Genomic DNA, 57,671 nt, shown 5'->3' on the forward strand with positions numbered 1-57,671 from the left:
CACGTTGAAGCTGAAATTGGCACCATCATGCTCATGCAGCACGACACCGCCCGGCCCGATGACCTGAATGCGCGGCGTAACCAGACCAGACACCTCGACTTCAAAGCTCAGATTGTCTGCCGCCACGCGACTGCCCATGGGCCAGCGCACGTTGTTGCTGCTCAGCGCATCGAACGCAATCCGCACGGTGTTGTAGCCGTGAGCCAGGGCGTAGAAACGGCGCGCCTGCATGGCCGATTTGAGCGCCGCGCGCGAGCGGTCAGGCGCCAGCAGAACAGTCTTGGCCCGGTGCGGCTGAGCCCACATCACTCCATGTTCATCCTCGGCCCCAACCGGACCCAGATGCCAGCCCTGATCCAGCGCGTGGGCGAACCAGCCGCCGTCCGGCGCATCGTGGTCCGCTTCGTAGTAGTCGCTGGATTTGCCGAACATCTCGATTCCGACCATGTGCGCCGCGGCGTCTGGCCGGAATGCCAGATTGTTCCAGGCATAAGCCGGATCACCATCAATGACCACCTCGCACGCGCTGTCCAGCGGACCAAAGTTGTCGCACAGGCTGTGGAAGGCATCCTCGCGCCCGGGATGGTTGAATACCGCCACGGCATCGTTGCCACCGCCCAGGTTGGCCGGCATTCCCAGCCACAACCAGAAATCCTCCATGCTGGCCAGGTAACCACTGCTGGTTTTGGCATTGATGTTGTGCTCGGAGAAATACACGCTGATATGACCGAAACGGTCCGATGTCCACTCATAGCCACGAAATGCGCTGAATTGGTCATCGGAAGCCTCATCGGCCATGCGCTGGGTGGCCTGCCATTTCATCAGCCCGTCCGGTGACAGCTGCAGGCAATCCAGCACTTCCGCCGAGGCACAGCCGGTATCCAGGGTGATCGGCAGCAGCATGTTGTCGGAGTGCTCGGCACCGCCCATGAAATCCAGCCCCTGAGCCTTGCCCGCGGCGTAGTAATCGGCCGGTGTGGTCGCGATCTCACCATCGGAGAAACCGCTGTGCTCATGCAAAGAGCCCAGCAGGTGCATCAGAGCGGGCGGCGTCGCCACATGGCAAGCCGCCTGCGACGGCTCGCCCATCAGTGGCAGATCCGGCAACGGCGGCGCGCTCAGCGGCACGGCCACCGCCAGCAGCGGCACGCGCACATTGTTGGCGTAGGGCTCGCCGATGTTGTGCGGGGTCTGTGTCGGCACGATGTACTGCCACTGGCGTGCGTCGATCTCGGTGCTGGTCAGCGGGGTGAAGGCGTTGTCGCTGTCATGGGTCACAAAGTAGTGAATGCCATGGCTGCCATAGGCGCCCTGACGCTGCTCACAGTCCTGCAGCGTGGCACCGCTGTAATCCAGCGGATAGCCGGCCTGCTGGTCATACGACTGCCGCACCAGACCATTGCTCCATTCGTAGCTTTCCCCCGGATAGGGCCGCGCCACCGGATCATCGCCGGTGCCATCATCCAGGCAGGCATCGTCGCGGTAGTAGGGGACCACCAGCGGATTGGCCAGCGAGGTCAGCCCAACCAGCTCGAAGCTGTAGATCAGCGACCCGGCATCGCCTTTACCCGACACCTGCTCCCAATTGTTAAAGGCCAGCGGCACGTTGAAGCTGGGGTCGGTGACATCGACGAAGAACGGACAGCGGCCATTGCTGGCCGGCGGGACGGAGCCATCGTTGCCGACACACTCAAGCAGCGGAATCGGCGCGTAGCCGTCGACATTGCCCAGGTCATCGTTGCGCCCATCGATCGGCACGCCCTGGGGCCGCAGCATGGTGTAGTAACGCCCCGCGGCAACCCCGGCAGCCGCTTCCTCGGCACTCGGCAGCATCGCCTCACGGTTGTAATCCCAGCTGGTGTACAAACCATCTGGCGGGATCGGGTGCACGCGTACGCGGTAGTGGTAGCTGATGGCGTCGCGATAGAAGGTCTCGGTCTTGGTCACATTGGTGCCGGAATCGGCACCCCAGACCTCGCGGATGCAGCGCACCGGACCGCAACGCTCACCAATCAGGGCGCTGTTAGCCTCCCAGTTGACCTGTTCATCTTCGAAGCCGACCAGAGAGATGACCGAATCCGGCGACTGCTGGAATGCCCGACCCTTCCAGCGGTCGATCAGATCAGGCCGTTGCGCCCACTGCTCGGCCCCCTCGCTGTCAGGGGCGCGCACCCGCAAATCACGCACCATCCAACGACCCGAAGCCTGGAACCGGTAAGTGTCGGTGGTCACGCTCAGGCCGTCACGCGGGAAGCGGTCGCTCGACGGACACACATACATGTTCTCGCCGGAGTCGAAGCTGCATTGCGCCGCATCACCGTGGTACTGCTCCAGCTCGGCCACACACACCGTGCCGGACAGATTGGCCCCGTACGAAGTGTTGCTGGTGCCCAGCTTCTCCGGATCGTCGCCGGCAAACAGGTTGCGATCGATCCACTGATCGGCATCGTCCGCACGCTGGTAGTTGATGTAGCCACTGGCGGCCGAGTAACTTGAACCACCCGGACGCACCACCAGGTACACCGCGCGCACGCTTTGCGGCGCCAGCGGATCGAGCACATTGATCAACTGCACGGCGTGCCAGTCGTCGGGGAAGTCCACCCCGCTGTAGAGATCGCCCGCATCACGCGCCATGAACACGATCTCATCGTCATCATCCAGGCCTTGCACCGGGTCGGGCTTAGCTCCTTGGCCTGCCGGATACTGCCGGGTGCAGCTGCCGTCGACCATCATCCAGCTTTCCACCCCGTGGGTGTGGCTGTCATCGCCGTTGTCCCACACATAGGTGTTCTCCGGATCGGTGCCGGAATAGGTCGAGAAACCGGAATTGGCATTGGCCAGGAAATAAGGCGCGCGCTCATCGACCTGCAACGGGATTTCGACAAACTCGCCGCTGTCAGCATCGAAACGGAACGCGGCCAGATTCTCGACTGCCACATGGCCCTGCGCGCCGAGGCTGCCAGCCAGGGGATAAAGCATCTCGCCATTGTGCGCATCACGCACCTGACCACGACCGACCGGGTCCAGCAGTATGCCGCTGTACAGTGCTCCGGACGGATACGGATAGGCCACGCCGAAGGCCGCGGGCACCGACCAACCGGCCAGCTTGGAGCCGGTCAGCACCACTGGCGCGGCGTCACGCGCTGTGCCCAGCAGCTGCAGCACCACCTCGTCCAGCTCGCCGCCCAGCCCCAAACCGGTTTCCCCGGGGCGCGCGGGATCAAAGCCTTCGGCCAGATCAGACAGGTTTTCGACCAGATTGCCTACCGCCGTCGTGGTGTGCTCCGCCACGCCCTCAGGATTGCTGTCCAGCAAGGCGGTGAGCAGCGGGCTGATGTCGGCGCTGGTGGCCGCCAGCAGGCCGAGCAAACCGCTGCCATAGTCCGGCGCAGCGCCAGACACCTGCTGCGGCGCCACCGTGACACGCACCGTGTCGGTATCGCTGGCCGCATCATCATCGCTAACGCTGAGCTCGAACAGCAGATCTGTAACCACGGACACATCGGGCGCGGTGAAACTGGCCTGCAGTTGATCGGCATCATTCAGGACAACCTGCGGCGCGCCATTGTCGAGCTGTGCCCACAACACGCTGCTGATCGTGCCGTCGGGGTCGCTGCTGGCGCTGCCATCCAGCACCACGCCAGCGCCGCTTTGCACCTGCTGATCCGCACCGGCATCGGCGGCCGGCGGCAAGTTGGCGGTCTGCGCCGGTGACACGGCCACCGTGGTGGTGTCACTGGTTTCGGCGTTGTCACTGTCACGTACGGTCAGCTCAAACACCAGGTCGGTGGTCTGATCGACCTGCGGCGCCACGAAGCTGGCCTGCGCCTGATCGGCATTGCTGAGCGTGACCGCCGGGCCACTCAGCTGGGCCCAAAAAAAGCTCACGCTGCCTTCGTTGTCCGAACCGCTGCCCGTCAGATCAACGTTATCGCCACTGGACACTGACTGGGCGGCCCCGGCATCGGCCAGCGGCGGCTGGTTGGGTGCCGGCGTCGGACTGTTCGACGGAGTGGCTGTCGGTGTCGCCGTAGGGCTGGGTGTCGCGCTTGGCGACGGACTGACGCCCGGCGTGGGGCTGGCGCTGCTGGTCGGCGCCGGACTTGGCGAAGCGCTGGTCTGCGGCGTTGCCGTTGGGGTTGGGCTGCCTTCCGGCAGGATCGTGATACGCACGTCGCTACGGTCGAAAGCACCATCGTCATCGGTGACCGTTAAGCGCAGCGTCACCTGTGTCTGCATGGAAACGCTGGGCGCAATGAACGTCGGTGAAGCCTGTTGCGCATCACTGAACTGAACCGCCGGCCCGTCCAGCTGCTGCCAACGGAAACTGATCTGCCCATCGCTGTCACTGCCCAGCCCGGTGAGGCTGACGTCCCAGCCGGAAACGACGGTGGAGGGTGCCTGTGCAGCCGCCATCGGCGCCTGATTGGCCGCACCATGAAGCCGGATGTGATCAACAGTGGCGCCAAGATGGGCTCGGGTGGCCGCCATCGACACCAGTTGCGGGCAGCGCTCGGTGCCGCTGGCCTGAAGAAATGCTTCAAGCTGCGGGTCGTTGGCGAACGCCGCAGCGGCCTGATCAAACACCAGACTGCGTTGCTGCCCGGCTTCCCTCACCGGCGCAAGCAGCTGGATGCCGTTAGCCGGCTCGCAATCCGCATCCAGCGTGAGCAACAACCTGGCAATATTGAAAACCGCATCCGGGGCGTCGGACAGACCATTCGCAGCGCGAAGATCCAACGGAGTGACATAGGCTGCAGGGATCAGTTGGCCGAGTTGAATGTCACCAATGGCGAAGCTCACTGGCTCATCGCCGAGGTAGCTGAAATGCCCCGCTGGGTCGGTCAGCCCCTGCCCACCCAAGCCGCTATAGGCCAGCCCCTGAACGGCGCTGTCGTGGAACTGCCCCACCTGGTTGGCGACTTGCCCGCCTCCGACGTCATCGCTGGAACAGCCCAGCACAAAAAAGCTGGCGCACAGCGCGGCCACACCTAACGGCGATCTGATCATTTTGGTCTCCTACACCCCCGGCTCCGGATATCGTTGTGAATTTGACGGAGCGGCTGTGCAGGATTTTAGTCATAGAGGACTGGATCCACAGTCGTAATTTCTGGCTAGGACTCCACGTAAGCCAGTGGCAGCTCGGTGTTATCAATCACCCGCCGCAACACGAAACTGGAATGCACCCCGCTGACCCCGGGAATACGGGTCAACCGGTTAAGCAGAAACTCCTGATAGGTGTCCATGTCCGGCACCACCACCTTGAGCTGGTAGTCGGCCTCCTGACCGGTGATCAGATAGCACTCCTGCACCTCCGGATAAGCCGCCACCTGCTCCTCGAAACTGGCGAATCGTTCCGGGGTGTGCCGATCCATGCCGATCAGCACGATCACGGTCAGCGACAAACCCAGCTTTCTGTGATCAAGCAGGGTCACGCGACGCCGGATCACACCGGCATCCTCCAGGGCCCGCACCCGGCGCGAGCACGGCGAGGCGGACAGCCCGACACGCTCGGCCAACTGCTGGTTGGTCAGCCCCCCGTCGCGTTGCAACTCATCGAGTATGCGCTGATCCAGACGATCAAGACTGACTTGCTTTGCGGCCATAAAGACGATTTATACCAATGTTCGGTTTATTTTTAGCGATTCATGCCAATTTGACATGAACAAAGGCCTAAAAAGCAAACCTATTGCGTCGCTTCGGGCGTACAATTTGTCCCATCGGCAGACCACCTGACCGGACCAAAACCCACACCGCAGTCGCGCGAAGAGAACACTTATGGCTTTTGATCACAGCAAATACCGTCCGTTCGCCCCTATCCGCAAGACCGACCGGCGCTGGCCGGATCGCGTCATCGAGAGCGCGCCGACCTGGTGCGCGGTGGACCTTCGCGACGGCAACCAGGCGCTGATCAAACCCATGAACGTGCAGCAGAAACAGCGCCTGTTCGATCTGCTGGTCAAGATCGGCGTCAAGGAAATCGAAATCGGCTTTCCGGCCGCCAGCCAGCCAGATTTCGATTTCTGCCGCAAGCTGATCGAGGAAGAGCGGGTTCCGGAGGATGTCACCATCCAGGTCCTGACCCAGGCCCGCCCGGAGCTGATCGCGCGCAGTTTTGAAGCCCTGAAAGGCGCGCGCCGCGCCATCGTGCATGTGTACAACTCCACCTCCACGGTGCAGCGCGAGCAGGTCTTCGGCATGGACCGTGAAGGCATCAAGGGCATCGCTGTGCGCGGGGCCGAGATCGTCAAACAGCATGCCGAGCAAAATCCGCAAACCGACTGGACCTTCCAGTATTCGCCGGAAAGTTTCACCGGCACCGAACTGGATTACGCCGTTGAGGTCATCGACGCGGTGACCGGCGTGTGGCGCCCGGATCAAGGCCAGCGGGTCATCATCAACCTGCCGGCCACGGTCGAAATGGCCCCCCCCAATGTGTATGCCGATCAGATCGAGACCATCTGCGACAGCATCCGCTGGCGCGAGCACGTCGAGATCAGCCTGCACACCCACAATGACCGCGGTTGCGGCGTGGCTGCAGCCGAACTGGGCGTGATGGCCGGCGCCGACCGGGTCGAAGGCACCCTGCTGGGCAACGGCGAGCGCACCGGCAACATGGATCTGGTGACCGCCGCGATGAACCTGTACTCGCAGGGCGTCGACCCTCGGCTGGATTTGTCCGGCATGCGCGAGATCATCGAAACGGTTGAAGCCTGCACCGAAATCAGCACCCACCCGCGCCACGCATACGCGGGCGAGCTGGTCTTCACCGCCTTCTCCGGCAGCCATCAGGACGCCATTCGCAAATGTCTGACGCAACGCAAGGACGGCGATGTGTGGAATGTGGCCTATCTGCCCATCGATCCGGCGGATCTGGGACGCCGCTACGAAGAAGTGGTGCGCATCAACAGTCAGTCCGGTAAGGGCGGCGTGGCCCATGTGCTGGAGCGTGATTACCGCATCAGCCTGCCGCGCTGGTTGCAGATCGAGTTTGCCCAAGTGGTTCAGCGCGAAGCCGAAAACACCGGTGGCGAGATCGATTCACGCAGCATCCATCAGCTGTTCGAGCGCGACTATCTGAACATCGCGGCGGGCTGGGAGCTGCACGGCTACGACCTGCACCGCGGCGATGATGGTGTCGAAGCCGCCCTGAGCTTTGGCGAGATCAGCCTGCGCGGGCACGGGCACGGCGTGGTCGAAGCCGTGGTCGCCGCGCTGCAGCAGCACTGCGCGGCCGAAATCGCGGTCGAAGCCTACGACGAGTTTGCCCTGGGTGAAGGCACCGCAGCCAACGCACTGGCCTGCATCCGCGTGCTGATCAACGGCGCGCCATTCAGCGCCGCCGCGCTGGCCGAAGACACCACATCGGCAACCCTGCAGGCTTTGCTCAGCGCGGTTGCACGCGCTGGCGTGACCAGCCACAACGCTGCACCCGCCGCCGCCACGGCTTAAGCCCGCAGCGTGGCCTGCACAACTGCGCAGGCCACGCGCATCGCTCGGGCTCACTCTGCGCCCAGAGCGAAATTGCTGCACAGCAACATAACGCGTAGAATCAGCATCCGCGCGCTTGTCCGATCCGCCTCGTTCAGCGGTTCTAATCCCCACGACACAGCGCACCTGACCCCCGATGTTCTGCCGAGTGCGGCGCTCGCCTGCCCGCTCCCGGCTGCCTGCTGTGCAAATCAACATGATGCAAACCCTCCGCCAGGACTGGCTTTCCAATATCCGCAACGATGTGCTGGCCGGCCTGGTCGTGGCGCTGGCCCTGATCCCGGAAGCCATTGCCTTCTCGATCATCGCCGGGGTCGACCCCAAGGTCGGCCTCTACGCCTCGTTCTGCATTGCCGTGGTCATCGCCTTCACCGGCGGCCGCCCGGGCATGATCTCGGCCGCTACCGGGGCCATGGCACTGGTCATGGTTGGCCTGGTCAAGGAACACGGGCTGCAATACCTGCTCGCCGCCACCCTGCTCACCGGGGTACTGCAGATCATCGCCGGCTGGGCCAGGCTGGGTGTGCTCATGCGCTTTGTCTCGCGCTCGGTGGTGACCGGCTTCGTCAACGCCCTGGCCATACTGATCTTCGCCGCACAGCTGCCGGAACTGATCAACGTGACTTGGCATGTCTACGCCATGACCGCAGCCGGGCTGGCCATCATCTACACCCTGCCGCGTTTTACCCGGGCGGTGCCTTCACCGTTGGTGACCATCATCGTGCTGACGGCGGTGTCGATGGCCGCCGGCCTGGACATCCGCACGGTCGGCGACATGGGCGAGTTGCCCGACAGCCTGCCGGTGTTCCTGCTGCCCCAGGTGCCGTTCAATTTCGAAACCCTGATGATCATCCTGCCCTACTCCATCACCCTGATGGTGGTCGGGCTATTGGAGTCGCTGATGACCGCGACCATCGTCGATGACCTGACCGACACCAAAAGCAACAAGAACCGCGAGTGCGTGGGTCAGGGCGTGGCCAACATCGCCAGCGGCCTGATCGGCGGCATGGCCGGCTGCGCGATGATCGGCCAGTCCGTGATCAACGTGAAATCAGGTGGCCGCGGCCGCCTGTCGACCCTGTGCGCCGGGGTGTTCCTGCTCATCATGGTGGTGTTCCTGGGCGAATGGGTCAGCCAGATTCCGATGGCCGCGCTGGTTGCGGTGATGATCATGGTCTCGATCGGCACCTTCAACTGGCAGTCCATACGTAATCTGCGCGAGCACCCGCCCAGTTCCAGCGTGGTGATGATCGCCACCGTGGTGGTCACCGTGGCCACCCACGATCTGGCCAAGGGCGTGCTCAGCGGGGTGCTGCTGTCCGGCTTCTTCTTCGCCCATAAGGTCGCCCGTATCCTCAGCGTGCGCTCACAGATTGCCGACGAGGGGCGCAGCCGTCGCTATCAGGTTTTCGGCCAGGTGTTCTTTGCCAGCGCCGATCGCTTCATCAATGCCTTCGATTACGATGAGGTGATCGACAAGGTTCACATCGATGTCAGCCGTGCGCACTTCTGGGACATCACCGCGGTCAGTGCGCTCGACAAGGTGGTGATGAAGTTTCGCCGCGAAGGGACAGAAGTCGACGTCAGCGGCCTCAACGAGGCCAGTGTGACCCTGGTCGACAAATTTGCTGTCCATGACAAGGACGATGCCGAAGACCTGCTGCTGGGGCACTGATCGATGATGAACACGCACGACAAAGTCATGGCCTGCGTCGACCAGTCGCATTTCGCCGACCACGTGGCCGACTACGCCGCATGGGCCGCGCAGCGCCTGGATGCGGCGCTGGAGTTGCTGCACATCATCGAGCGCCACGCCGAGATCGCCACCCAGGCCGATCACTCCGGCGCCATCGGCATCGACGCCCAGGAAATGCTGCTGGACGAGCTGTCGCACCAGGACGAGACACGCAGCAAAGCGGCCCGCGAGCGCGGCCGAGTGTTTCTCAATCGCCTGCGCGAACGCGCGCTGGCGGCCGGTGTGGACAATGTCGACATGCGTCAGCGCCAGGGCTCATTGCACGACACCCTGCGCGAACAGCAGGCCGATGTGAGCTTGTTCGTGCTCGGCCGACGCGGTGCCTCCGCCGAACACACCCAGCGCGACCTTGGTCGCAACGTGGAAAGCGTGGTGCGCAACCTCAACCAGCCGATCCTCACCGTGACCGAGGATTTTCGCCCGCCACGCTCGGCCCTGATCGCCTTCGATGGCGGGCGCATGAGCCGCCGCGGGGTGCAGCTGGTTGCCCGCAGCACGCTGTTCAAAGGCATGACCGTGCATCTGCTGATGTCCGGCAAACCCCGCAATGAAGGACAGAAGCTGCTCGATGCCGCCCACGCCACGCTGCGTGAGGCCGGCTTTGACGGCAGCGCAGAGATGATTGCCGGCGATCCCGAAACCGTGATCGCGCGCCAGGTTCAGCATCACGCCATCGACATGCTGGTGATGGGCGCCTACAGCCACTCACCCATTCGCAGCCTGCTGGTCGGCAGCCGCACCACCGACCTGCTACGTGCGGCCAAGATTCCCGCGCTGCTGTTGCGCTGAGCTCAGTCCTCCGGGTCGTAACCCAGATACGGCGCCAGCCACTTCTCAGCGGTCTCCAGCGTCATGCCGGTGCGCTCGGCGTAGTCGGCCACCTGATCCTTGCCCAGTCGCCCGGTCACGAAATACTGTGATTCCGGGTGCGAGAAGTACCAGCCGGACACGGCCGCAGCAGGCCACATGGCGTAGCTTTCGGTGAGTTTGATCGCCGCGTTGGCCTCAACGTCCAGCATGCTCCAGAGCTTGCCCTTCTCGGTATGTTCCGGGCACGCCGGATAGCCGGGCGCAGGACGAATACCGCGGTATTTTTCCGCGATCAGGGCGTCGTTCTCGAGCGCTTCATCGACCGCATAACCCCAGTATTCGCGACGCACTTTCTGGTGCATCAATTCGGCAAAGGCTTCGGCCAGTCGATCGGCCAGCGCTTCCAGCAGAATCGCGCGGTAGTCGTCGTGATCGTCCTTGAAGGCCTGCACCTTTTCGGCCACGCCGATACCCGCGGTCACGGCAAAGGCGCCGATATAGTCGGGGTGGGCATGGCCGGCCGGCGCGATGTAGTCGGCCAGGCTGCGATTGGGCACGCCGGCACGGTGCACCGACTGCTGACGCAGCATGCTCAGCACGGTGCTGCGCCCATCACCCAGGTCGACTTCGATGTCGTCACTGCCAACACGCTGGGCCGGGAACAGGCCGATCACCGCATTGGCCTGAATCCACTTTTCGGCGATCAGGGTGTCCAGCATCGCATTGGCTTCGTCAAACAGCTTGCGCGCTTCGGGGCCGGTTGTGGGGTTGTTGAGTATGTCCGGATATTTGCCCTTCATCTCCCAGGAAATGAAGAACGGGGTCCAGTCGATGTAGGCGCGAATTTCGCTGAGATCGAAATCCTCGAACACACTCAAGCCAAGCTTCTTCGGCACCGGCGGGACATAGCCCTGCCACTCGATCGGCGAGGCATTGGCCCGCGCCTCACTCAGCGCCAGCAACTTTTCCCGCCCGCGCTTGTTGGCATGACGCTCACGAATGCCGTCGTACTCGGTCTTGACCCCGGCCATGAACTCGGCCTTGCCGCCGGACAGCAGTTTTGAGGCCACCGTTACCGAGCGCGAGGCGTCTTTCACCCACACCACTTCGTTGTCGTAGGCGCCGTCGATCTTGACCGCCGTGTGTGCGCGCGAGGTGGTGGCGCCACCAATCATCAGCGGGATCTCAAAACCTTCGCGCTGCATTTCACTGGCGACGAACACCATCTCGTCCAGCGAGGGTGTAATCAGGCCGGACAAGCCGATGATGTCGACCTTTTCCTTACGCGCGGTTTCCAGAATTTTGGCCGCGGGCACCATCACACCCATGTCGATGACATCGTAGTTGTTGCACTGAAGGACCACGCCAACGATGTTCTTGCCGATGTCATGGACGTCGCCCTTGACCGTGGCCATCAGGATCTTGCCCTTGGCCTCGGCATTGTCGCTTTTCTCGGCCTCGATGAACGGGATCAGATGAGCCACAGCCTTTTTCATCACCCGCGCTGATTTCACCACCTGGGGCAGGAACATCTTGCCGGCGCCGAACAGATCGCCAACCACGTTCATGCCGTCCATCAACGGCCCTTCGATCACCTCGATCGGACGCCCGCCGGCCGCGGCAATCTCCAGGCGCAGCTCTTCGGCATCGTCTTCGGCGTAATCTGCGATCCCCTTGACCAGAGCGTAGGTGATGCGTTCACGCACCGGCTTTTCACGCCATTCCAGGGTCACCGCTTCGGCTTTGTCACCCGAGCCGCGGTATTTTTCCGCCACTTCAAGCAAGCGCTCGGTGGCGTCTTCGCGACGATTCAACACCACATCTTCGACCCGCTCACGCAGGTCGGCATCCAGATCATCGTAAACCGCGAGCTGACCGGCATTCACAATGCCCATGTCCATGCCAGCTGCGATGGCGTGAAACAGAAACACCGAGTGAATCGCCTCGCGCACGGGCTCGTTGCCGCGGAAGCTGAAAGACACATTGGAAACCCCACCGGAGATGTGCACACCGGGACAGGTTTCACGGATGCGCCGCGCCGCATTGATGAAATCCACCGCGTAGTTGTTGTGCTCTTCGATCCCGGTGGCGATGGCAAAAATATTGGGGTCGAAGATGATGTCCTCGGCCGCCATGCCCACCACCTCGGTGAGCAGTTTGAAGCTGCGCTGGCAAATTTCGACCTTGCGCGCCTCGGTGTCGGCCTGGCCGGTCTCGTCGAAGGCCATGACCACCACTGCCGCGCCATAACGGCGAATTTTGCGCGCTTGCTCCAGAAATTGGGCTTCGCCTTCCTTGAGCGAGATCGAGTTGACCACACCCTTGCCCTGTATGCATTGCAAGCCAGCTTCGATCACCTCCCACTTGGAGGAATCGATCATGATCGGCACCCGGGCAATGTCGGGCTCGGCTGCGATCAGATTGAGGAAACGCACCATCGCCGCCTTGGAATCGAGCATGCCCTCATCCATGTTGACGTCGATGATCTGAGCACCGCTCTCGACCTGCTGACGCGCCACCTCCAAGGCGGTGTCGTAATCACCGTCCTTGATCAGATTGCGAAAGCGCGCGGAGCCGGTGACGTTGGTGCGTTCACCGATGTTGACGAATTGCGCTGTACTCATGGTTTATGCCGATGCTAGGTTGAACGGTTCGAGGCCGGACAAGCGCATCACGCCATCCGCTTGACGTGGCGCACGCGGCGCCAGGCCTTCCACCACCCGGGCAATCTCTGCGATGTGCTCGGGCGTGGTCCCGCAACACCCACCCACAACATTGAGCAAGCCGGATTCGGCCCATTCACGAATGTGTACCGCCATGTCTTCCGGACCCAGATCATATTCGCCAAATTCGTTGGGCAAGCCGGCATTGGGGTGAGCGCTGACGGCACACTCGGCGATGCGGGACAACTCCGCCACGTACTGTCTCAGCAAGTCCGGGCCGAGCGCGCAGTTCAGCCCGAAAGTCAGCGGCCGGCTGTGGCGCAAGGAGTTGTAGAACGCCTCTGTCGTCTGACCGGACAAAGTCCGGCCCGAGGCATCCGTAATCGTGCCGGAAATCATCACCGGCAGCGCCTCACGCCCCTCGAAGAATTGATCAATCGCAAACAACGCAGCCTTGGCGTTGAGGGTGTCAAAAATGGTTTCGACCAGAATCAGGTCAGAGCCACCGTCTTCCAACCCACGCAGGGCTTCCAGATACGATTCGACCAACTCATCGAAAGTAACATTGCGAAAACTGGGGTCATTGACGTCGGGCGAAATCGACGCGGTCCGGTTGGTTGGGCCCAGAACACCTGCCACCCAGCGCGGCTTGTCTGCTGTGGCCACCTCTTCGCAGGCGGCACGGGCCAGCTCCGCCGACACCTTGTTGAGTTCGTAGACCAGCGACTCCATTCCGTAGTCTGCTTGCGCAATGGAGGTCGAATTGAAGGTGTTGGTTTCCACGATATCGGCACCCGCTTGCAAATAGCGCACATGGATATCGCGAATAATCTCGGGCTGGGACAGGGACAGCAGGTCATTATTGCCCTTCACATCCTGGCCCCAATCGGCAAAGCGTTCGCCGCGATAAGCGGCCTCGTCCAGCTTGTGGGCCTGAATCTGGGTCCCCATGCCACCGTCGAGCACGAGGATGCGCTGCCCCAGCGCGCGAGTGATCTCAGCCGTTGAACTCATCGTATATCTATTTATCCGGATAGAGGGATATATTAGCCCAGCAAGGCCTCAGACGCTATTATCCTGCCGCTTTCACCCAAAACACACGATGAGATTTCATGGCTAACAAGATTTGGCGCTGTCTGGTCTGCGACTTTGAATACAACGAAGCCGAGGGCATGCCCGACGAAGGCATTGAACCCGGAACAGCCTGGGAAGACGTTCCCGACGATTGGACCTGCCCTGATTGCGGCGCGCCGAAATCCGATTTTGAAATGGTCGAAGTCGGCTAGACAGGACCACACTTGTCGGGCCGGTCAGTGCCGTGGTTATACTCCAAGGCACTGACCGATCGGACAATTCCCACATGGCGCGCAAGCCCGCCAACGAACAAGGCGACACACTCGAACGCATCCGCGAGCAAGCTTTTCTGATGTTTGGGCGCTACGGGTTTGACGGCGTGTCCATGCTCAAGGTGGCTGAAGCCTCCGGCATCACCAAAGCCGCGCTGTACTGGCACTTCGACAGTAAAGAAGCCTTGTATCTGGATTGCCAGCGCATGCTGCACCAGATCTTCAACCAGCATGTGATCGGCAGCATGCAGCGCGCGACCGACACCGGCGACCAGCTGTGTCAGATGTTTTACGGCGTGGTGAACTTGCTGCGTGATACACGCATTCGCAACGGCGTTGCGGGCTACTGGCTGGGCTCAGGCAGCCTCAATACCAACGCTGCGATTCAGGCCCACCGACGCTTTGATCAGGCCTCGATTCAGGCCATCGAGCACATCATGCAGCGCGCCCTGGACGAAGGCGTTATGAGTTCTGACATCCCGGCCCACGACATGGCGCGCACCGCTGTCGCCGTATGGGAAGGCATAGTGCTGCCCCTGCGGGTGGAGCCGTTCGAAGTGGTTGAGCGGCTGATGCTGACCTTGGGCAAGACCTATTTCCGGGCGCATGGCGCACACCATCTGGCCGATCGGCTGTGCCCTCAAACCGACTGACAAATCGCGTCACCCCATTGACGTTTTGTTGACGCTCCAGCGGATTTAATCAAGGCTCAAATGTTCAGCGAGCCTCGTTATGCGCCACATCCTGATTGGGACAATTGCCGCTTTGCTCAGCCTCAGTGCGCAAGCGCGGCCAACCGCTGACGCGGCCGATATCTCACGCTACGATTTCATGATCCGCGCGGCCTGGCCGCACGTGGATTTGCGCCCCGACCAGCGTCAATGGCTGGCCACCCGTTCGGCCATAGCCTTGAAGCAATGTCAGAGCGCCGGCCGCACGCAAACCCATTGCCGCATGCAGGTGCGTGAAGGCTTGCGTGAAGCGCTGGGCTCCGAGCCCATCGCGGCAGGCCTGGCGTCGCGCAGCCACTGAGCGTGGCCCGGATCATGCAATCGGTAAAAAGCGCGCCACATCGGCGCCGCGCCCCGATCTAAATCCACCACGCCGCAGGGGATACGCCATGGCCATACATGCGCTGGTCGTTGATGACGACCCCGTCACCCGGGGGCTGGTCGCCGAGCAACTGATCTCATTGCAGGTCAGCACCGTGCGAACCGTGGAGTCAGGGCGTGCCGCACTCGACGTGCTGCGCCAGCATCCGCAAATCAACCTTCTGGTCACGGATCTGCGCATGCCCGATCTCGACGGCATCGCATTGATTGCAGCGCTCGACAAATACCGCAATCGCGTGCGCGTCATCATCATGAGCGCCCTGGGCGACAAGATCATGCAGGCCGCATCACGTATTGGTGTTGGCCACGATCTGTCCGTGCTAGGGGTACTGCGCAAACCGGTTAGCCGTCGCGTGCTCAGCCAGATGCTGGATCAGTTTCGGCAACTGCCCAACCTGGCGCCGCCCACGACACATAAAGCCCAGGCCGCGGTCAGAGTCGAGGACATCCGCGAGGCGCTCGCCCAAGGCGGTCATCACATCGTGGTTCAGCCTGAAGTGCGTGCCCGCGACATGACCCTGGTTGCTGTTGAAGTTCTGAGCCGCTGGAGTCACCCGAATCTTTCAGGTCGCTCACCCGCCGACGCCATCATCGCGGCTGAAAAAGCCGGCATCATCGGCGAGCTGAACGAGAATTTGATCACTGAAGTCGGGCGCGCCTGGCACCAGTGGGCACCCCACAAGCTGTCACCACGTCTGAGCATCAATGTGTCTGCGGTCACGATGTCCGACACCGGCTTTCCCGAGTGGTTATCACGCGCGATTTCCGCCCATCACATCAGCCCGCGTGATGTCATCCTGGAGCTCACCGAAACTGCGGTTCCTGCTCCGGGGACATCCAATCTTGAGGTGGCCTGCCGCCTTGGCCTGCTTGGCTTTGACCTTTCCGTGGACGACTTCGGAACGGGTTTTGCGAACTTGCAGCAGCTGCAGGACACACCTTTTCGCTGGCTCAAGATCGATCAGGCTTTTGTCCGCCAGATCGAGCGCTCGGAAGACGCTCAGGCCATCGTCAAATCAAGCATTCGCATGGCGCATGATCTGGGTCTGAAGACAGTCGGCGAAGGTGTGGAAACCCCACGCCAATGCCAACTCCTTAGAGACATGGGTTGCGACGTTCTGCAAGGCTACTTCATCGCCAAACCGATGCTCCCTGATGCGCTGCCGGCCTGGCACGCGCAGTTTCGCAAGCACAGCCGCAGTATCGCCGCCTGAACTAGGCCGCAGCCTGGCGACGCGCCAGCTCGGACAACTCCACTAGCAAACCGTCGAACAGCGCGCTGACCGTCTGCATACGCGCACGCCGCCATTGAGACGGCATCTCGGGCGCGCGCTCCAGCGCTTCAAGCGCATGCCCCAAACGGCTACCCCCGAGTGACCGCGCCGAGCCCTTGAGTCGATGAATCACCTCGTGCAGGTCGTCCCACTGCGCCTTTTTCATGGCGTCTTCGCACCGCGCAAGCAGCGGACGATTCACCTCGTCAAAAGCCTCCACGAAACGCGCAAGCCCGGAAAATTGCGGCCCCATCACATCCTCAAGCAGGTCCACATCCAGATGCTCAAACGCCCGCTCAGAGGGTTCGGCGGCGCTCTCCAGCGCATCCGGCGGCGGCGAGCCCAGGCTGCTCAGGAACGCATGCAGCGCATTCAAGGTCAGTGGCTTGACCAATTTGCAGCTGATCTGAAGGCGCTGCAGATCACGCAGATCCTTTTCGCTTGCGCTGGCTGTTAGCACGGCCACCGGCAAGTCCGGATCATTGCCATAGATCCCGCTGCGAACCGCCCGGGTAAAGGCGTATCCGTCCATATTCGGCATGTGAAGATCGGTGATCACCACATCGAAATGTGCGCGCTGCAATTGAGCCAGAGCCGCCACGCCATCCACCGCCGCACAAACGTGACAACCCAGCTGCTCCAGCTGGCGGCAAATGAGGTCGCGGTTGATCGGCTGATCTTCGACCACCAGTACATGCAGCCCCAAACGCGCCCGGTCGGCTTGCGGTGACACCGGCGCAGTGGTTTGGCTTGCCACAATGTCGGCGGCGAGACGATGCGGGTGTATCGGACGCTGCAGGCGGCGCTCAATGCCCGATGCGACATTGCGGATGAGCAAGAGAACATCTTCCTGAGCCTGATCGCGCCAAGGCCTCAGAAGTACCGAAGGCCGTGTATCGCAGATCTCGGCATCGCGATCCGGCGGCTGCAGAACGGCCCCTTCGGCGAGCAGGTGATCAATCACGCAAAGGCGTTCATTGCCCTCAAGCTCAACCGCGACAACCCAACCATTCAAACGCCCGCCCGAAGGCGCGGTCTCCGTCAGGCACTCAACCGGCACCGTGAGGCGGAAGGTGGCGCCACAACCCGGCGCCGAATCCAGACTCAGATGCCCGCCCATCAGCTCGGCAAGCCCTAAAGAAATGGGCAGCCCCAATCCGGTACCCCCGAATCGTCGCGTGGTCGAGGCATCAGCCTGGACAAAACGCTGGAATATGCGCTGCTGGCTGTCCTCGGCGATGCCTGGGCCGGTGTCTGAGACATCAAAGCAACAATGCAGTTGTCCACGGATCACACAGCGGCGCAATCGGATCGCCACATCGCCTTGGGCGGTGAACTTGATCGCGTTAGAAATCAAGTTGAGCAGAATCTGCCGCAGCTTTCCCCGATCCGCTTTCACCTGCGATGGCAGATCAACGGCCGGTAACACTTTCAGCGCAAGCCCCTTGGCCCGCGCACTGCCTGCGCAGGTTTCCGCCACCTGCTCAAGCAGTTCACAGGGGTCGAACGCTTCTTCATTCAGGCTCATCGCATCAGCCTCGATTTTCGAGTAATCGAGAACATCGTTGATGATGCCCATAAGATGATTGGTCGATTCCAGAATCATCCGCGTCATGCGCCGCTGGTCCTCACTAAGGTCCGTGCGCTGAAGAATCTCGGTCAAACCGATAATGCCGCTCATCGGCGTGCGGATCTCATGACTCATGGTGGCCAGGAATCGCGACTTGGCCTCACTCGCCGCCTCGACACCGTGCAGCTTGTGCAGCTCATCGCTGAGCCACAGCAAAGCATCACGCAGGGTATCGACCTCGTCACGCAAACGGCTTTCCGGAAAGGCGTTCATCAACTGTTTGCGGGTGTTGTGCTGATCCTCGGCGGACATCGCGGGCAGCAAGCGGATCAACACACGCAAGCGACGCAAACTACCTGACAGCAGCCAGACAATCAGGCCCAGGACCACTCCCATCAACACAAGCTGGGCAAACAGATTGAACACCGCCTGCCCGCGCGCCACGCCAAAACTGGCGCTCAGATCCTGGAGCAACACCGCAACCGGCGCATTGGCGCCGAGCGAAACCCCAGCAAGATCGACCACCTGATAGGCCCAGCTGCCATGCAGATGCGGCTCAGCGACATCACGTGGCGTATGCCAGGCGGCCCGCAGCAAGCGCGCCTCGCTCACCTCGCGCCGCGAGCTTGCAACCGCACGATAGCTGCGCTGCTCGTCACCCCGCAAAAGTGCCAGATCCGCACCTGTCAGGGTTGCGTAGGTATGCACCAGATCGGCCACCGGCGCGGCCAGCAACAGCAACAGCTGGCGCCCGCGTGCGGTCGCCACAGGCGCAGCCACCAGGTACTCGCAGCTGTCGAAACAATGCAGGGCACCTTGCGGCCGGAGCGCCCTGCGGGCACGCGCCAACAACTGCTGATGCGCATCATCGGCCAGCGCCGACGGCGCATCGCCCGGCAGCCAGTCGAGCAAGAATTCGCCATGAATGTCGTACAGGCGCAGCCAGTTCAGCCGCGCAAACAGATCAGGAGAGCGGTTAAGCGAGTCGATCCAGGCATCCTCACCATCCAGGCTGAGATTGACGACGAGGTTAGAGCCGGTTTGTGCCAGTTCATCACGAAACTGAACCAGCAGTTCCTCCAGCACACGCGCGTCACTGGCCAATTCAACCTGGGCGCTATCCAGTGTTCGCTCGGCCCAGCCGGACCATGAGCGATAAACCATGCCGCCGGCAACCAGGAGCACGACACCCAGAGTCGGGATGACCAGCTTCCAGACCAGGCTGATCTTCATATGGTCCGCTGCGCGTCCGGGCACAGGGTCCTACGTATGCGGACCATCAGAATTGGTAGGCGATCATCAGCAACCCCATAGTCCAGTAGCGCTCCAGCTCACGCCCGACGTTGTCCTGGGCACGCACGTTGCCGGTACCGTCGACATAATGGAATTCGGCAAAAACACCCCAGCTTGAACTGGGCGCCCACTGCATCCCCAGCACGTGGCTGCGACTGAAACGGGTGTGGCGCGGCGCCCCTGAAAGGTGCTGAGCCCGATACCCTTGGCGATCATTGCGATCGAGAAAATTCAGGTCGTAACGCGCATAGCCAGACCAGCGCAGATCAAACTGACGACGGTACTGGACATAGGCAGCGTCGGCTTTGCTCTTTGAGCGATTGCCCGCGCTCACCATGCTGGTGTCAGTCAAGCGATACTCGGCGGTCAAACTTCCGCTCGACCACAGACGTTGCAGCGACAGCACCCACAGATCGGCATCCAGCTGCGTAACGGGCGTGGTCACGGCGTAAGGGCGCAGGCGCAATACCCCGCCGAAGTAACTCAGACCGGTTCTCAAGGTGCCACCGGACCATTCGCCAATCCACTGCGCCATCAGCAAGTGATCGATGTTGACATCACCCCCCAGCGTGGTGCCTGCGGCGCGCTCGAACTCCTCCGTTGCGTCGCGCTCGCGACCCCAACCGAGCACCAGATGCGAAAGCACCGGACCCGATTCCCAATGCGAATATGCCTGGGCACCTTCGGAGGCGAACAGCAGATCGCGAATACCGGTGTCTTCCAGATACACCGACGGGAGCAAAATACCCGGACGTGAAAACACGATATCGCGGCTGTCGTTGTAGAACCCCACGGGATTTTTAAGCTTGCCAACGCGCAACCCGGCACTGCCAGCCAGACTGCGCCAGAACTGATAATCCAACTGCAAGTAGTCCAGGCGCATACGGCCGTCATCGCTGGTGCCGTAGTCACGCGCCATCAACTGGCCGGCAACCAGGATTTCCGGGCTCAGGCTGGTCCGCGCATTGATGGCCACTTCAAATACGTTGCTGGTGCCCAAGGTATTGCCGCTGAGATAGTTGTTTCCCGTGCTCTTGATGTAACCCGTAGCTATAGCGCCGTGAACATCAAGCTCTGGTTGTGCGTGCGCCAGCACGGACGACATGGTCGACGACAGCGTGAGCGCACAAAGCGCTTTGATCCTGATGTTCATGATGAGCTCCTTGCTGACAACTCACGCGGCGCGATCGGCATGTAGCCAATCGCACCCTCCGTGCGCTCAACTCTGCGCTGCATTTCTTCGACGCTGTCCACGCGGACGGGAAGCAAGCCCGTGCCGGTGTAGCTGGTCCGGTTCCATGATTTACGCAGTACGTAGGGATAAGTCGACAACTGCTCCTGGCAAAACCGCACATGCAGCGGGTCGCTGTCATCCAGCACAAACACACGTATCGGCTGGCCATCCGGCCAGGTCCGCACGCGCAGGGAAAACACCGCGCGTAGAAAGCTACGCGTGAGGTATTGGGGGTCAATGTCGGCATGGGTGTAGACCGAAACGCCAACCGGCTCGGCGTGCAGCTCCGTTGCACAGACCAAGGCCAACCCGGCCAGACTTGCCAGCACGGTGCGACGCGTGTGCAGCACATCACGTCGACAGTTCCGCTTTTGGGCAGTTGACTCGGTCACCCTGTTGGCACCCTGGAAGAATTGCAGAGCATCAGTTGAACAGGGCAAGCGTCAACAATTTGTCATTGCCCAACGTCGATCCGCACGCTGCACGCTAGAATCTCCCTTTCCTTGGTCAATTCACCTCACTGAGCCATGCCCAAAGCTGCTGAACTCAAGTCCGGAATGGTCGTCGACATCGATGGCAAGCCCTACATCGTGCGGCAGGTACAAGCCCACAATCCGACCGCGCGAGGCGCCAGCACCCTGTACAAAGTGCGCTTGAACCATGCGCAAAGTGGCCAAAAACTGGACCAAACCTTCAAGGGCGACGACATGCTGACCGACGTTGATTTTCGTCGTCGGCAGGTCCAATACCTGTATCAGGACGCCGACGGCTACACCTTCATGGATGTGGCCGACTACAGCCAGTTCACACTGGGTGCCGAACAGCTGGAGAATGTCACCCCCTTTCTGATCGACAACGCAGAGGGTTACACCGCACTGATCGTGGAAGAGGTTTGTGTTGGTGTTGAGCCACCAGGCACAGTCGAGCTCACGGTCACCCAGACCGCACCGGCCATCAAGGGCGCCAGTCAGAGTGCGCGCTCGAAGACCGCCGTATTGGAATCGGGCCTGGAAATCCAGGTGCCTGAATACCTCGCCGAAGGCGAAGTGGTGAAGGTCAATACGCTGACCCGGGAATTCATCTCCCGGGCCTGAGCCGAATCAATCCTGCTCGAACAGGATTTCGCCGAACAACCACAGCGCCGGCACGCCCATCCAGGCCACAGCGCCGAGCGTGACACCAAGCCAGCCTCCAACAGAAACCGCCGCAGCTGTGCCCGCCGCCCAGCCAATCAAACTGACGGTAAACGGTGCGCCCCAAGCTTGACGCGCCGGTGCCGGTGCCGCGTGAGAAATAAAGTTTTGGTCTTGTACGGTATGCATCGCAGGACCCTCGCAGTGCTTTGGCCACACCATCCTCTAACGCGAGTGAAAAAAGTGTCAAAACTTGATGCGGAAAGTCACGAAGCCCAAAAATGAATCGCAAGTATTTGATTTTATAACGATTTGGGAAACGCCTGTCGCGGGTGAGAAAATATGCGCCCGATATTTCTCCACGTTCGTGAATGAAGGAGTGCCCCATGAGCACGCAAGCGTCCGCAGGCGCCCGTTTCCGCGCCGCCCTTGCCGAAGAACAACCGCTGCAGGTGATTGGTGCGATCAACGCCAACCATGCCCTGCTGGCCCAGCGCGCTGGCTTCAAAGCGATCTACCTGTCCGGTGGCGGCGTTGCCGCCGGCTCGCTCGGCCTGCCGGATCTGGGCATTTCCGGGCTTGAGGACGTCCTCATTGACGTGCGTCGCATCACCGATGTTTGCGACACACCGCTGCTGGTCGATGTCGACACCGGCTTCGGCAGCTCGGCCTTCAACGTGGCCCGCACCACCAAAGCTCTGATCAAAGCCGGCGCCGGCGCCATGCACATCGAAGACCAGGTTGGCGCCAAACGCTGCGGCCATCGTCCGAACAAGGAAATCGTGACCCAGCAGGAAATGGTCGATCGCATCAAGGCCGCCGTCGATGCCCGCACCGACGATGACTTCGTGATCATGGCGCGCACCGACGCGCTGGCCGTCGAAGGCCTGGAATCGGCGATCGAACGCGCCATCGCCTGCGTCGAAGCCGGCGCCGACATGATCTTCCCCGAAGCCATGACCGAACTGCCGATGTACAAACAGTTCGCCGAAGCCGTTGGCGTACCGGTGCTGGCCAACATCACCGAGTTCGGCGCAACCCCGTTGTACAGCGTTGACGAACTGCGCGAGGTCGGCGTCGGCCTGGTGCTGTACCCGCTGTCTGCCTTCCGCGCCATGAACAAGGCTGCACAGAACGTCTACGAAGCGGTCCGCCGCGACGGCACACAGAAAAACGTGGTCGACACCATGCAGACCCGCATGGAGCTGTACGAGTCGATCAACTACCACGATTTCGAACAGAAGCTGGATGCGCTGTTTGCCCAGGGCAAAAAGTAACACCAGCAAGCGTTGAATCGCCGCAGAGCCTTGATGCTTGGTGCGCGGACCGTCGGCGACCTGGATGGTCGCCGTCGAGCGATACACGGACGTACTTGAGCGCGTCCGCGCAGCAAGCATCAAGGCTCCCCTCCGCTAACGAGAGCGCAAGCATGAACACCGAATACCGCACAAAACTTCCAGGCACCGACCTGGATTATTTCGACACCCGCGCCGCCGTCGAGGCGATCCAGCCCGGCGCCTACGCCACCTTGCCCTACACCTCGCGGGTGCATGCCGAAAACCTGGTCCGTCGCTGCGACCCGGCCATTCTCGAGGATTGCCTCAAGCAGCTGATCGAACGCAAACGCGAGCGTGACTTCCCCTGGTTCCCGGCCCGCGTGGTCTGCCACGACATCCTCGGACAAACCGCACTGGTTGATCTGGCCGGCCTGCGCGATGCCATTGCCGAAGCCGGTGGCGATCCGTCCAAGATCAACCCGGTGGTGCCAACCCAGCTGATTGTTGACCATTCACTGGCCGTGGAACACGCCGGCTTCGAGGCCGACGCCTTCGACAAGAACCGCGCCATCGAAGACCGCCGCAACGAAGACCGCTTCCACTTCATCAACTGGACCAAGAAGGCCTTCAAGAACATTGATGTGGTGCCGCCGGGCAACGGCATCATGCACCAGATCAATCTGGAGAAAATGTCGCCGGTGATCATGACCGGCGACGGCGTGGCCTATCCCGACACCTGTGTGGGCACCGACTCGCACACCCCGCATGTCGATGCACTCGGCGTGATCGCCGTGGGTGTGGGCGGCCTGGAAGCCGAATCGGTCATGCTCGGCCGCGCCTCATGGATGCGCCTGCCGGAAATCGTTGGCGTGGAACTGACCGGCAAGCGTCAGCCCGGCATCACCGCCACCGACATCGTGCTCGCCCTGACCGAATTCCTGCGCGCCCAGAAAGTGGTTGGCGCTTATCTGGAATTCTATGGCGAAGGCGCCGCCAGCCTGACCCTGGGCGATCGTGCCTCGATCTCCAACATGACCCCCGAGTACGGTGCCACCGCCGCACTGTTCTCGATCGACGACATGACCCTGGATTATCTGCGCCTGACTGGTCGTGACGATGCCCAGGTCGCCCTGGTCGAGAACTACGCCAAGACCGCCGGCCTATGGTCGGACGATCTGGCCCAGGCCCAGTATGAGCGCACCTTGAGCTTCGATCTGTCGAGTGTCGGCCGGACCATGGCCGGGCCGTCCAACCCGCACCGCAAGTTGCCGACCTCGGCCCTGGCCGAGCGCGGCATCGCCGCACAATGGACGCAGGAAGACGACCTGATGCCGGATGGCGCCGTGATCATCGCCGCCATCACCTCCTGCACCAACACCTCCAATCCGCGCAACGTGGTTGCCGCCGGGCTGCTCGCGCGCAACGCCAACGCCCGCGGGCTGAGCCGCAAGCCGTGGGTTAAATCCTCGTTCGCGCCAGGCTCGAAAACCGTACAGCTGTACATGGAACAAGCCGGCCTGCAGAAAGAACTGGATGCCCTGGGTTTCGGCATCGTGGCGTTCGCCTGCACCACCTGCAACGGCATGTCCGGCGCGCTGGACCCCAAGATTCAGCAGGAAGTGATCGACCGCGATCTCTACGCCACCGCCGTGCTGTCCGGCAACCGCAACTTTGACGGCCGCATTCATCCCTACGCCAAGCAGGCCTTCCTGGCCTCGCCGCCGCTGGTGGTGGCCTACGCCATTGCCGGCACCGTGCGCTTCGACATTGAGAAAGACGTGCTCGGGCATGATGCCGACGGCCAGCCGGTCACCCTCAAGGACATCTGGCCCAGCGACGAAGAGATCGACGCGGTGGTCGCCGCCAGCGTCAAACCGGAACAGTTCCGTGCGGTGTACGACCCGATGTTCAACTTCGAAATCGTCGAAGACGAAGGCCTGTCGCCGCTGTATGACTGGCGCGAGATGAGCACCTACATCCGTCGCCCGCCCTACTGGGAAGGTGCGATGGCGGCCAAGAACTCGCTCACCGGCCTGCGTCCGCTGGCCGTGCTGGGTGACAACATCACCACCGACCATCTGTCACCCTCGAATGCCATCTTGGCCTCCAGCGCCGCCGGCGAATATCTGGCCAAGATGGGCCTGCCGGAAGAGGACTTCAACTCCTACGCCACCCACCGCGGCGATCATCTGACCGCCCAGCGGGCCACCTTCGCCAACCCGAAACTGTTCAACGAGATGGTCACCGACGAGAACGGTGAAGTGCGCCAGGGCTCCCTCGCCCGGGTTGAGCCGGAAGGTGAGGTGATGCGCATGTGGGAGGCGATCGAGACCTACCAGCAGCGCAAGCAACCGCTGATCATCATCGCCGGGGCTGACTACGGCCAAGGCTCCTCGCGCGATTGGGCCGCCAAGGGCGTCCGTCTGGCCGGCGTGGAAGCGATCGTGGCCGAAGGTTTCGAGCGCATCCACCGCACCAACCTGATCGGCATGGGCGTGATGCCCCTGCAGTTCATGGACGGCACCACGCGCAAAACTCTGGGCATCGACGGCACCGAAACCTTCGACGTCAAGGGCGAGCCGGCCCCTGGCGCCAGCCTGACCCTGGTTATCCATCGCGCCTCGGGCGAATCGCTGGAAACACCGGTGCTGTGCCGTCTGGACACCGCCGAGGAAGTGTCGATCTATTCCGCCGGCGGGGTGCTGCAGCGCTTCGCTCAGGATTTTCTGGCCGCAGAGGCTGCCTGAAGCAGGAACCGGTATGCTGCGGTCTGACTGAACACCGTCAAGAGGCCTTGCCATGCGACACCTCATCAGTCTGACCGTTTGCCTGGCCCTGGCGGCTGCCGCCGGGGCGTTGGCCTGGCTGGTCGACGACAGCAGCCAAAGCTGGGCGTCGGTGCCACCTCTGGTGGTGCTGGCGCTGCTGGCGTTCGCCGTGCAATGGCTGGCTTTCGTGCCCGCCTTTGTGGCCCAGACCGAGCACTACTACGACCTCACCGGCTCAGCCACCTACGCCAGTGTGGTCATCCTGGCCCTCCTGCTGGGGCCTGCCCATCCACGCGCCTGCTTGCTCGGTCTGCTGATCGGCATCTGGTTCTGTCGCCTGGGCAGCTTTCTGTTCCGGCGCATCAAACGCGATGGCAAAGACGGGCGCTTCGACGCGATCAAACCGAACTTCGGCAAATTTCTGCTGGCCTGGACCCTACAGGGTTTGTGGGTGTTTTTGACCTTGCTGGCGGCGCTCATTGCGATGCTGAATCCGCTTGAGGCAACACTCGATGCCTGGGCCCTGATCGGCGCCCTGATCTGGCTGATCGGCTTTTCCATCGAAGCCATCGCCGATGCGCAGAAATCGGCCTTCAAGCAGGCACCCGGCTCGCGCGATCAGTTCATACAAAGCGGCTTGTGGGCCTGGTCGCGCCACCCCAACTATTTCGGCGAAATTCTGCTCTGGAGCGGCATCTGCGTAATTGCCTGGCCGAGTTTTTCCGGCTGGTCATACGCCGGCCTGATCTCCCCGTTGTTCGTGGCCTGGCTGCTGATCAAGGTCAGCGGCATCCCCTTGCTGGAACAACGCGCCGACCAGCGCTGGGGCGGGCAGGACGCCTACGAACGCTACAAGGCCAATACGCCGGTGCTGCTGCCGCGACCTCCCCGCTCATGAACGACGCCCTGATCAACTGGGCCCAACAGCATCAGCAGCATGCCCTGCTGCTAGTCCCGCTGTTTGCCTTCATGGAAACCTGCGTCGGCATCGGATTGTTCATCTCCAGCGTTTTCCTGGTGGTGATCTGCTCGATTTTCTATGCCAACGGCTGGGCCAGCATGACCCACATGGCGCTGCTCGCTGCGGCGGGATCCTCGCTGGGCGACCACGCGGGTTATTACTTCGGCCGCGCCATCGGCCCTGGCATCCACCATCTGAACATCGTCAAGCGGCATCGCAGCAAGTGGGATCGCACCGAGGCACTGGTGCGCCGCTACGGCCCCGGCGCCATCTTCATCGGTCGCTTTCTGCCGGCGCTGCGCTCACTGGTTCCGGCCATGCTTGGCATCAGCGGCTTCGCCCGCCTGCGCTACACCTTGTTTGATATCTCAGCCTGTAGCCTGTGGGCCCTGGGGCTGACTGCGATAGTACTTGGCGCCCACCAACTTTTCGTCCAATAAAACCCATGACGCATCCCGCACAACTCAAGATTCCCGCCACCTACATGCGTGGCGGTACGTCCAAAGGCGTTTTCTTCCGGCTGGAAGACCTGCCTGCAGCCTGTCAGACACCGGGGCATGCTCGCGACCGTCTGTTCCAACGCGTAATCGGTTCACCCGACCCTTACGCCAAGCACACCGATGGCATGGGCGGCGCCACCTCCAGCACCAGCAAATGCGTGATCGTGTCACCCAGCCGTCAGCCGGATCATGATGTCGACTACCTGTATGGGCAGGTCAGCATCGACACCGATTTTGTCGACTGGTCCGGCAACTGCGGCAACCTGTCGACCGCGGCCGGAGCCTTTGCCATTCACGCCGGTTATGTCGACCCGGCACGCGTGCCGGATAACGGCATCTGCACGGTGCGCATCTGGCAAGCCAACATCGGCAAGACCATCATCGCCAAGGTGCCGGTGTGCGACGGCCAGGTTCAGGAAAGCGGTGATTTCGAACTCGACGGCGTGACCTTCCCCGCCGCAGAAATCGTGCTGGAATTCCTCGATCCGGCTGACGAGGAAGGTGGCGCCATGTTCCCGACCGGCCAGCTGGTCGATGAGCTGGAGGTGCCGATGCTCGGCACGCTCAAAGCCACCATGATCGCGGCCGGCATCCCGACCGTGTTCGTCAATGCCGCGGATATCGGCTTCACCGGCACCGAACTGCAGTCGGACATCAACGACAGCCCGGCGATACTGGAGAAGATGGAGCGCATCCGCGTGGCCGGCGCGCTGGCCATGGGCCTGATCCAGACGCCGGAGGAAGCCGCCAAGCGCCAGCACACGCCCAAGGTGGCGTTCGTGTCACCCGCCCAAGCGTATACCGCGTCGAGTGGCAAAAGCATCGCGGCCGAAGCCATCGACCTGAATGTTCGCGCGTTGTCCATGGGCAAACTGCACCACGCCATGATGGGCACCGCGGCGGTGGCGATTGGCACGGCTGCAGCCATCCCCGGCACGCTGGTCAACCTGGCCGCCGGTGGCGGTGAGCGCGAGGCGGTGAACTTTGGTCACCCCTCCGGCACCCTGCGTGTGGGCGCCGTGGCCGAACAGCACAACGGCCAGTGGACCGCCAAGAAGGCCATCATGTCGCGTTCTGCGCGGATCTTGATGGAAGGCTGGGTGCGCATACCCGCAGACGCCATCTAAAGCCGCCGATCAGAGTTTGAAGCCCCGCGCGGGCGGGGCTTTGTACTCACTCAGTTGCTCTGATCCGAATCCAGGGCGGTCTGGGCATAGTCGCGCAGAGGCGGCTCGCCGGCACTCAGGTGCAGGGCCGAGGGCGGGCCGTTCTCAAATTCCAGCGCCGGAATCGCGGCGCCGCCGGAAATCAGTCCCGGCACACTGATGCTCAGCTCGGGCAGCAATGGCAGGCCACACAGCGCCGTGCCGCCAGCGCGTTCGATGTTGGCCGGCCCCGGATGGTTGATCGCATCCAGCGCCAGATTGAAGGTCACCGCATCGGCCAGGCCAATCAGCGCATGCTCCATGACATAACCCGGACACAGATCCTGCAGCAGCAGATTGGTCACATTGGGATTGCCCTTGCCGAAGTCCACGGCGGCCACCGGCACGGGCGTAACCGGCTGCACCAGTTCATCGAACAGGGTGTAAATCGCGGTGTAGGAGATGTCGCCCGGTGTTTCGTCCTGCCAATTGCTGGCGCGCATGAACTGCGAGCCGTAAGCCATCTGATGAAACGCTGCCGGCAACGGCAGGTCGGCGCCGGTCAAGGGCAGCTCGATACCCAGCAAGCGTTCCAGTATTGCCAGCGGGTCGGCTATCGCCGTGCCCTGATTGGGGCCGGCGATCATGACGAAATCATCCACCGCTTCGCGCGCCGAGGCCCACCATTTGATCGCCCAGCGCGGCACCGCCACGCCCTGGCTGTGGCCGATCACGGCAACCTTGCGCCCGGTCATCTCGTGAATACGCCGCAGGGCGTGCACCACGTACTCGGCTGAGTTCTGCAAGTCGCCCAGTCCGCGGTCCGGATACGTGGTTGTGCACACGTCGTAGCCCAGCTCGCTGAGCACCGGGATGTAACTCCATTCGTACTGCTCCCAGCCGGCCGTGAACGTGCCATGCACGAGCAGGATGGGCGGCTTGTCCGCATGGCTGAAGTCGGTGCAGCGCAGCTGAGCCTCGAGGGTTTCATAGCTGTTCTTGAGCTCGGGTTCGGCCGCTGCATTCGGCGGATTTTCAAACTGGGGATCGTCAGAGAGCTGGCAGCCGGCCAGCAGCAACACTATCGTCACACCAATCGCTCGCTTCATCGTAAGCCCCTCCTCAAAGGCCGGGCGCGGATTCGGGCCCGCGCATATGGCGCAGCGTGTCACATTTCGGACATTGCAAAGTCATCCAAACGACGCAAGTTCGTCATGGCTGATCCCTATGGTGCGCCCCTGGAGCGCCATGGCAGCGCGACCATCAACCCAGGGGATCAAACAATGTTCAAGTGTGGCCACGTACTGGCTGTGGGGCTGGCTTGCGCCCTGCCCGCGCTCAATGTCGCTCACGCCGCCGAGGCGGAAATGTATTTCTCCGAATACATCGAGGGCAGCAGCAACAATAAAGCGCTGGAGATCTACAATCCGTCCGGCAGCGCCGTTGATCTGGCCTCCAGTGGCTACACCATCGAGATCTTCTTCAACGGCAGCAGCACAGCCGGTGCCAGCATCAGCCTGCTTGGGACCATCGCTGCCAACGGCGTTTTCGTGCTCGCCGATGATGACGCCGACGCCGCCATACTGGCGGTTGCCGACCAAACTGTAGGCGCCAACCTGTTCAACGGGGATGACGCCATCTCACTGCTGAAAAATGGCAGCGTCATCGACAGCTTCGGGCAGCAGGGCCAGGATCCGGGCAGTGCCTGGGGCAGCGGCGACACCGCCACCCAGAATCGCACCCTGCGCCGCAAGACCACGGTGACCAGCGGCGACACCACAGTCGATGATCCTTTTGAGCCGAGCGACGAATGGGATGGCTTCGCCCAGGACAGCTTCGATGATCTGGGCAACTACGCCAGCACCGCAGCGGAACTGTATTTTTCCGAATACATTGAAGGCAGCAGCAACAACAAGGCGCTGGAAATCTTCAACCCGGGCCCGGCCGCCGTGGACCTGACCGAGTATGTGGTTCAGACCTTCCACAATGGCAACGCCGACCTGCTCAATCCGACGGCTGAATTCGACCTCAGCGGCTCCATCGCCGCCGGCGACGTGTTCGTGCTTGCACATTCCAGCGCCGACGCCGCCATTCTTGCTGAGGCTGACCTCGCCTCTGGTGCCTTCACGGTCAATGGCGACGATGCCATCGTGCTGTTCAAGGCCGGTGCAGCCATCGATGCCTTCGGCCGCGTCGGCGAGGACCCGGGCAGCGCCTGGAGCAACAACGGGGTCAGCACGGCCAATGCCACCTTGCGCCGTCTGGCCACAGTGAGCAGCGGTGATCCGCTGTTCGATGATGCTTTTGACCCGTCGCTGCAGTGGGCGGCCCATGCGCAGGACACGTTTGATGGCCTGGGCAACCACGGATCCGACAGCGGCGACGGTGAAGAGCCGATCGATGCCGGTGCCTGCGGCGACCCGGCCACGCTGATTTCAACCATTCAGGGCGATGCCGGTGCCAGCCCCGAGGTCGGCAACACCCACATCATTGAAGCCGTGGTGGTCGGGGTCTATCCCAACCTGCAGGGCTTCTTCGTGCAGGAAGAAGACACCGACATCGACACCGATCCGAACACCTCGGAAGGCTTGTTCATCTACCAAGGCGCCGTCCCCAGCGTGGCGCGCGATGATGTAGTCCGTATCAGCGGCCAGGTGGCGGAACACTACGACCTGACCGAACTTACGAACATCAGCCTGGTCGACACCTGCGGCAGCGCGACGGTAAGCCCGGCATCGCTCAGCTTGCCGCTTGCCAGTGCCGATGCGCTGGAACCTTTTGAAGGCATGCTGGTGAGCTTCAGCCAGGAGCTGAGCGTGACCGAGAACTATGACCTGGGGCGCTATGGCAGCGTCCAGCTGTCCTCCTCCGGGCGCCTGTTCCAGCCGACTCATGTGGCCGAGCCCGGCGCTGCAGCGCAGGCCATCATGGCCGCCAATGCGCTCAATGTGATCCTGCTGGATGACGCCAACTCGGCGCAGAACCCGGACCCGGTCATACACCCTGCGCCAGGCCTGTCGGCCAGTAACACCTTGCGCTCCGGTGATACGCTCAGCGGCCTGCTCGGGGTGGTCGACTATTCGTTCAGCGCCTACCGCATTCAACCGGTGGGTAGCCCGGCCTTCGTGCAAAGCAACCCGCGCACCACCGCGCCTCTGCGGGCCAGCGGCAGCAACCTGCGCATTGCCAGCTTCAACGTACTCAATTACTTCAACGGCGATGGTGCCGGCGGCGGTTTCCCGACCGCACGCGGTGCGCACACCGCTGAAGAGTTCCAGCGTCAGCATGACAAGATCATCGCTGCACTGGCTGGTCTGGATGCCGACATCGTCGGCCTGATGGAAATCGAGAACGATGGTTATGGCGCGGCCAGCGCAATTGCCGAACTGGTCGCCGGGCTGAATCTGGCCGCGACCAGCTGCGCAAACTACGCCTTTGTTGATCCTGGCGTTGCCCAGATTGGCAGCGACGAGATCGCGGTGGGCTTCATCTACTGCAGCGACAGCGTCAGTCTGTCGGGCCCGGCTGAAATTCTCGATGCCAGCGTCGATGCCTCCTTCATCGACACCAAGAACCGCCCGGCATTGGCCCAGACCTTTGCCGAGAACAGCAGCGGCGCCAAACTGACCATCGCGGTCAACCATCTGAAGTCCAAGGGTTCGGACTGCGATGCGCTGGGTGACCCGGACACCGGCGATGGCCAGGGCAACTGCAACCAGACCCGCACCGACGCGGCTGCCGCCCTGGTCAACTGGCTGGCCACCGATCCGACCGGCAGTGGCAACAGCGACCGCCTGATCATCGGCGACCTCAACGCTTACGCCAAGGAAGACCCGATCACCGCGATCACCTCCAATGGCTACATCAACCTGCTGCTGCGTGACCACGGGGATGCCGCCTACTCCTACATCTTCTACGGACAGGCCGGTTATCTCGATCACGCCCTGGCCAGCACCAGCTTCGAGCCCAAGGTGATGTGGGCCGGGGAATGGCATATCAACACCGACGAACCGCGCGTGCTCGACTACAACACCGAGTACAAGTCGGCCGGGCAGATCGTTGATTTTTACGCAGCCGATGCCTATCGCGCGTCTGACCATGATCCGGTCGTGGTCGATGTTCTGCTGAGCACGCCTGCCCCAACACCTTCACCCACGCCGGTGAGCACACCCAGCCCGACACCGAGCAGCACGCCGATACCCACGCCCACTGCGACCCCGCTGCCAACACCGTCACCAACGCCGCTGCCAAGCCCCACTGCAACCCCCAGCGCAAGCCCCTCGGCAACCCCGGTCGCCACACCCACACCTGCGGCCACGCCAGCCCCCACAGCCTCGGCCACGCCCAGCACCACGCCAAGTCCGGTGGCGACCGCAACCCCGCGGCCCAGCGCCACGCCAACGCCGACGCCCGTGGTGGTCACACCTACACCAAGCCCACAGTTCACACCCTCGCCCAGTCCATCAACCAGCCCGGCGCCGACCGCCCAGGCGACCCCGACACCTGGCCCGGCCCCAAGCACCGTGGACAACAGCAGCGGCCCGCTGGTTGATCAGCAGGTCAGTCCTGGCAGCCAGACCATCGCGCTGGCCCGTTTCCAGGTGCAGAACGCGCACGATGAAACGCTCTCGTTTGACCGCCAGAGCATCCAGCTGGCCAGCGGCGCTCTGGCTTTCGGCAACATTGCACGACTGCAGCTGATCCTGGATGGCAACGGCAACGATCAGGTTGATGTTGGCGAGCTCATCCTGGCCGAGACCACCAGCCTGGACAGCGAAGGGCGCGCCAATTTCGTCCTGAACCCCGCCATGACGCTCGCACCCAACAGTCTGGTGCGCTGCATCCTGGTACTCGACTTCAACTGAGGCCACGACCATGTCACGACACTTCCACTTGCTGGCCGCCGTCAGCGCGCTGAGCCTGCTCAGCGCCTGCAGCGATTCAACCTCATCCGAGGGTTCCGCCGAGGGCTACTCGGTACAAAGCGCGCAAAGCTATGCCTCAACCGCGACAGGTGAGCAGGTACAGCTGGATGTTCTGGACCTGCAAAGCGCCACGGTTGGCGTGACCCAGTAGCGCCACGTGAGGGCCGTGCATGGCACGGCCCTGGTCACCTCAATACAGCAGCAGCTTGCGGGTCTGCTCGCGCCAGGCCTGCTCGTCCGGCTGCACCGCGCGGTCAAGGTCCTGTGGTGCAGCCTGCGCATCGTCGACCCATTCGCGCAGCAGCGCTCCACCATTGATCAGATCAATGGCCAGGCGGTCGTTTTCGTACTCGTAGGGAAAGTCACGCCACAAGGGATAGTCGGGTTGCAGCTGACGGATGGCCTTGAAGGCTACGGCCATCAAGCGCCAGGGCTGAAATTGTGTGTGCACATAGCTGCACGCCTCGACATGGATCTGCACGCCGGCACACAGCTGGCCGACATGCTTGTGGAAGGTCGGCTCGAACCAGCACGGACGCAGCCGGCATCCCTCCAGCCACTGCGGTGCAAGCGCGTGCATGGTCTCGATCACTGTCTCGGCATCCAGATCGGGCGCCCCGAACAGCTCCAGCGGGCGGGTCGTGCCGCGCCCCTCAGACAGGGTCGTGCCTTCCAGCATCACCGTGCCGGCGTAGGCCCGCGCCATCGACAGATTGGGTGCATTGGGGCTGGGGTTGATCCACTCCCTGTGCCCCAATGGCCAGCCATATCCGGGGGCTGCCTCCGGCTGCCAGCCCTGCATGGTGACGGCTTGAAACTCGACATCCAGCTTGAACTCGCGGATGAACCACTGCGCCATCTCGGCCATGCTCAAACCGTGGCGCATGGGCAAAGGCCCGGCACCGACAAAACTTTCCCAGCCCGGTTGCAGCAGATTGCCTTCGACCGGCCGCCCAGCCGGATTGGGCCGATCCAGCACCCACACGCTTTTGCCCTGTTCGGCCGCAGCCTCCAGCACATAGCGCAAGGTGGTGATGAAGGTGTAAATCCGGCAACCCAGATCCTGCAGATCAACCAGCAGCACATCAAAGCTGTCGAGCATGGCTGGGGTGGGACGACGCACCTCGCCGTACAGACTGAACACCGGAATCCCAAGTTTGGGATCGGTGTAGTCGTCGGATTCGACCATGTTGTCCTGCTTGTCGCCGCGCAAACCATGCTGCGGCCCGAATGCGGCGGTCAACTTCACATCCGGCAATGCGGCCAGTGCGTCCAGGCTGTGCCGCCAGTCCGCGGTCAGCGACGCCGGATGGGCCAGCAGGGCAACGCGACGCCCAGCCAGCGGTTTACGCAGATCGGCTTCGTTGAGCAGACGGTCAATACCGAACTTCATCAGCGCCGCACCGGTATACGCATCAGATCCGGATGATGAAAATCGGGTTTGCCCGGCGCATGCAGCAACGCCCAGTAACTCAGCTGGCCCTGCATATCCTTGAGCACTACCGCAGGCCCCAGGTGCGCCGCCATATCAGGAACGGCATCATCACTGAGCACAATGTCCGCGCGGTAGGCGTTGGCGCTGCGACTGGATTCCAGACTGGCAAGCGGAGAGGCCTGCAGCGGACGCGCCGCACTGCGATACCCATCAAAGTCGAAACCGCCCCAGGCTCCGCTGGGCGCCATGTTCAACTCACGATAACCATGGCTGCTGCGGGCGATGAACAGCTCGAAGCAGGTACTCTTCCACAGCTCATGCCCCGGCCGCGGGCCGTGCTCTGCGGGCAGTTCAAGCTGATCCACTTGGCCGAAAACCTCATAGGCCAGACGCCAATTGTCGGGCGACAGGTCATAGCCAAAGCAGACCCTCTCGACCCCCTGCCGGGGTGAGTCCGGGTGCAACGTCAAATCGATCCAGTGGTAGTGCGCCACGTTGAATTCCTATGCAGCAGGGGGGCCGGGAACCACGTACCACAGTACCGCAAGGTACTGCAGCACACTGCCCAGCACGACGAACACATGCCAGATGGTGTGGTTGTACGGCAGGCTGCGCCACAGATAGAACGCCGCGCCCACGGTGTAGGACACACCGCCGGCTGCCAGCCAGGCCAGACCGGCCAGCGGTACGGCCTCAAGCACCGGCTTGGCGAAAGCCACCACCAGCCAGCCCATGGCCAGATACAGGCCGACCGACAACTTGTCGAAACGCCCGGTGAAAAACAGTTTGAAAATCACCCCGGCCAGCGCCATCGACCAGACCAGGCCAAATAACCACCAGCGCACCGCGCCCTCCAGACACACCAGCGCGAACGGGGTATAGGTTCCGGCAATCAGCACATAGATCGCCGCGTGATCCAGGGTGTGCAGCACCGGCTCGGCTGCCGGAATGGGGATGCTGTGATACAGCGTCGATGCGGTGTAGAGCAGGATCAGGCTGCCGCCGAAAATGCTCACCGCCACGACATGCAGCATGCTGCCATACAGACTGGCATAGGCCACCAGCACGGCCAGCCCGACGATACTCGCAACCGCCGCAACACCGTGCGACACGGCATGGGCGATCTTCTCGTTAATGGTATAGGGGCGGTGAACTTTCACCTGTGCTCCGACTCCGGACCAAGGCGCATTCTGACAGGATTCAGAACGCCAACAAACGCTGGCGGATGCCACTGCCGAAAGCCAGTTCATCACACAGACGCTGCAGCGCCGCGTGGTCAACCGGACGTCGTTGCCAGACCGGCTCCGGCAGCGGCAGGTCGCGCGGAATGCCGGTCAGGCGGCGCGACAAAAAGGCCTGTTCGCGCCCCGCCTCCAGCTTCAGCTTGAGCGATTTGGCTCCGCGCACGGCAAGATCCGGCACCTCATCCAGGCGCTCATACACCTGTTCCAGAGTGTCAAAGGCTTGCAGCAGGGCACTCGCTGCCTTGGGCCCGACCCCGGCAACGCCGGGAATGTTATCGACCGCATCGCCGGTCAGGGCCAGATAGTCGGCGATCTGCTCCGGCCAGACGCCGAACTGGGCCTTGATGCCATCGCTGTCCAGACGCTTGTCGGCGGCGAAATCCCACAGCTGATCCTGCGGCGTAATCAGCTGCGCCAGATCCTTGTCACGGGTCACGATACTCACCGCCCGACCGCGCGATTTGGCCATGGCTGACCAGGTTCCGATCAGATCGTCGGCCTCCCAGCTGCTGTCAGCCTGCCAGTGCAGCCCGAGCGCCTCGCAGAGTTGCTGGCACCACTGGAACTGTCGTTTCAGCTCGATCGGCGCCGGTGGCCGGTTGGCTTTGTAGTCCGGAAAAATTTCATTGCGAAATGAAGAACTTAGACTTTCATCAAAGGCCACAAGCAGCGGATCAGGGTTGCTGCGCTTGAGCATATCTGCGATAAAGCCGGCGAATCCGTAAACGGCATTGCAGGGTTCGCCCTGAGCCGTTTTCATGTGATCCGGTATCGAATGCCAGGCACGAAAGATGTAGACGCTGGCGTCGATCAGGTAGATTATGGGCTGTTCTGTCATGGCTAGAGCTGTGCGAGCGGAGGCATCCGGCCTGACATCCAGCAGCCAGAAGAAATATGACCCGAGGCACGGCCGGGTCACGCATAAATCAAGCCACAACTGTCTCTCGCTGGCAACGGTGAAGGGGCTTTTGCGGCCTGTCGGAAATACCAACAGGGAGTAACCCGATGCCGATAAAAATCGCGATACCCAAGGAAAACGCGAGCGGCGAAAAGCGCGTGGCGATGGTACCCGCGGTGGTGCCGAAGCTGAAAAAACTGGGCGTGGATATCAAGGTGCAGAAAGGCGCCGGCGTAGCCACGCGAATTCCTGATGAGGCCTGGGGTGAAGACGTCAGTCTGACCAGCGGCCCGGCGAAAACGCTGAGCGGTGCGGATATCGTGCTGCGCGTGGGCCCGCCGTCGATCAAGGAAGTCGAAGATCTCAAACCCGGCACCGTGCTGTTCAGCTTTGTCTACGCCAACCGCAACCCGGATGTGGTCAAGGCATTGCGTGACAACAAGATCACCTGCTTCGCCATGGAACTGGTCCCGCGCACAACCCGCGCCCAGGCCATGGACGCGCTGTCCTCGCAGGCCGCGCTGGCTGGTTATCACGGCGCCCTGCTCGGCGCCACGCACCTGGCCCGCATCCTGCCGATGATGACCTTCGCGGTCGGCTCCATCCGCCCCGCCAAGGTGCTGGTCATGGGTGCCGGTGTGGCCGGCCTTCAGGCCATTGCCACGGCACGCCGTCTGGGCGCCATGGTGGAAGGCTACGACGTCCGCTCGGCGGTCAAGGAACAGGTCGAGTCACTCGGCGCAAAGTTCGTTGATACCGGCGTCAAAGCGGAAGGTGAAGGCGGTTACGCACGTGAGCTGACCGACGATGAGAAAGCCCAGGTGCGCGAGGTCATCACCAAGCACATCCAGGCTTCCGACGTGGTCATCACCACGGCCGCCATCCCGGGTCGCCCGTCACCCAAGCTGATTGACGACGAGCAGATCGCCGGCATGAAGTCGGGTGCGGTGATCATCGACCTCGCGGCGGAAGGCGGCGGTAACACCACCGCAACCAAGCCGGGCGAATCGGTGGAAGTGGGCAGCGTGCTGATCGAAGCGCCGCTGAACATCCCCAGCCGTCTGGCCGAGCATGCCAGTGAGCTGTACGCCAAGAACCTGATCAACTTCCTCGGCCTCATCGTCACCGAAGAGGGTGAGCTGAACCTGAACTGGGAAGACGACATCGTCGCCGGTTCGGTGCTCACGCACGAGGGTGAAATCAAGCACGAAGCCAGCCGTCAGGCTGTCGAAGGAGAATAAGCATGCTCACAGGATTTGTAGCGCTTTACATCTTCATGCTCGCCGCCTTCACCGGCTATGAAATCATCGGCCGTGTGCCGGCGATTCTGCACACGCCGCTGATGTCCGGCTCCAACTTCGTCCACGGTATCGTGCTGGTCGGCGCCATGGTTGCGCTGGGCACGGCCGAAGGCTGGCTGGAAATCACCATCGGCTTTCTTGGCACCGTGATGGCGGCAGTCAACGCCTCCGGCGGTTATGTGGTGACCGAGCGCATGCTCGAAATGTTCAAGAGCAGCAAGGACTAAGCCATGACGACATTGATTCAATTCAGTTACCTCGCGGCGGCCTTCCTGTTCATCTTTGGCCTTAAGCGTATGTCCTCGCCCAAGACCGCCCGTTCGGGCATCGTCTGGGCTGGCGTGGGCATGGTTGTGGCCACGGTCGTCACCTTCCTCTACCCGCAGATCCTGCACGCCGGCATCGGCCGCATCCTGCTGATCGCCGTGGCCGTGGCCATCGGTACGATCTGGGCCTGGCGCTGGGGCAAATCGGTTGCCATGACCGACATGCCGCAGATGGTCGCGATCTACAACGGCATGGGTGGCGGCGCCGCCGCAACCATCGCCGCGATCGAGCTGATCAAGCTGTCCAAGGGCAGCGGCGTGCACCATGACGGTATCGCCATCGCGCTGGCCGTGATCGGCGGCCTGATCGGTTCGGTGTCGATGACCGGCTCGGTAATCGCCTGGGCCAAGCTTGACGGCCGCATGGACAAAGCACCGCGGATTCCGGGCGGCCATCGCACCAACTTCGTGATGCTGGCCATCGCAATCATCAGCGGCATCATGGTGATGAGCGCTGACCATCCGTCCGGCATCATGCTGTTCATCTTCTTCGCCAGCGCCCTGGCCTTCGGCATCATGATGACGCTGCCGATTGGCGGCGCCGACATGCCGGTGATCATCTCGCTGTACAACGCCCTGACCGGTCTGGCCGTGTCGTTCGAAGGCTACGTGCTGCAGAACCCGGCCATGATCATCGCCGGTATGGTGGTGGGTGCGGCAGGCACCTTGCTGACCCTGCTCATGGCCCGCGCCATGAACCGCTCGATCAGCAATGTGATGTTCTCAGGCATGGGCACCGGCGATGCTGCCGATGGCGATGGCCCGCAGGGCGAGATGAAGGAAATCAGCGCAGAAGATGCGGCGATTTCCATGGCCTACGGTGAGAAGGTGATCATCGTGCCCGGTTACGGCATGGCCGTGGCCCAGGCTCAGCATAAGCTGTGGGAATTCGTACAGATGCTGCAGAAGCGCGGTGTGGAAGTGGCCTTCGCCATCCACCCGGTGGCCGGCCGTATGCCGGGTCACATGAACGTGCTGCTGGCTGAAGCCGGTGTCCCCTACGACATCATCTTTGACCTGGAAGACATCAACGAAGAGTTCGGTACCGCCAGTGCGGCGATCGTGATCGGGGCCAATGACGTGGTCAATCCCGCGGCACGGACCAACAAGTCCAGCCCGATCTACGGCATGCCAATCCTGAACGCCGACCACGCCGAGAACGTTTACGTCCTCAAGCGCGGCCAGGGCACCGGCTTCTCCGGTATCCAGAACGAGCTGTTCTTCGGTGAAAACACCCGCATGGTCTACGGCGACGCGCAGAAGTCCTGTGCCGCCTTCATCGCCGGGGTTAAATCGGTCAGCTAAGTGCGACAGCACTCCTCGAAAAGGGCAGCTTCGGCTGCCTTTTTTGTTTTGCCTTCGACTACCTGGCGGCGTAGTCTGACCCCGCGAGTGCGCACGATGTGCACTGCGATCACAACAACAAAGGGGTCATCATGGATTGGTACTTGCAGGTTCTGCAGAAATACGCCGTGTTCGAGGGGCGGGCGCGACGTAAAGAGTATTGGTTCTTCGCACTCTTCAACTTCATCATCAGCATCGTTATCAGCGCAGTAGAGTCCGGCATTGGCACAGGCGGCATACTTGGTCTGATCTACGTGCTCGGCGTGTTCCTGCCCTCAGTGGGCGTGGGCATCCGGCGTTTGCACGACACCGACCGCAGCGGCTGGTGGTTGCTCATCGGCCTGATCCCAGTGATCGGGTTCATCATTCTGATCGTGCTGCTGGCGCTGGACAGCACCCCGGGCGATAACCGCTTCGGCCCTAATCCCAAGGGTGAGACAGCCAGCGACAGCCTGGTATAAGACGTGGCTGGAGTGCCCGGCCCTAGGGGCGCGGGCACTCCACCTCTTCACCTTTGCGCTTGCGCCGATAGCAATCGCGTAGCGCCTCCCGCTGAGCCTCGGGCAAAGCGCGAAACTTGTCCCACTTGGCACGCGCGCGCTGCTTTTCCTCGGGTGACATGTTCTGCCAACGCGCATGGTTGCGCAGGATGCGCTCGCGCTTGTCGGCCGGCATCTGATCCCAGCGCTCGGCATAACGCTGAAGTTCCTGGCGTTGCGCCGGACTCAGCTCCTGCCACTGCGGCTGTGCACTCAGCACCCCGCTGAACAACAGCGTGGTGACCATCAGCAAGGCCCTAAACACCGCCATCCTCAAGCCACATCACCAGATCAAGGTCGGCGATCAAGGCCGCATCCTCAGCCTGATGCACACCCTCTCCAGCGGGCGTGCCAACCTGCATCTGCCAGGCCAGCAGCACCGCGCAGGTCGCCCCTGCCGCGGCCGCGCTCCAGCGCGACCACAACAGCGACCACCAGGGCGCGGCCTGGGCCTGCATGTGATCCAGCGCCCGATAGCGCGCCGCACGCAAACGCGCCCGGGTCAGCTCATCCGGCTCTGCAACCTGCTCGTCCAGCGCCTCACGAATGGATTGCGCCAGCCTGTCCTGATCAAACTCTGATTGGCTCATGCCCAAAATACCTCCACCTTGTCGCGCAAGGTGTTCATGGCGCGCGACAAATGAGTTTTTACGCTGCCCTCACCACACCCCATGATGCCTGCAGTCTGAGCCACGTTGAAGCCCTCCCAGACCCGCAAAAGAACCGCCTCGCGCTGGCGCTGTGGCAGCTCGGACAATGCCGCCTCCAGCGCCGCGATGGCGTCGCGCTGGGCCAGCTGGCGCTCCGGATCATCGGCGGCCGAACGCTCGAGGGCATAATCGGCATCATCCACAAAGCGCCGCGCAGCCCGCTGGTCATCCCGAACCCGGTTCATGAGTATGCGAAAGAACAGCGGCGCCCATTGCTCCTGCGGCTTGTGCTGATATTTCTGCACCAGCCGGATCATGGCATCCTGCACCGCATCCAGAGCGGCGTCGCGATCACGCAGCTGGCTCAGCGCCAGCCGGTACGCCTGGCTCTCGATCGAGGCCAGGAAATGATCCATCGCATTGCGTCGTGCCGCGGCGCTGTCCGCTTTTTTTGTCGACAAACCAAGTTCTACCGAGGTGGCCATGCCATTGTCCTCCCGGCCTGACCACCACTGGGTTGGGATGACATACCGAGTAAACGCATAAACGCTCCTTCGCACGTGACACACTATAACGCTGATCCAACGCACTCAGGCGCGATCCGTTGACACCCATTTGCCAGGTTGCCTTGCCCGTTCCACGTGGCGAAACCTACGACTATCTGTGCCCCTTCCCGGTCACGCTGGGGGCCCGCGTGCGCGTGCCTTTCGGGCCGCGACGGCTGGTTGGCGTGGTCACCGCACTGGGCCACGCCTCTGAAGTGCCAGGCAATCGGCTCAAGGCGGTGCTCGAAGTGCTTGATCAGGAACCGCTGCTGGGCCAGCCCGAGCTGGATTTGCTGAACTTTGCGGCGCGCTACTATCAAGCGCCGCTGGGCCAGTGCGTGGCCACCGCGCTGCCCAAACTGCTGCGCAATGGCAAGGCCGCCAGCCCGGTGCTCAACACCCGCTGGCAACTGACCGCGCAAGGCCGCACAACCGAGCCGCAAACCCTGGCCCGCGCGCCCCGCCAGGCCGCCGCTCTGGCCGCATTGCAGGCCAGCGAAAGCGCATTGGCAGCGGCCCAGATCGGCGCCCAGGGCACCCCCAGCGCGATACTCAAGGCCCTCGCTGACAAAGGCCTGATCGAAGCGCTGAACCACCTGACACTGGACAGCCACGAGGTCGAAACGCCAACCCTGAACGATGCGCAGGCCAGCGCTGTTGAGCAGATTCGCTCAGCCTCCGGCTTCAGCTGTCATCTGCTCGACGGGGTCACCGGCAGCGGCAAAACCGAGGTTTATCTTGCCCTGGCCCGCGAACAAACCCGGCTCGGCCGCCAGAGCCTGATCTTAGTCCCCGAAATCGGCCTGACGCCGCAGATGGTCGAGCGCGTGCGCCGCCACACCGGGGCACGCACCGTCGCGCTGCACTCCGGGCTGGCCGACGGCGAACGTCACAACGCCTGGCTGGCGGCCCGCACCGGTGAGGCCGACATCGTGCTCGGCACCCGCTCGGCCGTGTTCGTGCCACTGGCCCGGCCGGGGCTGATCGTGGTCGACGAGGAACATGACAGTTCATACAAGCAGCAGGACGGGATCCGCTACCACGCCCGCGATCTGGCCGTGCGCCGCGCTCAGCAATTCGCCATTCCGGTGATCCTGGGATCGGCCACACCCTCGCTGGAAAGCCATTTCAACGCCGCCCAGGGGCGCTATCAGCATCTCACCCTGGATCACCGTTACGGCCAGGCCAAGCCACCGCGCATCAGCATGATCGACCTGCGCGGTCAGCGCTGTCCGGACGGCCTGTCCAACGCCCTGATCGCACGCGTCGGCCAGCATCTGGAGGCGGGTCATCAGGTTCTGCTGTTCATCAACCGGCGGGGCTATTCCCCGATCATGCTGTGTCATGACTGTGGCTGGACCGCCCTGTGCGAGCGCTGCGATGCACGCCTGATCAGCCATCAGCGCAGCCGCAGCCTGCGCTGCCACCATTGCGGCCACCAACGGCCAATCCCACCGACCTGCCCGGACTGCGGCAGTGAAGAGCTGCACCAGCTGGGCCAGGGCACCGAACGCATCGATGCGCGCGCGGCGCAGCTGTGGCCCGATGTCGAGCGTATTCGCCTGGACCGCGACCAGGTCAGTCGTCGAGGCGAACTGGAAGCGGCACTGGAGCGCATCCGCAGCGGTCAGGCGCAGCTCATCATTGGCACCCAGATGCTGGCCAAGGGACATGACTTCCCGGATCTGTCGCTGGTGGGCATCATCGACGCCGACCAAGGGCTGTACGGCCAGGATTTTCGTGCCACCGAGCAGCTCGCCCAGCAGATCACCCAGGTGGCCGGGCGCGCCGGGCGGCGCGACATCCCCGGCGAAGTGGTGGTGCAGACCCACAACCCGGAGCATCCGTTGCTCGGCCTGCTGGCGCCGGGCCGTTATGCACGCATCGCCGAAGCGCTGCTGGCCGAACGCGAGCAGCTGGCCTGGCCGCCGTATGCACGCCTGGCCCTGATTCGCGCCGAAGCGAGTACGGCACAAACGGCCATGAACGTGCTTGAGGAGATTGCCGAGCCACTGTTCGGCAGCGACGACATCGACGTGCTCGGCCCGGCTCCCGCGCCGATGGAGCGGCGTGGCGGGCGTTATCGCTGTCAGTTGCTGCTGCGCAGCCACAAGCGCAGCGTTTTACAGGCACAATTGGGGCATATTCGTCAGCAACTGGAAACGCGCCCTTCCGCGCGGCAACTGCGATGGTCCATCGACGTCGACCCACAAAGCCTCGACTGATCCTGCTCACCCTGGGCATTGTCAGCCCGTGCCTGTGGGCTAACCAGCTTGAGGTGCACAGCACGCACAGTGCTCTACGCTTCGAAGTGCCGGACCTGCTTTATCAGGCCGGCGCCACCGCCGACTTCGCCGGCCTGCAGATTGTCGACGGTGCCGGCCAGAATCTGGCCTATGCCGTCTGCGCAGAACGCGAGCAGCGTCGCGCCCAGGCTGCAGTGCCTGTCATGGGACTACCTGACCTGGCGCGCCCGCAGCTCGACGCCGATAACGCGCTCAGTTACTCGCATCCGGCCGGTGCGGGCAGCACGCAAAGCGTTGTGGAATGGGTCCTGGATCTGCGTCAGCTTGAGGGCGCCACGGGCACCCTGATGGGCTTGCCGCCAATCGCTGAACTGCGTATCTCGCCCAATCTGCAGCAATGGAGTGCCGCACTCGAATTTCAGCAGAACGGTGAAACGCTGTCGTTCGAACCGCGCCCGCTGAGCTTTGTTCGCGTCCGTCCACAAAGCGCACCTGCAGGCAACCAGCCACCGCCCACAGTGATCGCGGTGGAGGAACAACAACGTCAGGCCCGGGCGATTCACTGGTTTGAACCGCCACGCAATGCCCAGGACCACTACCTCAATCCCCGCCGGCTGCCGATTTTTGCTGCCCGCCTGAAGACCGAGCGCGACATTGCCAGCGCCGACTGGACTCTGCAATCACGCCAGGGCGAGTGGGACGCATGGAAGCCACGCGGACGCGTGAGCGCCGGCAGCCAGTCACCGCTGCTGCGCTTCAGCGCCGTCACCGATCCGCAGTGGCGGGTTGGCCCGCACGACACCGATGCGTTGGAGCTGGGCCATGCCCGCTATGAACTGCGCATTCCCGATATTGCCCACTCCGGCCCTTTGCGCATGTTGCTGCACAAGCGCGGCGGATTCGGCCCGAGTTTGTCCTGCCGCAGCACCGAAAACCTGCCCATTCAGGCGCCCGAGCGGATCGAGGTGGTTGATGAAGACAGCGCGACCGCTCAAACCACACAGCCAAACAACCTGCGCAACGGGTTCCTGCTACTGGTCATGGTGGTAATTGGCGCAGGCTTGATTGCAAGACGCTTCCTCCTGCGCCGGCAAGGACGCTAAAATGGCTGGTTTTGCGCTGCCGCATACCGTATGAAGGACACTCTTCAAGCCCTGCTCAATCAGGCTGCCGACAGTCTCGGCATTGCCGTACCCAACGCGGCGAAGATCGAATCCACCCGTGACAAGGCGCACGGCGATCTGGCTTCCAATATCGCCATGGTCTGCGCCAAGCAGGCTGGCAAGCCCCCTCGCGAACTGGCCCAGGCCCTGATCGAGGCGCTGCCGGCGCATCCCGCTGTGGCCAAGGCCGAGGTGGCCGGCCCCGGCTTCATCAATATCTTCCTGGCCAGCGACCGCTATCACGCCATGCTGCGCGAGATCGTCAGCGCGGGTGAGCGCTGGGGCCAGGCCGAACCCGGCAGCGGCAACCGAGTCCTGCTCGAATTCGTATCCGCCAATCCCACCGGCCCTCTGCACGTGGGGCATGGTCGCGGCGCGGCCTACGGCGATTGTCTGGCCCGCCTGCTGCGCGCAGCAGGCCATCAGGTCGACAGCGAGTACTACGTCAACGATGCTGGGCGTCAGATGGACATCCTGGCCCTGTCGGTGTGGCTGCGCCACATCGAGCAGCAGGGCGTGGCCGTAATCTTTCCCGGCCGCGCCTACCAAGGCGACTACGTGCGCGAGTCGGCCCAGCGTCTGGACGCGGATGGGCTGAACAATGCTGATGCCACCTTGTTCGACGATCTGCCCACCGATGATGCAGAGACCGGCGATGCGCGCCTTGATGCATTGATCGAGCGGGCCAAGCAGACACTCGGCAAAGACGGTTTCGCCCGCGTGCTCGACCATGCCCTCAAGGAGCAGCTGGGCGGCATTGCCGATGACTTAAGTGCCTTCCGGGTTGATTTCCAGGCCTGGGCTTCGGAGCGCAGCGTGGTCGACAAGGGCGAAGTCAGCAAAGCCCTGGCGCAGCTGGAAAAAGGCGGACACACCTACCGCCAGGACGGCGCCCTGTGGTTTGCCAGCAGCCGCTTCGGTGATGACAAGGACCGTGTGCTGCTGCGCGCCAATGGCAGTGCCACCTACTTTGCCAACGACATCGCCTACCACCTGGACAAACTGGAGCGCGGCTACGACCGCTTGATCGACGTCTGGGGTCAGGATCATCACGGCTACATCAAGCGCATGAGCGCCGCCGTCGAAGCACTGACCGGGCAATCCGACAAGCTCGACGTGCAGCTGGTGCAGTTCGTCAGCCTGCTGCGTGACGGCGAAAAGGTTTCGATGTCGACCCGCGCCGGCACCTACGAAACCCTGGAAGACTTGCGCAAGGAAGTCGGCGTGGACGCCGCACGCTTCTTCTATGTGATGCGTTCCAACGACCAGCAGCTTGAGTTCGACCTCGCCCTGGCTACCCAGAAGAGCAACGACAACCCGGTTTTCTATGTGCAATACGCACATGCGCGCGTGGCCAGCGTGTTCCGTCAGTTGAGCGAAAAGCAGTGGACCTTTGATGCCGAGCGTGCGGCAGAGCAGCTCGACCAACTGGATGCTGACATCGAACGCGAAGTGCTCAAGCAACTGGCCCGCTTCCCCGACATGGTTCAGGCTGCGGCCACGCAGCTGGCACCGCAACTCATCGTGCATTACCTGCGTGAGCTGGCCGAGCTGTATCACCGCTACTACAACAGTTCGGCCTTCCTGATCGAAGACGCTGCCCTGCGCGATGCCCGCCTGTACCTCAATCTGGCGGTTCAGCAGGTCTTGCGCAATGGTCTGGCCCTGCTTGGCGTGGACGCACCGGACAAGATGTAATGGCCCGCGATTACGCACGACAGCGCAAGGAAGCGCCGCGCCGCACGCACACCAACAACAGCCGTGGCCTGCCCGGCTGGTTGTGGGCGCTGTGCGGCCTGACCCTGGGCTTGGGCATCGCTGCGATCGTGTTCATCGTCTACCGTCCGGTGGAATCGCCGGCCGTGGTCCAGGGCCCGCCCAGCCGCCCTGTGGCCACCCCAACGCCCGGACCGGTGGTGCCGCCACGTCAGGAGTCGCGCTTCAAGTTCTACGATGGGCTGGCCAAAGCCCAGGTGCGCCCCAACGAGGATGCGTACAAAGTCGAACCGCCCCCGCCAGCGGCCGAGGACACCAGTCGCTATGTCATCCAGGCCGGCTCCTTCCGGGCCCGCGATGATGCCGAACGGCGCAAGGCCAACATCGCTCTACTGGGCTTCGAATCGACCATCAAACAGGTTGATCTGCTTGACCGCGGCACCGTCTATCGTGTGCAGGTGGGGCCGGACATGAGTCGCGATGCCGCCGAGAAAGCCATGCGCCAGCTGGCCGACAACGACATCGACAGCTTCGCCACACGCGCAGGCGGCTGAGCACGCTACACTTGCGGCCCTAGCGACCGCGAGGATTCAACATGAGCTTCTACGATTTCAGCGCCAAAACCATTGATGGCCAAGATAAACCGCTGGCCGACTATCAAGGCCAGGTGGTTCTGGTCGTCAACACCGCGAGCAAATGTGGCTTCACCCCGCAGTACGAAGGTCTTGAGGCGTTATATCGCGACTACAAGGACAAAGGCCTGGTCATCCTGGGCTTTCCGTGCGATCAGTTCGGCCACCAGGAACCGGGCGACGAGGATGAGATCAAGAATTTCTGTTCTCTGACCTACGACGTGACCTTCCCCATGTTTGCCAAAATCAAGGTCAACGGTGACGACGCGCACCCGGTCTACCAGCACCTCAAACAGGCTCAGCCCGGCGTGCTGGGTTCAAAAGGCATCAAATGGAACTTCACCAAGTTCCTGGTCGACAAATCAGGCAAGGTGGTCAAACGCTACGCGCCGACCGACAAGCCTGCGGCCCTGGCCAAAGATATCGAAGCTTTGCTGGCGGCCTGAGCCTAGCGCTTAGCCAGCATCAAACGGCGCTGGGCGGCGCGAATTTTGCGCCGTCCTTGCTGGGCCCGAACGCGCACGTAGCTGCCGTCGGGCTGGCCTTCCCAGGCCTGAGTTTCGTCCGCGATGTAGATTTTGAGCTCGCGGATCACACGCTCGCGAATGCGTCGGTCATCCAGCGGGAAACCGATCTCCACGCGACGGAAGAAATTGCGCTCCATCCAGTCGGCACTGGAGCACCACACTTCGGGCTGACCAGCGTTTTCGAAATAAAACACCCGAGTGTGCTCAAGAAAACGCCCGACGACCGAAATCAAGCGGATATTTTCTGACAAGCCGGGCATGCCCGGACGCACGCAGGTCATGCCGCGCACGATCAGGTCGATCTTCACGCCAGCCTGCGAGGCGCGGTAAAGCGCCGCAATACTGTCGCGCTCGACCAGCTGATTCATTTTCAGGATGATGCGCGCCGCTTTCCCCGCCCGTGCATTGTCGATCTCACGCTCAACCCGCTCGATCATGCCCTTGTGCAAGGTGAACGGCGAATGCAGCAGCTTTTCCAGCTGGGCCAGCTTGCCCAGGCTGGTCAACTGCAGAAACACCCGGTGGATATCGCGACCGATGGCCGGGTCGGCCGTGAGCAGGCCATAGTCGGTATACAGACGGCTGGTGCGCGGGTGGTAGTTGCCGGTGCCCATATGCACATAGTTGCGCAGGCCATTGGCCTCCCGCCTGACCACCAGAATCATCTTGGCGTGGGTCTTGTGCCCAACCACCCCGTACACCACATGCGCGCCGGCTTCCTGCAAGCGTTCAGCCAAATCGATGTTTTCGGCCTCGTCGAAACGCGCGCGCAATTCGATGACCACGGTCACTTCCTTGCCGGCACGCGCGGCCTGCAACAACGCTTCGACCACGGCCGAATCCGCCCCGGTGCGATACAACGTCTGCTTGATCGCCAATACCTTGGGATCTTTGGCCGCCTGACGCAGGAAATCCAGCACCGGCGCAAATGATTCGTAAGGGTGATGGAGCAGAACTTCCGTTTTGCGAATCGCCGAAAAAATGTCAGAACTGGAGGTCAAATGCGCCGGCACGCGTGGCGTAAAGGGCTCGAAACAGAGATCCGGCCGGTCGACTTTCTCTGACAGCTTCATCAGACGGTTGAGGTTCACCGGACCATCAACCTGATAAAGCTGTTCCTCGCGCAGGCCATGCACGCGAAGCAGGTACTTGATCATCGCTTCGGGGCAGTTGTGGGCGACCTCAAGCCGAACCGCGTCGCCGAACTGGCGGCCCATCAATTCGCCTTCCAGCGCGATCAGCAGATCGTCGACCTCTTCTTCGTCAACGAACAAATCCGAATTACGCGTGACCCTGAACTGATAACAGCCGGTGACCCGCATGCCCGGGAACAGATCGGCCACGTAGGCATGGATCACCGAGCTGAGAAAGACGAAATCATTGGTGCGGCCGTCGCACGCCTCGGGCGCAATCTGAATCAGACGCGGCAGCGCGCGCGGCGCCTGCACCACAGCCATGGTGGCGCTGCGCCCAAAAGCATCCTTGCCTTCCAGCGAAACGATGAAGTTGAGACTCTTGTTGAGAACGCGCGGGAACGGGTGCGCCGGATCCAGCCCGATTGGCGACAGAATCGGCAGCAACTCGTTATTGAAGTACTCGCGCAGCCAGTCATCCATGCGCGGATTGGCGGTGAACTGACGACGCCGCACAAAGCGGATGCCCTGCTCTGCCAGCAACGGAATCAGAACTTCATTGAGCACCCGGTATTGCTCTGCAACCAGCTCATGAGCACGCTCTGAAATGGCGCTGAGCAGGTCGCCTGCCGACATATTGTCAGGCCCACCGGTGGGCGCTCCCGCACTGAGCTTCTGTTGCAGCCCGGCAACCCGGACCTCGAAAAACTCGTCCAGATTGGAGCAGGAAATGCACAAATACTTCAGGCGTTCCAGCAGCGGCACACGCCCATCTCGCGCCTGAGCCAACACACGCCGATTAAACTCCAGCAGGCTCAGCTCACGGTTGAAGAAGTTTTCCGGACGCAGCGCGTCCTCCGCGCTCAGCGGTGCCAGTTGGTCCTGTTCGGAAGAAGTCGCCAGAGCATCCATGATCCGGCAATTTTAGCCTGAATGCGTGACTCTTTTTTGACGCCGGTAAGCGAACAGCCAAGCCACGAACAGCAATAGACTGCCGCCGGCACCGCTACCACCGCCGCTGCCCGCAGGTTCCGGGCTGGGCGTCGCCGCCGGTGTCGGGCTGGCCGATGGGCTCGGCGTAGCAGTCGGCGTGGGAGTGGGAGTGGGAGTGGGAGTAGGAGTTGGTGTTGGCGTGGGTGTTGGTGTTGGCGACACCACTCCACCCGGCCCCATACCGGAATGAACCAATACACCGCTGTTGTCCGGGTCCAACCAGCACTTCAACTGGCCGCTGCACAGACCAGACTCCTGCCAGGCCACCTGCAAACGTCCGTAGAAATCGGCCGAGGATGGACTGGAGCACGATGCACCGCCCCCCGACAACATGCCGACAGCGTGCCCATTCTGGTTCCACAAGCCAGAGCCTGATGAACCCTGCTCGGTCGTGCCGTCATCCCACACAATCCGCCAAGACGATACATTGCGACCATCAATGGTCACATTCTGGGCTGTGGGTGGATCATTGAAAAAGCTGATGGATTTCTGGTCACCGCTGGGGTGATGAACCCCCACACCGCTCTGTGCTTTGACCGTGGTCGCATCCCAACCACTCCAAAACGGCTGAAAGCTCGCCGGAATGGATGCCGGACTGGACGCACTGCCGACCACCAGCAAGGTGAAATCAGCGCTGTCGCCGCTGGCCAGCACCTCAACACCGTTGAAATTGAAACTCGGATCAGGCGACGGATGACTGTGCAACGCGGAGTTGCCGCAACTGTCATCCTCGTAACGCCAGTAGACCTGCACGCTGTCCTCATTGGACGCGTTCATACCGCAGTGATTCGCGGTCAAAATATAGGGCGTCCCATCATTGCGCGTGTTGTTGACCAGAAACCCGGAGCAGGAAAACAGCGAGCTGCCTTCCTGGTACTGCAACAGCACCGTACTGTCGACCTGATCCTGCCAGTCCCCGGCCTGAGCGCAGACCGTGTCGATATTGCAGGAGCCGTGCTTGAGACGATATCCGCCGGCTTCGGTCACCCCATAGAAAGCGCTGCCGAGGCGCAGGCTGGTGCCATCGGCATCCGGCGTGCGCAGCACCAGAGTGACCTGCTCGCCCGGCAGCAGAGCGGTCCATAGTCGCCCATCGCGCACCTGCGTGGATGAGTAAGGCCCTTGTTCGCGCCCGTCCACCCCGTGCAGGGTCAAACTTGCGCCTGCGGGCAACACGACCTGCTCAAACAGAAAACTCAGGGACTTGGCGTTGGCCGCAAACAACGTCGCCTGCCAGATCGATTCATCGCCTTCCTGCGACCAGCTGCCATCACGTCGCAAATCCAGGTCATAGCTCAAGGCCGTCGCAAAGCGCAGTGCGCCGGGCGCCGGATTGAGGAACTCGTCAACCACCTCCGCACTGGGTGCCGGCAAAGTGTAGAGAGGAGCGGCCTGAGCAGCGCTGCTCAGCCATAGACCAGCAAACACCAACAGGGCTTTGCGCATGATTTTCCGCCTTGATCGTTCGAGTCGAATTGAGTTTAACGCGTGACGCGCAAGAGCTGACCCTCGCGGCTCACGGTGCATTACAGGATCAACGCAGATCTGCGCCCACGGCAGCAAGACCCGCAACAAAGTCGCGGGGCAAGTTGCGTGCCACCAGCGCTCCGATAAGCGGAAAACGCCCATCAAATACGATGCGGTAGTCGATACGGCAGCCGTCGCCGTCGGGGTGAAATTCGATCCGGCCATGGTGATTCTTGATCGGGCTGCCCTTGGTAACGGTGTACTCAATCAGGTGTGGCCGCTGAAAGCTCACCACGGTTTCCTCAAACCGCACTGGGCCAAGCCTGATCTCGCGCACCGAGCCGATGCCGTTCGGGTCATCCTGCCCTGTGGCGATACGGCGCGTGCGCCCGGGCCACAAACGGCCGAACTGTTCATGGTCGGCGAAGAATGCGAACACGGTGTCGGGGTCAGAGGTAAACCGATGTTTAATTTTGACCTGATGGCGGGGCATATCTCTCTCTCCAGAAAATCCTATTCAGACTAACCTGTTGGCCAGACTCAGGACACGCCATAGGTGGCCGGTGTAGGCTCTTTGCACATGAATATTCCCGACTATCCGCACGAACGCACGCCCGGTTTCAATGCCGCAACCCTGGACCGCAAAGCTGAATGGCGCACCGATGAACAAGCACGTGAACAGGCGCTTGATAGCGCCGTTCTAGTGCCCGTCTGTCGCTACCGTATGCCCATGCGCGGTGACGTCCTGGAAACGCTTCCCGCGCGCCAGTTTGCCGAGCGCCTCGATCAGGCGATTTGGCTGGGTCTATGGAACCAACGCTCGGTGTATACGCTGGAGGTCACGGATGCAGAAGCCGCACAGTGGCCCGAACTGCATTTCTCGGATTTGCGCGGCGCCGCGATGCGCTTGCAGCCTGACGATGCCGCCGTCATGGCCTACGCCCGCGCCATGATCTATTGGGCCAAGCGTCACCGCTATTGCGGGCGCTGCGGCAAAGCCACACGGCCCACCCATGCCGGCCATGTCTTGCGTTGTGACGCCTGCGACCTGGAGCATTACCCGCGCAGCGATCCTTCGATGCTGGTGCAGGTCAGCGATGAACAGGACCGTTGCCTGCTCGGCCGTCAGCCGGGATGGCCTCCCGGCATGTGGTCGGTACTGGCGGGCTTCGTGGAACCGGGCGAAAGCATCGAGGACACGGTGATCCGCGAAGTGTGGGAGGAAGCGCGCATTCGGGTCACCGGGATGCGCTACTTCGCCTCGCAACCGTGGCCTTTTCCTGCCTCAGTCCTGATCGGTTATCACGCCGTGGGCGATGCCGAGACACCACAAGTCGAACAGGACGAACTGGAAGCCGCCGACTGGTTCAGCCGCGAACAGATCGCCGAAGGCCTGCGCAGCAAATCCTTCTTCATGCCACCGCCATTCACATTGTCCTTTCGCCTGATCGAGGCCTGGTATGACCACAACGCCGCTCAGCCATTGAGCGCGCTGATAGGACGCCGCTGAGGGCTCGCAGGGCATGCGTGAACTGCTGTTACTGCGCCACGGCAAGTCCGACTGGTCGGTTGCTGTCGATGATTTTGACCGTCCTCTGAAGCCCCGCGGGCAGCTGGGCGCCGCCCGCATCGGAGGCTGGTTAAAACGCAACCGGCTGCTGCCTGATGTGGTGGTCAGCTCACCCGCGGTGCGCGCACGCGAGACCGCAAAATTGTGCGTCGACGCGCTGGGCCCCAAGTCGGAACGACTCGACATTCACTTCGATGCGCGTCTGTATCACGCCGAAAGCGATGACTTCGAACCCATTTTGCGCGCGCTACCCAACCCTGCGCAGCGCATTTTGCTGGTCGGCCATAACTTCGGCATGGAGGATTTTCTGCTCAACCAATGCAGCGCACCGCCAGCGCGCCGCCCAGACGGCAAGCTGCTCACGACCGCCACCTTGGCACGCCTGGGCTATCCACGCGGCACGGCGCTGGGCACGCCCGGCAGCGCTCAGCTGCTCGCCCTGATCCGCGCCCGCGACCTACCCGACGCGGACGACTACAAGGTTTTGAAATAGCGTCGAATGGCCCGCTTCAACTGCTCATCCATGGGCATTTGATCCAGCTCCTCAAGGCCCACCACGCAACGCTGGCGTTGATTCTTTTCAGGCCACTGGTTGAGGGTTTTCTGCACATCCAGGCCGTAAAGATCGAGCCGACGCGGCTTACCGGATGCGCTGCGGCACATGATGCGCGACGGGCGGCGCAGTTTCTTCAGGCGCCCCACCACACCGGCCTCTTCAAAGGCCTCCAGCGCGGCTACCCGTTTGTCGCTCAGTTTGGCTTCGGGCTTACCGGTGGGCACGATCCAGCGACCATGACGCCTTGCCGTCACCAGTACCAGGCGGCGGTCTTTACCACCTCCCAACACTGGAATTACCGCAATGCGTCGCTGACTCATGTCGCTGGCTCGTCCTCCGGCCAGCCATTCAGGGCCAGCTGGGCATTGTTGTAGCGACTGTCTTCGGTCACTTCCTGACCCGCCCAGGCGGGCGGCTGATACGCATTTGCCGCCTGCGGGTCGGGGAATTCAACTTCCAGTGACATCCGCCCGTTCAAGTCCCCGTGGTAGATATCAATCTCCATGGTCAAGCCGGCTTGTTCCACGTGATAACGGGTTTTCTCAACCCGACGCCCCTCGGTCAAAGGCCAGATCATCTCAAACACATCCAGCCCGACCTCAATCTCATGCTCTTCGCGGACCAGCCCGGTGCCGCGTTTGCGGGTCAGAAAGTAGCGGCGGTTCTTGTCACGGGCACGCAGTTCCTTACCTGGATCAGCCGCCACATAGCCTTGCCGAATCTCACTGCAGGGCTGATTGGCGATGATCTCCGGCGGCAACGCATTGACGATAAAACGACGTTCGATTTCCTGTCCCATCAGCGTTTTTTCCCTTTCGGCCGCAGGCTTGGCCAGAGTTCATCAAACATCGCAAGGTACGCCTTAGTGGCCGGTTTACGCGCAGCAAAAACCGCCACCGGTGCACGATGCTCGCCCATGTTTTCGATATCACGCGCAAACGGAATGACCGCCTGCAAAAAGCCTTTGTGGCGCTGGCGCATATGCGTCATGGTCGACTTGTGCAGCGCCTTTTGCCGCTGCACCATCGAGAAAAACGGCACCACCACCTCACGCGCATAACCCTTCTCGGCAAAGAACGCGAGCAGCTGCTCAAACGTGCGTTGCGACAGCGTTGTGGGGATCACCGGTACCAGAACCATGTCGGCGGCATTGAACACCGACTCGGACAAATGACTGATGGTCGGCGGGCAATCCAGAACGATCAGGTCATATTCGCCTTTCAAACCTTTGAGAATGCGGCGCAAACGTGATTTACGCTTTTCCAGGCTGGCCAGCAAAGCATCGAAGTTGCGAAAGCTCAGATGCGCTGGCAGCACATCCAGGCCTTCGAAATCGCTGGCACGAATTTGCTCCAAAACATTTTCATAGGCCTGAAAGAAACGTTTGCCCCATTTCTTGCGACCGGGTTTGACCCGGAAGTAAAACGACGATGCACCTTGCGCATCCAGATCAATAAGCAGGGTTCTAAGGCCTTGCGAGGCCGCCCAGTAAGACAAATTGACCGCCGTTGCGGTTTTACCAACCCCACCTTTCATGCTGTAGCAGGCGACCACTTTCATTTTGTCGTTGCTCCGTTGCGGCCAAACATCGTAGAAAAATTTGCCGCGATATCGTCCTGGGCAAACTGTTGCAATTCACGCTCAGCCTGATCACGCAGCTGCAGCTGATCCTGATGCAACACGGCAATCAAACCGTGAATCGCCGCGCTTTGTTGCGGGTCATTGCTGCGCTCAGCGTAACGGGCAAGAAAACCCTGCTGAACCGACACATCGTTGAAACGCCCGAGCACATCCTGCAGACGCTTGAGAGATCGGCTGAGCGACTTCAAACGCGACTTGGGGTACAACTCGGCGAAAAATTCCAGCATGTAACGCAGCTTCTTGCATTCAATGCGAATTTGATGAATGTGCTCATCCGGGGTCTCCGCATGGACCTGCAAACTGGCCGTGCGAATGCGCGTGTAGCGCTTGAGGATTCGCGCGCTGGCGACACGACCGACAGGCTTGACCGCCGCGCCCTCCTGGCGCTGCGGTGCGCTCTCAAGAAGCTGCACCAGATGCGCACAACGCTTGGCATAACTTGGCGAACGCAACTGGCGCCGCGTCGTCGACAAGGCACGCTGGCGATCCTTGCTGATCTGGGTGATCAAATGATCGAAACCGGGGTGAAATGCCTGTGGCAGCATCTGCCGATAGCGCTGTTGATCGAGCAGAAACACATCCAGGTCGCGCAAGGTGCCCATCGCGCCGGCCATGCGGGCCAACTCACTCTTGGCCTGGAGCGGCAGGTCAGCCGGCAACGTGCTTTTCATCAGCGACAGCAGAGACCGCAGCTTGCGCAAGCTGACGCGGTACTGATGCACAAACTCGGTATCGGTGTCATCCAGCACGCCGGCTTCAAAACGCCGCGCCAACCGGAACATGCTCAAAGCCATGCGGCGCACCGCCGGCTCGGCCGCTTCGCCCGCTTCGATACCATACGGACCTTTGAGCACCAGCACCTGTGGCGTGTTGCCTGCGGCAGCAAGCTGCTGGCGTAGATCAAATGGTTCTACGGCCGCCGCACCAAGGTCTCGCAAAAGCTGACAAACCTGTTCGAACTCGGCGTCGTAACCGCGCAAAGCCTGCACACTGACATGCGTATCGGCCACTCCGACGGTACAAGCCTCGCCACGCACCACAATTTTTGCATCGGCATTACGCAGTGTGAGCGCTTTGCGCGTGATGCTCAGACTCGCAACCGGCATCAGCGACCACAGGCCAATGCTGGCGGCAAGCTGGTCACGCAGCGCCGAGGCGGGCAAATCCCACCAGAAGCGGCTGCCTGCTGGTGCGCGGGATGACATCACTAAGCGGGCCTCCTGCCACCACTGCAAGCTGCCATCCGGCTTACGACAAAGCACCGCCCCGCTGGCCCAGATGTCCGCCGGGAAGTTGTCGAGAACCTCGGTTGTGTCCTTGCGGGCTCGGGCCCATTCCAGCTGGCCGGCGGTTGCCAGAGCGCTTTGCAGGTCATTCTGATGGCAATCCTCCGGCAGGCGGAAGTGCGCAGCACGGGGAAGACTCATCGTTTCTTCTTCAGTTTTATGCGGTTGGCCAGGTAATCATCAACCAACTGCTCAATGATGGCCTGGACACTGGAGTCTGTCTCCAGCGCGCGCATCTTGAGCGCTTTCAAAGTTGTTTCGTCCAGGCGCAGCGACGTGTTTTTCTTTTTCTTGTCTGTTTTTTTCTTGCTCATATTGACGTCATGACGTCACATTAAAGCCGCACTTTAGACCACCGAACCACACCCATCAAGCTTTACGCCAGGCTGGGGGTGCGCCGCTCGCCGACCGCCTTACGAGCACTCACCGCAATCGACGTACCCGCGAATTTTTCTCGCAACGCCGCGTCGTCCGCCAGCCAACCGGCGAATTGCTGGGGCGACATGGCCGCGCCGAAATATTCGCCGCAGGCCAGCGCGACACCCATAGTCCGCAAGCGCTGGGCATCGGCTTTCTTACGCACACCGGTGGCCAACAATGTCGCCTCCAGCGCCGCTGCTGTCTCGACCAGCCCTCGTGTTGCCGCGTCCACCGCCGGCGCATGGTTTTGGACCAAGCGCGCTTCCAGCGCCAAAGTCCGCGGATGCAAATCAGCCGCGTGCGTCAGCATACGGTTGCCGCACGAAAATTCCGCTGCATGCAAGCCCAAACCTGCCTCGATTAACTCGCCGGCGATCCGCCGGCACGCCGGCAGTCGCCATACCGCATCGGGCACCTCGATGAGCACTTTGAACGGCAAGCGGGCCGCCAGATCGACAAACACCTGTGTAAAGCCGGGCGCCTGCAACTCCTCAACCGAAACCGGCAACCACACAGCCCAGGCTTTGGGCACACGCAACTGGGCCAACTGCTTAAGCCGCCAGCGGTTGAGCGCACCCTCAAGATGAACACGCCGTGCCATACGCCGAACCGCCTCATCACTCAGAGGCGGAATACTCTGCGGCTCCCAGCGCAAGGCAACGCGCGCGCCAACCGGGCGCTCACTGCGCAAATCCAGCACCGGCTCCAGCAGCACATCCAGACCGTCATTGGCGATGGCGGATTCCATGGCCAGAGCCAAGCCTGTGCGCTCTTCAGCACG

General features: G+C 62.1%; 49 protein-coding genes and 1 pseudogene (2 of these 50 cut by a window edge). 26 read left to right on the plus strand and 24 right to left on the minus strand.

Going from position 1 to position 57,671, the window contains the following annotated elements; all coding sequences use genetic code 11:
* Both ATO7_RS05665 and ATO7_RS05680 read right to left on the minus strand, forming a co-directional pair.
* Positions 1-5,010 carry the 5' portion of a PKD domain-containing protein gene (locus ATO7_RS05665; RefSeq protein WP_146680161.1) on the minus strand. 171 nt of this gene lie to the left of the window's left edge, so 5,010 of the gene's 5,181 nt are visible here — the first part of the coding sequence; it begins with the start codon at positions 5,008-5,010; its stop codon lies beyond the left edge, outside the window.
* Between the two features lie 104 nt (positions 5,011-5,114).
* Complete coding sequence (locus tag ATO7_RS05680; RefSeq protein ID WP_083560356.1) at positions 5,115-5,606, minus strand: Lrp/AsnC family transcriptional regulator; 492 nt, start codon at positions 5,604-5,606, stop codon at positions 5,115-5,117.
* A 172-nt stretch (positions 5,607-5,778) separates the two neighbouring features.
* Between ATO7_RS05680 and ATO7_RS05685 the strand changes: the two genes are divergently transcribed.
* The 3 genes from ATO7_RS05685 (at position 5,779) to ATO7_RS05695 (ending at position 10,036) form a co-directional block, all read left to right on the plus strand.
* Positions 5,779-7,452 (plus strand): 2-isopropylmalate synthase, encoded by a 1,674-nt coding sequence (locus tag ATO7_RS05685; protein WP_083560358.1) that lies wholly within the window; start codon positions 5,779-5,781, stop codon positions 7,450-7,452.
* Between the two features lie 235 nt (positions 7,453-7,687).
* On the plus strand, positions 7,688-9,166 hold the full coding sequence (locus ATO7_RS05690; protein ID WP_169712859.1) for a SulP family inorganic anion transporter: 1,479 nt from the start codon (positions 7,688-7,690) through the stop codon (positions 9,164-9,166).
* A 3-nt stretch (positions 9,167-9,169) separates the two neighbouring features.
* Entirely contained in the window at positions 9,170-10,036 is an 867-nt protein-coding gene (locus ATO7_RS05695; protein WP_330395394.1) for a universal stress protein, read from the plus strand.
* A 2-nt stretch (positions 10,037-10,038) separates the two neighbouring features.
* Here ATO7_RS05695 and metH read toward each other — a convergent pair.
* A pseudogene (gene metH / locus ATO7_RS05700) lies at positions 10,039-13,734 on the minus strand (methionine synthase).
* 98 nt (positions 13,735-13,832) lie between these two features.
* On the opposite strand from metH, the gene ATO7_RS05705 reads away from it, so the two are divergent.
* The 4 genes from ATO7_RS05705 to ATO7_RS05720 all read left to right on the plus strand — a co-directional run bounded on the left by ATO7_RS05705 (position 13,833) and on the right by ATO7_RS05720 (position 16,392).
* Positions 13,833-14,006 (plus strand): rubredoxin, encoded by a 174-nt coding sequence (locus tag ATO7_RS05705; protein WP_083560362.1) that lies wholly within the window; start codon positions 13,833-13,835, stop codon positions 14,004-14,006.
* 74 nt (positions 14,007-14,080) lie between these two features.
* Entirely contained in the window at positions 14,081-14,719 is a 639-nt protein-coding gene (locus ATO7_RS05710; protein WP_083560364.1) for a TetR/AcrR family transcriptional regulator, read from the plus strand.
* A 79-nt stretch (positions 14,720-14,798) separates the two neighbouring features.
* The gene (locus ATO7_RS05715) at positions 14,799-15,098 is read left to right on the plus strand and encodes a hypothetical protein (RefSeq protein ID WP_083560366.1); all 300 of its coding nucleotides are present in this window, start codon (positions 14,799-14,801) and stop codon (positions 15,096-15,098) included.
* Between the two features lie 88 nt (positions 15,099-15,186).
* The gene (locus tag ATO7_RS05720; protein ID WP_083560368.1) at positions 15,187-16,392 is read left to right on the plus strand and encodes an EAL domain-containing response regulator; all 1,206 of its coding nucleotides are present in this window, start codon (positions 15,187-15,189) and stop codon (positions 16,390-16,392) included.
* A 1-nt stretch (position 16,393) separates the two neighbouring features.
* Here ATO7_RS05720 and ATO7_RS05725 read toward each other — a convergent pair whose 3' ends face one another.
* The 3 genes from ATO7_RS05725 to ATO7_RS05735 are packed head-to-tail and all read right to left on the minus strand — an operon-like array spanning position 16,394 to position 20,899.
* Entirely contained in the window at positions 16,394-19,255 is a 2,862-nt protein-coding gene (locus tag ATO7_RS05725; protein ID WP_083560370.1) for an ATP-binding protein, read from the minus strand.
* Between the two features lie 46 nt (positions 19,256-19,301).
* Positions 19,302-20,468, minus strand: coding sequence for a hypothetical protein (locus ATO7_RS05730; protein WP_083560372.1), 1,167 nt, complete (start codon positions 20,466-20,468; stop codon positions 19,302-19,304).
* Positions 20,465-20,899 carry a hypothetical protein gene (locus tag ATO7_RS05735; RefSeq protein WP_206044800.1) on the minus strand — a complete coding sequence of 145 codons (435 nt, stop codon included), beginning with the start codon at positions 20,897-20,899 and terminating at the stop codon, positions 20,465-20,467. The genes ATO7_RS05730 and ATO7_RS05735 overlap by 4 nt, the downstream gene beginning before the upstream one ends.
* A gap of 177 nt (positions 20,900-21,076) precedes the next feature.
* Here ATO7_RS05735 and efpL point away from each other — a divergent pair, with 177 nt between their 5' ends.
* Entirely contained in the window at positions 21,077-21,643 is a 567-nt protein-coding gene (gene efpL, locus ATO7_RS05740) for an elongation factor P-like protein EfpL (protein ID WP_083560374.1), read from the plus strand.
* 6 nt (positions 21,644-21,649) lie between these two features.
* Here efpL and ATO7_RS05745 read toward each other — a convergent pair whose 3' ends face one another.
* Positions 21,650-21,871 carry a hypothetical protein gene (locus ATO7_RS05745; protein ID WP_146680162.1) on the minus strand — a complete coding sequence of 74 codons (222 nt, stop codon included), beginning with the start codon at positions 21,869-21,871 and terminating at the stop codon, positions 21,650-21,652.
* Positions 21,872-22,068: 197 nt separating this feature from the next.
* Between ATO7_RS05745 and prpB the strand changes: the two genes are divergently transcribed.
* From prpB to prpF, 5 genes are all read left to right on the plus strand, one after another.
* A complete protein-coding gene (gene prpB / locus ATO7_RS05750) occupies positions 22,069-22,959 on the plus strand; it encodes a methylisocitrate lyase (protein ID WP_083560378.1) in 891 nt (296 codons plus the stop codon).
* Between the two features lie 152 nt (positions 22,960-23,111).
* On the plus strand, positions 23,112-25,706 hold the full coding sequence (acnD, locus tag ATO7_RS05755; RefSeq protein ID WP_083560380.1) for a Fe/S-dependent 2-methylisocitrate dehydratase AcnD: 2,595 nt from the start codon (positions 23,112-23,114) through the stop codon (positions 25,704-25,706).
* Between the two features lie 52 nt (positions 25,707-25,758).
* Positions 25,759-26,625, plus strand: a complete 867-nt coding sequence (locus tag ATO7_RS05760) for a DUF1295 domain-containing protein (RefSeq protein WP_083560382.1) — start codon at positions 25,759-25,761, stop codon at positions 26,623-26,625.
* Positions 26,622-27,128 carry a DedA family protein gene (locus ATO7_RS05765; RefSeq protein WP_083560384.1) on the plus strand — a complete coding sequence of 169 codons (507 nt, stop codon included), beginning with the start codon at positions 26,622-26,624 and terminating at the stop codon, positions 27,126-27,128. Before ATO7_RS05760 ends, ATO7_RS05765 begins: the two co-directional genes overlap by 4 nt.
* Positions 27,129-27,133: 5 nt before the next feature.
* Positions 27,134-28,315: a 2-methylaconitate cis-trans isomerase PrpF gene (gene prpF, locus ATO7_RS05770; protein ID WP_083560386.1), complete on the plus strand. Its 1,182-nt coding sequence runs from the start codon at positions 27,134-27,136 to the stop codon at positions 28,313-28,315.
* A 50-nt stretch (positions 28,316-28,365) separates the two neighbouring features.
* On the opposite strand, the gene ATO7_RS05775 is transcribed toward prpF, so the two are convergent.
* Entirely contained in the window at positions 28,366-29,442 is a 1,077-nt protein-coding gene (locus ATO7_RS05775) for an esterase/lipase family protein (RefSeq protein ID WP_083561024.1), read from the minus strand.
* Between the two features lie 105 nt (positions 29,443-29,547).
* On the opposite strand from ATO7_RS05775, the gene ATO7_RS16920 reads away from it, so the two are divergent.
* Both ATO7_RS16920 and ATO7_RS05795 read left to right on the plus strand, forming a co-directional pair.
* Positions 29,548-33,198 carry an ExeM/NucH family extracellular endonuclease gene (locus tag ATO7_RS16920; protein WP_158523065.1) on the plus strand — a complete coding sequence of 1,217 codons (3,651 nt, stop codon included), beginning with the start codon at positions 29,548-29,550 and terminating at the stop codon, positions 33,196-33,198.
* 10 nt (positions 33,199-33,208) lie between these two features.
* Positions 33,209-33,409: a hypothetical protein gene (locus ATO7_RS05795; RefSeq protein ID WP_146680163.1), complete on the plus strand. Its 201-nt coding sequence runs from the start codon at positions 33,209-33,211 to the stop codon at positions 33,407-33,409.
* 39 nt (positions 33,410-33,448) lie between these two features.
* On the opposite strand, the gene ATO7_RS05800 is transcribed toward ATO7_RS05795, so the two are convergent.
* From ATO7_RS05800 to ATO7_RS05815, 4 genes are read right to left on the minus strand one after another with little or no spacing between them, the layout of a single operon-like run.
* Entirely contained in the window at positions 33,449-34,651 is a 1,203-nt protein-coding gene (locus ATO7_RS05800) for an exo-beta-N-acetylmuramidase NamZ family protein (RefSeq protein ID WP_083560389.1), read from the minus strand.
* On the minus strand, positions 34,651-35,187 hold the full coding sequence (locus ATO7_RS05805) for a DOMON domain-containing protein (protein WP_083560391.1): 537 nt from the start codon (positions 35,185-35,187) through the stop codon (positions 34,651-34,653). The genes ATO7_RS05800 and ATO7_RS05805 overlap by 1 nt, the downstream gene beginning before the upstream one ends.
* 9 nt (positions 35,188-35,196) lie before the next feature.
* Positions 35,197-35,853: a PAQR family membrane homeostasis protein TrhA gene (gene trhA, locus ATO7_RS05810; RefSeq protein WP_240499423.1), complete on the minus strand. Its 657-nt coding sequence runs from the start codon at positions 35,851-35,853 to the stop codon at positions 35,197-35,199.
* Between the two features lie 40 nt (positions 35,854-35,893).
* Complete coding sequence (locus ATO7_RS05815) at positions 35,894-36,775, minus strand: 5'-3' exonuclease (RefSeq protein WP_083560394.1); 882 nt, start codon at positions 36,773-36,775, stop codon at positions 35,894-35,896.
* A gap of 167 nt (positions 36,776-36,942) precedes the next feature.
* Between ATO7_RS05815 and ATO7_RS05820 the strand changes: the two genes are divergently transcribed.
* The 4 genes from ATO7_RS05820 (at position 36,943) to ATO7_RS05835 (ending at position 40,267) form a co-directional block, all read left to right on the plus strand.
* Positions 36,943-38,076 carry an NAD(P) transhydrogenase subunit alpha gene (locus ATO7_RS05820; protein ID WP_083560395.1) on the plus strand — a complete coding sequence of 378 codons (1,134 nt, stop codon included), beginning with the start codon at positions 36,943-36,945 and terminating at the stop codon, positions 38,074-38,076.
* A 2-nt stretch (positions 38,077-38,078) separates the two neighbouring features.
* Positions 38,079-38,363, plus strand: a complete 285-nt coding sequence (locus tag ATO7_RS05825) for an NAD(P) transhydrogenase subunit alpha (RefSeq protein ID WP_083560396.1) — start codon at positions 38,079-38,081, stop codon at positions 38,361-38,363.
* Positions 38,364-38,366: 3 nt separating this feature from the next.
* A complete protein-coding gene (locus ATO7_RS05830; protein ID WP_083560398.1) occupies positions 38,367-39,767 on the plus strand; it encodes an NAD(P)(+) transhydrogenase (Re/Si-specific) subunit beta in 1,401 nt (466 codons plus the stop codon).
* A 131-nt stretch (positions 39,768-39,898) separates the two neighbouring features.
* Positions 39,899-40,267 (plus strand): DUF805 domain-containing protein, encoded by a 369-nt coding sequence (locus ATO7_RS05835; RefSeq protein ID WP_083561026.1) that lies wholly within the window; start codon positions 39,899-39,901, stop codon positions 40,265-40,267.
* Between the two features lie 22 nt (positions 40,268-40,289).
* Here ATO7_RS05835 and ATO7_RS05840 read toward each other — a convergent pair whose 3' ends face one another.
* The 3 genes from ATO7_RS05840 to ATO7_RS05850 are packed head-to-tail and all read right to left on the minus strand — an operon-like array spanning position 40,290 to position 41,480.
* A complete protein-coding gene (locus tag ATO7_RS05840) occupies positions 40,290-40,616 on the minus strand; it encodes a DUF3106 domain-containing protein (protein WP_083560400.1) in 327 nt (108 codons plus the stop codon).
* Positions 40,603-40,935 (minus strand): hypothetical protein, encoded by a 333-nt coding sequence (locus ATO7_RS05845; protein WP_083560402.1) that lies wholly within the window; start codon positions 40,933-40,935, stop codon positions 40,603-40,605. The genes ATO7_RS05840 and ATO7_RS05845 overlap by 14 nt, the downstream gene beginning before the upstream one ends.
* On the minus strand, positions 40,932-41,480 hold the full coding sequence (locus tag ATO7_RS05850; protein WP_083560403.1) for an RNA polymerase sigma factor: 549 nt from the start codon (positions 41,478-41,480) through the stop codon (positions 40,932-40,934). Before ATO7_RS05850 ends, ATO7_RS05845 begins: the two co-directional genes overlap by 4 nt.
* Before the next feature lie 119 nt (positions 41,481-41,599).
* Between ATO7_RS05850 and ATO7_RS05855 the strand changes: the two genes are divergently transcribed.
* The 5 genes from ATO7_RS05855 to ATO7_RS05875 are packed head-to-tail and all read left to right on the plus strand — an operon-like array spanning position 41,600 to position 47,743.
* Positions 41,600-43,765 (plus strand): primosomal protein N', encoded by a 2,166-nt coding sequence (locus tag ATO7_RS05855; protein WP_083560404.1) that lies wholly within the window; start codon positions 41,600-41,602, stop codon positions 43,763-43,765.
* A complete protein-coding gene (locus ATO7_RS05860; RefSeq protein WP_083560405.1) occupies positions 43,729-44,889 on the plus strand; it encodes a DUF3999 family protein in 1,161 nt (386 codons plus the stop codon). The genes ATO7_RS05855 and ATO7_RS05860 overlap by 37 nt, the downstream gene beginning before the upstream one ends.
* 30 nt (positions 44,890-44,919) lie before the next feature.
* Complete coding sequence (gene argS, locus ATO7_RS05865) at positions 44,920-46,647, plus strand: arginine--tRNA ligase (RefSeq protein WP_083560406.1); 1,728 nt, start codon at positions 44,920-44,922, stop codon at positions 46,645-46,647.
* Positions 46,647-47,219, plus strand: a complete 573-nt coding sequence (locus ATO7_RS05870) for an SPOR domain-containing protein (RefSeq protein WP_083560408.1) — start codon at positions 46,647-46,649, stop codon at positions 47,217-47,219. Before argS ends, ATO7_RS05870 begins: the two co-directional genes overlap by 1 nt.
* 41 nt (positions 47,220-47,260) lie before the next feature.
* Positions 47,261-47,743 carry a glutathione peroxidase gene (locus ATO7_RS05875; protein WP_083560410.1) on the plus strand — a complete coding sequence of 161 codons (483 nt, stop codon included), beginning with the start codon at positions 47,261-47,263 and terminating at the stop codon, positions 47,741-47,743.
* A gap of 2 nt (positions 47,744-47,745) precedes the next feature.
* Here the strand turns inward: ATO7_RS05875 and ppk1 are convergent, their stop codons facing one another.
* The 3 genes from ppk1 to ATO7_RS05890 form a co-directional block, all read right to left on the minus strand.
* Positions 47,746-49,869 (minus strand): polyphosphate kinase 1, encoded by a 2,124-nt coding sequence (gene ppk1, locus ATO7_RS05880; RefSeq protein WP_083560412.1) that lies wholly within the window; start codon positions 49,867-49,869, stop codon positions 47,746-47,748.
* 12 nt (positions 49,870-49,881) lie between these two features.
* Complete coding sequence (locus tag ATO7_RS05885; RefSeq protein ID WP_158523066.1) at positions 49,882-51,396, minus strand: trypsin-like serine peptidase; 1,515 nt, start codon at positions 51,394-51,396, stop codon at positions 49,882-49,884.
* Between the two features lie 88 nt (positions 51,397-51,484).
* The gene (locus ATO7_RS05890) at positions 51,485-51,910 is read right to left on the minus strand and encodes an SRPBCC family protein (RefSeq protein WP_083560415.1); all 426 of its coding nucleotides are present in this window, start codon (positions 51,908-51,910) and stop codon (positions 51,485-51,487) included.
* A gap of 87 nt (positions 51,911-51,997) precedes the next feature.
* Here ATO7_RS05890 and nudC point away from each other — a divergent pair, with 87 nt between their 5' ends.
* Together nudC and ATO7_RS05900 are read left to right on the plus strand one after the other, a co-directional pair.
* A complete protein-coding gene (gene nudC / locus ATO7_RS05895; protein ID WP_083560417.1) occupies positions 51,998-52,927 on the plus strand; it encodes an NAD(+) diphosphatase in 930 nt (309 codons plus the stop codon).
* Between the two features lie 13 nt (positions 52,928-52,940).
* A complete protein-coding gene (locus ATO7_RS05900; RefSeq protein ID WP_083560419.1) occupies positions 52,941-53,480 on the plus strand; it encodes a SixA phosphatase family protein in 540 nt (179 codons plus the stop codon).
* On the opposite strand, the gene ATO7_RS05905 is transcribed toward ATO7_RS05900, so the two are convergent.
* The 6 genes from ATO7_RS05905 to ATO7_RS05930 all read right to left on the minus strand — a co-directional run.
* Positions 53,462-53,863 (minus strand): NUDIX hydrolase, encoded by a 402-nt coding sequence (locus tag ATO7_RS05905; protein WP_083560421.1) that lies wholly within the window; start codon positions 53,861-53,863, stop codon positions 53,462-53,464. The genes ATO7_RS05900 and ATO7_RS05905 overlap by 19 nt on opposite strands.
* On the minus strand, positions 53,860-54,342 hold the full coding sequence (locus tag ATO7_RS05910; RefSeq protein WP_083560423.1) for a CYTH domain-containing protein: 483 nt from the start codon (positions 54,340-54,342) through the stop codon (positions 53,860-53,862). Before ATO7_RS05910 ends, ATO7_RS05905 begins: the two co-directional genes overlap by 4 nt.
* Positions 54,342-55,103 (minus strand): ParA family protein, encoded by a 762-nt coding sequence (locus ATO7_RS05915; RefSeq protein WP_083560424.1) that lies wholly within the window; start codon positions 55,101-55,103, stop codon positions 54,342-54,344. Before ATO7_RS05915 ends, ATO7_RS05910 begins: the two co-directional genes overlap by 1 nt.
* The gene (locus tag ATO7_RS05920; RefSeq protein ID WP_083560425.1) at positions 55,100-56,611 is read right to left on the minus strand and encodes a CYTH and CHAD domain-containing protein; all 1,512 of its coding nucleotides are present in this window, start codon (positions 56,609-56,611) and stop codon (positions 55,100-55,102) included. The genes ATO7_RS05915 and ATO7_RS05920 overlap by 4 nt, the downstream gene beginning before the upstream one ends.
* Positions 56,608-56,784 carry a ribbon-helix-helix protein, CopG family gene (locus tag ATO7_RS05925; RefSeq protein ID WP_083560427.1) on the minus strand — a complete coding sequence of 59 codons (177 nt, stop codon included), beginning with the start codon at positions 56,782-56,784 and terminating at the stop codon, positions 56,608-56,610. The genes ATO7_RS05920 and ATO7_RS05925 overlap by 4 nt, the downstream gene beginning before the upstream one ends.
* A 62-nt stretch (positions 56,785-56,846) precedes the next feature.
* On the minus strand, positions 56,847-57,671 hold the 3' end of the coding sequence (locus ATO7_RS05930; RefSeq protein ID WP_083560430.1) for an EAL domain-containing protein. 1,527 nt of this gene lie beyond the right edge of the window; only the last 825 of its 2,352 coding nucleotides appear in the window; its start codon lies off the right edge, out of view — the gene reads right to left on this strand; it ends in the stop codon at positions 56,847-56,849.

This window comes from Oceanococcus atlanticus (genome assembly GCF_002088235.1).
GTDB classification, from domain to species: domain Bacteria; phylum Pseudomonadota; class Gammaproteobacteria; order Nevskiales; family Oceanococcaceae; genus Oceanococcus; species Oceanococcus atlanticus.

Bases quoted from the DNA above. Each gene is read 5' to 3' on its own strand.
- ATO7_RS05680 (WP_083560356.1), bottom strand. From the start codon at position 5,606: ATGGCCGCAAAGCAAGTCAGTCTTGATCGTCTGGATCAGCGCATACTC.
- ATO7_RS05685 (WP_083560358.1), top strand. From the start codon at position 5,779: ATGGCTTTTGATCACAGCAAATACCGTCCGTTCGCCCCTATCCGCAAG.
- ATO7_RS05690 (WP_169712859.1), top strand. From the start codon at position 7,688: ATGATGCAAACCCTCCGCCAGGACTGGCTTTCCAATATCCGCAACGAT.
- ATO7_RS05695 (WP_330395394.1), top strand. From the start codon at position 9,170: ATGATGAACACGCACGACAAAGTCATGGCCTGCGTCGACCAGTCGCAT.
- ATO7_RS05705 (WP_083560362.1), top strand. From the start codon at position 13,833: ATGGCTAACAAGATTTGGCGCTGTCTGGTCTGCGACTTTGAATACAAC.
- ATO7_RS05710 (WP_083560364.1), top strand. From the start codon at position 14,081: ATGGCGCGCAAGCCCGCCAACGAACAAGGCGACACACTCGAACGCATC.
- ATO7_RS05715 (WP_083560366.1), top strand. From the start codon at position 14,799: ATGCGCCACATCCTGATTGGGACAATTGCCGCTTTGCTCAGCCTCAGT.
- ATO7_RS05720 (WP_083560368.1), top strand. From the start codon at position 15,187: ATGGCCATACATGCGCTGGTCGTTGATGACGACCCCGTCACCCGGGGG.
- ATO7_RS05725 (WP_083560370.1), bottom strand. From the start codon at position 19,255: ATGAAGATCAGCCTGGTCTGGAAGCTGGTCATCCCGACTCTGGGTGTC.
- ATO7_RS05730 (WP_083560372.1), bottom strand. From the start codon at position 20,468: ATGAACATCAGGATCAAAGCGCTTTGTGCGCTCACGCTGTCGTCGACC.
- efpL (WP_083560374.1), top strand. From the start codon at position 21,077: ATGCCCAAAGCTGCTGAACTCAAGTCCGGAATGGTCGTCGACATCGAT.
- ATO7_RS05745 (WP_146680162.1), bottom strand. From the start codon at position 21,871: ATGCATACCGTACAAGACCAAAACTTTATTTCTCACGCGGCACCGGCA.
- prpB (WP_083560378.1), top strand. From the start codon at position 22,069: ATGAGCACGCAAGCGTCCGCAGGCGCCCGTTTCCGCGCCGCCCTTGCC.
- acnD (WP_083560380.1), top strand. From the start codon at position 23,112: ATGAACACCGAATACCGCACAAAACTTCCAGGCACCGACCTGGATTAT.
- ATO7_RS05760 (WP_083560382.1), top strand. From the start codon at position 25,759: ATGCGACACCTCATCAGTCTGACCGTTTGCCTGGCCCTGGCGGCTGCC.
- ATO7_RS05765 (WP_083560384.1), top strand. From the start codon at position 26,622: ATGAACGACGCCCTGATCAACTGGGCCCAACAGCATCAGCAGCATGCC.
- prpF (WP_083560386.1), top strand. From the start codon at position 27,134: ATGACGCATCCCGCACAACTCAAGATTCCCGCCACCTACATGCGTGGC.
- ATO7_RS05775 (WP_083561024.1), bottom strand. From the start codon at position 29,442: ATGAAGCGAGCGATTGGTGTGACGATAGTGTTGCTGCTGGCCGGCTGC.
- ATO7_RS16920 (WP_158523065.1), top strand. From the start codon at position 29,548: ATGGCTGATCCCTATGGTGCGCCCCTGGAGCGCCATGGCAGCGCGACC.
- ATO7_RS05795 (WP_146680163.1), top strand. From the start codon at position 33,209: ATGTCACGACACTTCCACTTGCTGGCCGCCGTCAGCGCGCTGAGCCTG.
- ATO7_RS05800 (WP_083560389.1), bottom strand. From the start codon at position 34,651: ATGAAGTTCGGTATTGACCGTCTGCTCAACGAAGCCGATCTGCGTAAA.
- ATO7_RS05815 (WP_083560394.1), bottom strand. From the start codon at position 36,775: ATGACAGAACAGCCCATAATCTACCTGATCGACGCCAGCGTCTACATC.
- ATO7_RS05820 (WP_083560395.1), top strand. From the start codon at position 36,943: ATGCCGATAAAAATCGCGATACCCAAGGAAAACGCGAGCGGCGAAAAG.
- ATO7_RS05825 (WP_083560396.1), top strand. From the start codon at position 38,079: ATGCTCACAGGATTTGTAGCGCTTTACATCTTCATGCTCGCCGCCTTC.
- ATO7_RS05830 (WP_083560398.1), top strand. From the start codon at position 38,367: ATGACGACATTGATTCAATTCAGTTACCTCGCGGCGGCCTTCCTGTTC.
- ATO7_RS05835 (WP_083561026.1), top strand. From the start codon at position 39,899: ATGGATTGGTACTTGCAGGTTCTGCAGAAATACGCCGTGTTCGAGGGG.
- ATO7_RS05840 (WP_083560400.1), bottom strand. From the start codon at position 40,616: ATGGCGGTGTTTAGGGCCTTGCTGATGGTCACCACGCTGTTGTTCAGC.
- ATO7_RS05845 (WP_083560402.1), bottom strand. From the start codon at position 40,935: ATGAGCCAATCAGAGTTTGATCAGGACAGGCTGGCGCAATCCATTCGT.
- ATO7_RS05850 (WP_083560403.1), bottom strand. From the start codon at position 41,480: ATGGCCACCTCGGTAGAACTTGGTTTGTCGACAAAAAAAGCGGACAGC.
- ATO7_RS05860 (WP_083560405.1), top strand. From the start codon at position 43,729: ATGGTCCATCGACGTCGACCCACAAAGCCTCGACTGATCCTGCTCACC.
- argS (WP_083560406.1), top strand. From the start codon at position 44,920: ATGAAGGACACTCTTCAAGCCCTGCTCAATCAGGCTGCCGACAGTCTC.
- ATO7_RS05870 (WP_083560408.1), top strand. From the start codon at position 46,647: ATGGCCCGCGATTACGCACGACAGCGCAAGGAAGCGCCGCGCCGCACG.
- ATO7_RS05875 (WP_083560410.1), top strand. From the start codon at position 47,261: ATGAGCTTCTACGATTTCAGCGCCAAAACCATTGATGGCCAAGATAAA.
- ppk1 (WP_083560412.1), bottom strand. From the start codon at position 49,869: ATGGATGCTCTGGCGACTTCTTCCGAACAGGACCAACTGGCACCGCTG.
- ATO7_RS05885 (WP_158523066.1), bottom strand. From the start codon at position 51,396: ATGCGCAAAGCCCTGTTGGTGTTTGCTGGTCTATGGCTGAGCAGCGCT.
- ATO7_RS05890 (WP_083560415.1), bottom strand. From the start codon at position 51,910: ATGCCCCGCCATCAGGTCAAAATTAAACATCGGTTTACCTCTGACCCC.
- nudC (WP_083560417.1), top strand. From the start codon at position 51,998: ATGAATATTCCCGACTATCCGCACGAACGCACGCCCGGTTTCAATGCC.
- ATO7_RS05900 (WP_083560419.1), top strand. From the start codon at position 52,941: ATGCGTGAACTGCTGTTACTGCGCCACGGCAAGTCCGACTGGTCGGTT.
- ATO7_RS05905 (WP_083560421.1), bottom strand. From the start codon at position 53,863: ATGAGTCAGCGACGCATTGCGGTAATTCCAGTGTTGGGAGGTGGTAAA.
- ATO7_RS05910 (WP_083560423.1), bottom strand. From the start codon at position 54,342: ATGGGACAGGAAATCGAACGTCGTTTTATCGTCAATGCGTTGCCGCCG.
- ATO7_RS05915 (WP_083560424.1), bottom strand. From the start codon at position 55,103: ATGAAAGTGGTCGCCTGCTACAGCATGAAAGGTGGGGTTGGTAAAACC.
- ATO7_RS05920 (WP_083560425.1), bottom strand. From the start codon at position 56,611: ATGAGTCTTCCCCGTGCTGCGCACTTCCGCCTGCCGGAGGATTGCCAT.
- ATO7_RS05925 (WP_083560427.1), bottom strand. From the start codon at position 56,784: ATGAGCAAGAAAAAAACAGACAAGAAAAAGAAAAACACGTCGCTGCGC.